Origin of the sequence: Luteolibacter sp. (assembly GCF_039920825.1) — a bacterium.
Taxonomy (GTDB): Bacteria; Verrucomicrobiota; Verrucomicrobiia; order Verrucomicrobiales; family Akkermansiaceae; genus Luteolibacter.
This window is the reverse complement of sequence record NZ_JBDSCX010000058.1, coordinates 1-55,777: the sequence shown is the minus strand read 5'-3', so window position 1 is coordinate 55,777 and position 55,777 is coordinate 1. Positions and strand designations below refer to the sequence as shown.

The 55,777-nt window shown below is 58.8% G+C and carries 58 protein-coding genes (1 of these 58 cut by a window edge); 31 read left to right on the top strand and 27 right to left on the bottom strand.

Annotated elements, in window-relative coordinates:
* From ABIQ96_RS17785 to ABIQ96_RS17775, 3 genes are all read right to left on the bottom strand, one after another.
* On the bottom strand, nt 1-1,592 hold the 5' portion of the coding sequence (locus ABIQ96_RS17785) for an ATP-dependent DNA helicase (RefSeq protein ID WP_348215973.1). The gene continues 418 nt to the left of window position 1, outside the view; 1,592 of the gene's 2,010 nt are visible here — the first part of the coding sequence; it begins with the start codon at nt 1,590-1,592; the stop codon falls past the left edge of the window.
* 61 nt (nt 1,593-1,653) lie between these two features.
* Nucleotides 1,654-2,040 carry a type II toxin-antitoxin system VapC family toxin gene (locus tag ABIQ96_RS17780; protein ID WP_348215972.1) on the bottom strand — a complete coding sequence of 129 codons (387 nt, stop codon included), beginning with the start codon at nt 2,038-2,040 and terminating at the stop codon, nt 1,654-1,656.
* Nucleotides 2,037-2,258 (bottom strand): DUF2281 domain-containing protein, encoded by a 222-nt coding sequence (locus ABIQ96_RS17775; protein ID WP_348215971.1) that lies wholly within the window; start codon nt 2,256-2,258, stop codon nt 2,037-2,039. Before ABIQ96_RS17775 ends, ABIQ96_RS17780 begins: the two co-directional genes overlap by 4 nt.
* A gap of 131 nt (nt 2,259-2,389) precedes the next feature.
* Between ABIQ96_RS17775 and ABIQ96_RS17770 the strand changes: the two genes are divergently transcribed.
* The gene (locus tag ABIQ96_RS17770; protein ID WP_348215970.1) at nt 2,390-3,757 is read left to right on the top strand and encodes an LptF/LptG family permease; all 1,368 of its coding nucleotides are present in this window, start codon (nt 2,390-2,392) and stop codon (nt 3,755-3,757) included.
* 14 nt (nt 3,758-3,771) lie between these two features.
* Complete coding sequence (locus tag ABIQ96_RS17765) at nt 3,772-4,491, top strand: hypothetical protein (protein WP_348215969.1); 720 nt, start codon at nt 3,772-3,774, stop codon at nt 4,489-4,491.
* Nucleotides 4,492-4,512: 21 nt separating this feature from the next.
* Here the strand turns inward: ABIQ96_RS17765 and ABIQ96_RS17760 are convergent, their stop codons facing one another.
* Nucleotides 4,513-4,872 (bottom strand): VOC family protein, encoded by a 360-nt coding sequence (locus ABIQ96_RS17760; RefSeq protein ID WP_348215968.1) that lies wholly within the window; start codon nt 4,870-4,872, stop codon nt 4,513-4,515.
* A 281-nt stretch (nt 4,873-5,153) separates the two neighbouring features.
* Here ABIQ96_RS17760 and ABIQ96_RS17755 point away from each other — a divergent pair, with 281 nt between their 5' ends.
* The 4 genes from ABIQ96_RS17755 to ABIQ96_RS17740 all read left to right on the top strand — a co-directional run bounded on the left by ABIQ96_RS17755 (nt 5,154) and on the right by ABIQ96_RS17740 (nt 7,382).
* Complete coding sequence (locus ABIQ96_RS17755) at nt 5,154-5,504, top strand: hypothetical protein (RefSeq protein WP_348215967.1); 351 nt, start codon at nt 5,154-5,156, stop codon at nt 5,502-5,504.
* 270 nt (nt 5,505-5,774) lie between these two features.
* The gene (gene tnpA / locus ABIQ96_RS17750; protein WP_348215966.1) at nt 5,775-6,224 is read left to right on the top strand and encodes an IS200/IS605 family transposase; all 450 of its coding nucleotides are present in this window, start codon (nt 5,775-5,777) and stop codon (nt 6,222-6,224) included.
* Nucleotides 6,225-6,415: 191 nt separating this feature from the next.
* Complete coding sequence (locus ABIQ96_RS17745; RefSeq protein WP_348215965.1) at nt 6,416-6,772, top strand: hypothetical protein; 357 nt, start codon at nt 6,416-6,418, stop codon at nt 6,770-6,772.
* Nucleotides 6,773-6,827: 55 nt separating this feature from the next.
* Nucleotides 6,828-7,382 (top strand): hypothetical protein, encoded by a 555-nt coding sequence (locus tag ABIQ96_RS17740; protein WP_348215964.1) that lies wholly within the window; start codon nt 6,828-6,830, stop codon nt 7,380-7,382.
* Between the two features lie 104 nt (nt 7,383-7,486).
* Here ABIQ96_RS17740 and ABIQ96_RS17735 read toward each other — a convergent pair whose 3' ends face one another.
* Nucleotides 7,487-8,770: an argininosuccinate synthase gene (locus tag ABIQ96_RS17735; protein WP_348215963.1), complete on the bottom strand. Its 1,284-nt coding sequence runs from the start codon at nt 8,768-8,770 to the stop codon at nt 7,487-7,489.
* Nucleotides 8,771-8,878: 108 nt separating this feature from the next.
* Between ABIQ96_RS17735 and ABIQ96_RS17730 the strand changes: the two genes are divergently transcribed.
* The 3 genes from ABIQ96_RS17730 to ABIQ96_RS17720 all read left to right on the top strand — a co-directional run bounded on the left by ABIQ96_RS17730 (nt 8,879) and on the right by ABIQ96_RS17720 (nt 14,134).
* Entirely contained in the window at nt 8,879-11,236 is a 2,358-nt protein-coding gene (locus ABIQ96_RS17730; RefSeq protein ID WP_348215962.1) for a heavy metal translocating P-type ATPase metal-binding domain-containing protein, read from the top strand.
* Nucleotides 11,237-11,286: 50 nt separating this feature from the next.
* Nucleotides 11,287-12,210 (top strand): helix-turn-helix domain-containing protein, encoded by a 924-nt coding sequence (locus tag ABIQ96_RS17725; RefSeq protein ID WP_348215961.1) that lies wholly within the window; start codon nt 11,287-11,289, stop codon nt 12,208-12,210.
* A 61-nt stretch (nt 12,211-12,271) separates the two neighbouring features.
* Complete coding sequence (locus tag ABIQ96_RS17720; RefSeq protein ID WP_348215960.1) at nt 12,272-14,134, top strand: protein kinase; 1,863 nt, start codon at nt 12,272-12,274, stop codon at nt 14,132-14,134.
* Nucleotides 14,135-14,162: 28 nt separating this feature from the next.
* Here ABIQ96_RS17720 and ABIQ96_RS17715 read toward each other — a convergent pair whose 3' ends face one another.
* Nucleotides 14,163-15,311 carry a cysteine desulfurase family protein gene (locus ABIQ96_RS17715; RefSeq protein ID WP_348215959.1) on the bottom strand — a complete coding sequence of 383 codons (1,149 nt, stop codon included), beginning with the start codon at nt 15,309-15,311 and terminating at the stop codon, nt 14,163-14,165.
* Between the two features lie 53 nt (nt 15,312-15,364).
* The gene (locus ABIQ96_RS17710; RefSeq protein WP_348215958.1) at nt 15,365-16,294 is read right to left on the bottom strand and encodes a hypothetical protein; all 930 of its coding nucleotides are present in this window, start codon (nt 16,292-16,294) and stop codon (nt 15,365-15,367) included.
* 167 nt (nt 16,295-16,461) lie between these two features.
* On the opposite strand from ABIQ96_RS17710, the gene ABIQ96_RS17705 reads away from it, so the two are divergent.
* On the top strand, nt 16,462-17,577 hold the full coding sequence (locus ABIQ96_RS17705; RefSeq protein WP_348215957.1) for an adenosine deaminase: 1,116 nt from the start codon (nt 16,462-16,464) through the stop codon (nt 17,575-17,577).
* 74 nt (nt 17,578-17,651) lie between these two features.
* On the opposite strand, the gene ABIQ96_RS17700 is transcribed toward ABIQ96_RS17705, so the two are convergent.
* Nucleotides 17,652-18,017, bottom strand: a complete 366-nt coding sequence (locus ABIQ96_RS17700; RefSeq protein ID WP_348215956.1) for a hypothetical protein — start codon at nt 18,015-18,017, stop codon at nt 17,652-17,654.
* Between the two features lie 484 nt (nt 18,018-18,501).
* On the opposite strand from ABIQ96_RS17700, the gene ABIQ96_RS17695 reads away from it, so the two are divergent.
* From ABIQ96_RS17695 to mntR, 3 genes are read left to right on the top strand one after another with little or no spacing between them, the layout of a single operon-like run.
* Entirely contained in the window at nt 18,502-19,107 is a 606-nt protein-coding gene (locus tag ABIQ96_RS17695; RefSeq protein ID WP_348215955.1) for an exonuclease domain-containing protein, read from the top strand.
* A gap of 20 nt (nt 19,108-19,127) precedes the next feature.
* Complete coding sequence (locus ABIQ96_RS17690; RefSeq protein WP_348215954.1) at nt 19,128-19,892, top strand: hypothetical protein; 765 nt, start codon at nt 19,128-19,130, stop codon at nt 19,890-19,892.
* 12 nt (nt 19,893-19,904) lie between these two features.
* Nucleotides 19,905-20,342 (top strand): transcriptional regulator MntR, encoded by a 438-nt coding sequence (mntR, locus tag ABIQ96_RS17685; protein WP_348215953.1) that lies wholly within the window; start codon nt 19,905-19,907, stop codon nt 20,340-20,342.
* Nucleotides 20,343-20,359: 17 nt separating this feature from the next.
* Here the strand turns inward: mntR and dnaB are convergent, their stop codons facing one another.
* The 4 genes from dnaB to ABIQ96_RS17665 all read right to left on the bottom strand — a co-directional run bounded on the left by dnaB (nt 20,360) and on the right by ABIQ96_RS17665 (nt 24,558).
* The gene (gene dnaB / locus ABIQ96_RS17680) at nt 20,360-21,802 is read right to left on the bottom strand and encodes a replicative DNA helicase (protein WP_348215952.1); all 1,443 of its coding nucleotides are present in this window, start codon (nt 21,800-21,802) and stop codon (nt 20,360-20,362) included.
* Between the two features lie 115 nt (nt 21,803-21,917).
* Entirely contained in the window at nt 21,918-22,898 is a 981-nt protein-coding gene (locus ABIQ96_RS17675) for a hypothetical protein (RefSeq protein WP_348215951.1), read from the bottom strand.
* A gap of 117 nt (nt 22,899-23,015) precedes the next feature.
* Nucleotides 23,016-24,029, bottom strand: a complete 1,014-nt coding sequence (locus tag ABIQ96_RS17670) for a hypothetical protein (protein ID WP_348215950.1) — start codon at nt 24,027-24,029, stop codon at nt 23,016-23,018.
* Nucleotides 24,030-24,054: 25 nt separating this feature from the next.
* Nucleotides 24,055-24,558 (bottom strand): hypothetical protein, encoded by a 504-nt coding sequence (locus ABIQ96_RS17665; RefSeq protein ID WP_348215949.1) that lies wholly within the window; start codon nt 24,556-24,558, stop codon nt 24,055-24,057.
* A gap of 116 nt (nt 24,559-24,674) precedes the next feature.
* Between ABIQ96_RS17665 and pdxA the strand changes: the two genes are divergently transcribed.
* Both pdxA and ABIQ96_RS17655 read left to right on the top strand, forming a co-directional pair.
* Nucleotides 24,675-25,529, top strand: a complete 855-nt coding sequence (pdxA, locus tag ABIQ96_RS17660; protein ID WP_348215948.1) for a 4-hydroxythreonine-4-phosphate dehydrogenase PdxA — start codon at nt 24,675-24,677, stop codon at nt 25,527-25,529.
* 31 nt (nt 25,530-25,560) lie between these two features.
* Entirely contained in the window at nt 25,561-26,112 is a 552-nt protein-coding gene (locus tag ABIQ96_RS17655; RefSeq protein WP_348215947.1) for a hypothetical protein, read from the top strand.
* Here ABIQ96_RS17655 and ABIQ96_RS17650 read toward each other — a convergent pair.
* The gene (locus ABIQ96_RS17650) at nt 26,109-27,278 is read right to left on the bottom strand and encodes an MFS transporter (RefSeq protein WP_348215981.1); all 1,170 of its coding nucleotides are present in this window, start codon (nt 27,276-27,278) and stop codon (nt 26,109-26,111) included. The genes ABIQ96_RS17655 and ABIQ96_RS17650 overlap by 4 nt on opposite strands.
* Nucleotides 27,279-27,472: 194 nt before the next feature.
* Between ABIQ96_RS17650 and lexA the strand changes: the two genes are divergently transcribed.
* Together lexA and ABIQ96_RS17640 are read left to right on the top strand one after the other, a co-directional pair.
* On the top strand, nt 27,473-28,087 hold the full coding sequence (gene lexA, locus ABIQ96_RS17645; protein WP_348215946.1) for a transcriptional repressor LexA: 615 nt from the start codon (nt 27,473-27,475) through the stop codon (nt 28,085-28,087).
* An 84-nt stretch (nt 28,088-28,171) separates the two neighbouring features.
* On the top strand, nt 28,172-29,782 hold the full coding sequence (locus ABIQ96_RS17640; RefSeq protein ID WP_348215945.1) for a hypothetical protein: 1,611 nt from the start codon (nt 28,172-28,174) through the stop codon (nt 29,780-29,782).
* Here ABIQ96_RS17640 and ABIQ96_RS17635 read toward each other — a convergent pair.
* From ABIQ96_RS17635 to ABIQ96_RS17600, 8 genes are all read right to left on the bottom strand, one after another.
* Complete coding sequence (locus ABIQ96_RS17635) at nt 29,757-30,218, bottom strand: rhodanese-like domain-containing protein (RefSeq protein WP_348215944.1); 462 nt, start codon at nt 30,216-30,218, stop codon at nt 29,757-29,759. The two genes, ABIQ96_RS17640 and ABIQ96_RS17635, sit on opposite strands and share 26 nt — an antisense overlap.
* The gene (locus tag ABIQ96_RS17630) at nt 30,215-30,907 is read right to left on the bottom strand and encodes a DUF1573 domain-containing protein (protein ID WP_348215943.1); all 693 of its coding nucleotides are present in this window, start codon (nt 30,905-30,907) and stop codon (nt 30,215-30,217) included. The genes ABIQ96_RS17635 and ABIQ96_RS17630 overlap by 4 nt, the downstream gene beginning before the upstream one ends.
* A 69-nt stretch (nt 30,908-30,976) precedes the next feature.
* A complete protein-coding gene (locus ABIQ96_RS17625) occupies nt 30,977-31,669 on the bottom strand; it encodes a DUF1573 domain-containing protein (protein ID WP_348215942.1) in 693 nt (230 codons plus the stop codon).
* 7 nt (nt 31,670-31,676) lie between these two features.
* Complete coding sequence (locus ABIQ96_RS17620; protein ID WP_348215941.1) at nt 31,677-32,195, bottom strand: hypothetical protein; 519 nt, start codon at nt 32,193-32,195, stop codon at nt 31,677-31,679.
* The gene (locus ABIQ96_RS17615; RefSeq protein WP_348215940.1) at nt 32,192-32,791 is read right to left on the bottom strand and encodes a hypothetical protein; all 600 of its coding nucleotides are present in this window, start codon (nt 32,789-32,791) and stop codon (nt 32,192-32,194) included. Before ABIQ96_RS17615 ends, ABIQ96_RS17620 begins: the two co-directional genes overlap by 4 nt.
* Complete coding sequence (locus tag ABIQ96_RS17610) at nt 32,772-33,437, bottom strand: sigma-70 family RNA polymerase sigma factor (RefSeq protein WP_348215939.1); 666 nt, start codon at nt 33,435-33,437, stop codon at nt 32,772-32,774. Before ABIQ96_RS17610 ends, ABIQ96_RS17615 begins: the two co-directional genes overlap by 20 nt.
* Before the next feature lie 184 nt (nt 33,438-33,621).
* Nucleotides 33,622-34,089 carry a DUF695 domain-containing protein gene (locus ABIQ96_RS17605; RefSeq protein WP_348215938.1) on the bottom strand — a complete coding sequence of 156 codons (468 nt, stop codon included), beginning with the start codon at nt 34,087-34,089 and terminating at the stop codon, nt 33,622-33,624.
* A gap of 119 nt (nt 34,090-34,208) precedes the next feature.
* Nucleotides 34,209-35,030 carry a hypothetical protein gene (locus ABIQ96_RS17600; RefSeq protein WP_348215937.1) on the bottom strand — a complete coding sequence of 274 codons (822 nt, stop codon included), beginning with the start codon at nt 35,028-35,030 and terminating at the stop codon, nt 34,209-34,211.
* A gap of 102 nt (nt 35,031-35,132) precedes the next feature.
* Between ABIQ96_RS17600 and ABIQ96_RS17595 the strand changes: the two genes are divergently transcribed.
* The 4 genes from ABIQ96_RS17595 to ABIQ96_RS17580 all read left to right on the top strand — a co-directional run bounded on the left by ABIQ96_RS17595 (nt 35,133) and on the right by ABIQ96_RS17580 (nt 38,701).
* Nucleotides 35,133-36,011, top strand: a complete 879-nt coding sequence (locus tag ABIQ96_RS17595; RefSeq protein ID WP_348215936.1) for an ABC transporter ATP-binding protein — start codon at nt 35,133-35,135, stop codon at nt 36,009-36,011.
* A complete protein-coding gene (locus tag ABIQ96_RS17590) occupies nt 36,008-36,928 on the top strand; it encodes an ABC transporter permease subunit (protein WP_348215935.1) in 921 nt (306 codons plus the stop codon). Before ABIQ96_RS17595 ends, ABIQ96_RS17590 begins: the two co-directional genes overlap by 4 nt.
* A 4-nt stretch (nt 36,929-36,932) precedes the next feature.
* Complete coding sequence (locus tag ABIQ96_RS17585) at nt 36,933-37,910, top strand: hypothetical protein (protein ID WP_348215934.1); 978 nt, start codon at nt 36,933-36,935, stop codon at nt 37,908-37,910.
* Nucleotides 37,911-37,978: 68 nt separating this feature from the next.
* Nucleotides 37,979-38,701 (top strand): metallophosphoesterase family protein, encoded by a 723-nt coding sequence (locus ABIQ96_RS17580; RefSeq protein ID WP_348215933.1) that lies wholly within the window; start codon nt 37,979-37,981, stop codon nt 38,699-38,701.
* A 113-nt stretch (nt 38,702-38,814) separates the two neighbouring features.
* Here the strand turns inward: ABIQ96_RS17580 and ABIQ96_RS17575 are convergent, their stop codons facing one another.
* Genes ABIQ96_RS17575 through ABIQ96_RS17565 form a run of 3 tightly spaced genes read right to left on the bottom strand, consistent with a single transcriptional unit; the run spans nt 38,815 to nt 42,942 of the window.
* Nucleotides 38,815-39,828 (bottom strand): right-handed parallel beta-helix repeat-containing protein, encoded by a 1,014-nt coding sequence (locus ABIQ96_RS17575; RefSeq protein ID WP_348215932.1) that lies wholly within the window; start codon nt 39,826-39,828, stop codon nt 38,815-38,817.
* Between the two features lie 50 nt (nt 39,829-39,878).
* Complete coding sequence (locus ABIQ96_RS17570; RefSeq protein ID WP_348215931.1) at nt 39,879-41,276, bottom strand: right-handed parallel beta-helix repeat-containing protein; 1,398 nt, start codon at nt 41,274-41,276, stop codon at nt 39,879-39,881.
* Nucleotides 41,277-41,301: 25 nt separating this feature from the next.
* Entirely contained in the window at nt 41,302-42,942 is a 1,641-nt protein-coding gene (locus tag ABIQ96_RS17565) for a LamG-like jellyroll fold domain-containing protein (RefSeq protein ID WP_348215930.1), read from the bottom strand.
* 300 nt (nt 42,943-43,242) lie between these two features.
* Between ABIQ96_RS17565 and ABIQ96_RS17560 the strand changes: the two genes are divergently transcribed.
* From ABIQ96_RS17560 to raiA, 10 genes are all read left to right on the top strand, one after another.
* Entirely contained in the window at nt 43,243-44,202 is a 960-nt protein-coding gene (locus tag ABIQ96_RS17560; protein ID WP_348215929.1) for a metallophosphoesterase, read from the top strand.
* A 63-nt stretch (nt 44,203-44,265) separates the two neighbouring features.
* Entirely contained in the window at nt 44,266-44,520 is a 255-nt protein-coding gene (locus ABIQ96_RS17555; RefSeq protein ID WP_348215928.1) for a FeoA family protein, read from the top strand.
* Between the two features lie 8 nt (nt 44,521-44,528).
* On the top strand, nt 44,529-46,421 hold the full coding sequence (feoB, locus tag ABIQ96_RS17550; protein ID WP_348215927.1) for a ferrous iron transport protein B: 1,893 nt from the start codon (nt 44,529-44,531) through the stop codon (nt 46,419-46,421).
* 1 nt (nt 46,422) lies between these two features.
* Nucleotides 46,423-46,557, top strand: coding sequence for a hypothetical protein (locus ABIQ96_RS17545; protein WP_348215926.1), 135 nt, complete (start codon nt 46,423-46,425; stop codon nt 46,555-46,557).
* A complete protein-coding gene (locus tag ABIQ96_RS17540) occupies nt 46,554-46,946 on the top strand; it encodes a VOC family protein (RefSeq protein WP_348215925.1) in 393 nt (130 codons plus the stop codon). The genes ABIQ96_RS17545 and ABIQ96_RS17540 overlap by 4 nt, the downstream gene beginning before the upstream one ends.
* A gap of 1 nt (nt 46,947) precedes the next feature.
* Nucleotides 46,948-47,913 carry a bifunctional riboflavin kinase/FAD synthetase gene (locus ABIQ96_RS17535; RefSeq protein ID WP_348215924.1) on the top strand — a complete coding sequence of 322 codons (966 nt, stop codon included), beginning with the start codon at nt 46,948-46,950 and terminating at the stop codon, nt 47,911-47,913.
* 45 nt (nt 47,914-47,958) lie between these two features.
* Nucleotides 47,959-48,096 (top strand): hypothetical protein, encoded by a 138-nt coding sequence (locus tag ABIQ96_RS17530; protein ID WP_348215923.1) that lies wholly within the window; start codon nt 47,959-47,961, stop codon nt 48,094-48,096.
* 64 nt (nt 48,097-48,160) lie between these two features.
* The gene (locus ABIQ96_RS17525; RefSeq protein WP_348215922.1) at nt 48,161-50,581 is read left to right on the top strand and encodes an Amuc_1098 family type IV pilus outer membrane protein; all 2,421 of its coding nucleotides are present in this window, start codon (nt 48,161-48,163) and stop codon (nt 50,579-50,581) included.
* A gap of 29 nt (nt 50,582-50,610) precedes the next feature.
* Nucleotides 50,611-52,143 (top strand): hypothetical protein, encoded by a 1,533-nt coding sequence (locus ABIQ96_RS17520; RefSeq protein ID WP_348215921.1) that lies wholly within the window; start codon nt 50,611-50,613, stop codon nt 52,141-52,143.
* Nucleotides 52,144-52,326: 183 nt separating this feature from the next.
* Complete coding sequence (gene raiA / locus ABIQ96_RS17515) at nt 52,327-52,914, top strand: ribosome-associated translation inhibitor RaiA (RefSeq protein WP_348215920.1); 588 nt, start codon at nt 52,327-52,329, stop codon at nt 52,912-52,914.
* Between the two features lie 55 nt (nt 52,915-52,969).
* On the opposite strand, the gene ABIQ96_RS17510 is transcribed toward raiA, so the two are convergent.
* The 3 genes from ABIQ96_RS17510 to ABIQ96_RS17500 all read right to left on the bottom strand — a co-directional run.
* Nucleotides 52,970-53,749, bottom strand: coding sequence for a glycoside hydrolase family 16 protein (locus ABIQ96_RS17510; RefSeq protein WP_348215919.1), 780 nt, complete (start codon nt 53,747-53,749; stop codon nt 52,970-52,972).
* Nucleotides 53,750-53,958: 209 nt separating this feature from the next.
* On the bottom strand, nt 53,959-54,102 hold the full coding sequence (locus ABIQ96_RS17505) for a hypothetical protein (RefSeq protein ID WP_348215918.1): 144 nt from the start codon (nt 54,100-54,102) through the stop codon (nt 53,959-53,961).
* Between the two features lie 381 nt (nt 54,103-54,483).
* On the bottom strand, nt 54,484-55,777 hold a 1,294-nt coding region (locus tag ABIQ96_RS17500; protein ID WP_348215917.1), incomplete at its 5' end, for a 30S ribosomal protein S1.

Below are 55,777 nucleotides of genomic sequence, written 5' to 3'. Positions count from 1 at the left end.
CGGAAAAAATGTTCCAGCCGCTGCGCCGCGTCGCGCATCGTCCGATAGCTTGTAAACAGCACAAAAGCCCGCCCGTCGCTTTCCAACAACGACTGGCGGATCCCCTCCGCAAGCAGTTCGTCGTAACGCGGCGTTCCCGGGTCCGGCACCGATTTGTAGATCCGGATCTTCATCTGCCGCTGGTAGTCGAACGGGCTGCCGATGCACAAAGCACGGGCTTTTTCAGCACCGACGCGACCCCGGAAATAGCCGAGTTTGGGATCGCCCACGCCCAGTGTCGCACTGGTTAGGACGAGGCTTTTTTTTCCGTTGAAAAGCAAGGGCCGCAGCTTCTCCGCCACGTTCACCGGCGCGGCGTGCAGGCTGAACTGCTGCTCGTCGCGACCGCTGCGCTCCACCCAGTAAACGCTGTCGTCCGTGGATTGATCCAGGAAAACCCCGACCGCACCGTGGGCCTCGCGCAAGCGCCGGGACGCATCCTGCAACTCCGCCCGCGTCGTTTCCGATTCCACGTCCGCCGCGATGTTGTCGATCTCCAGCCAGAGGTTCCTCAACGGCGCGGCCAGCGTGTTGGAAACGATTTCCGATTCCCTAACACGGCATTCTTTTGAAAAATTTCCGAACTTCGCCACATCCCCCACCTGATGGAAAAATCGATCCGCGGCGACCAGCGCCTCCTCCACCGCCGTCATCGCGGAGGCCTTGCGGAACGACTTGAGCAGACCTTTCCGGGTTCGCGGATGATAGAGCCGCTGGAGGTCGAAACGCAGCCCCGCCTGCGACACCCGCAGGCCTAACTGAACCGCCGCCACCTGTTCGATGGTATGCGCTTCGTCCAACACCGCGAAGTCGTTGGGAAACAGGAATCCGCCCACCTTTTTCGCGGCGTCCTCGTCACCGTCGGTTAAATCATCCGTATTCAGCAGCGCGAAAAACAATGTGTGGTTCACCACCACCAGCTTCGCATCCGCCGCCGCCTTGCGGGCTTCCTGGAAAAAACAATTTCCCCGCGGTCCGCAATGCCGCGCCGTGCAAAGATGCGGCTCGCTGCAAACCTGCAGCCACACTTTCATCTGCGGCTGGAAATCCAGACCGCTCAACGTGCCGTCCCGCGTCGACTCGGCCCACCGGCGGATCGCCTCCAATTCATCAGTTTCCGTGCCGGTGAAAAGATCCGCCGCCTGTTCCCGCGCCCGCTGGAGTCTCACCGGACATAGATAATTGTGCCTGCCTTTCAAAAGCACCGCGGGCAGTTCCTCGCCCAACACCTTGCGGACGATCGGAATATCCTTCCGCACCAGTTGCTCCTGCAAATTGATCGTATGCGTCGAAATGATCCCTTTACGGCCGGTTTCCAACGCAAACCGCGCCGCCGGGAGCAGATAGGCCAGCGATTTCCCCACCCCGGTCCCCGCTTCCGCGACCAGCGGGCTCGCGCCGATCAATGCCTCGGCCACCGCCACCGCCAACTCCTGTTGTTGCGGCCGGTATTCGAAATCCCGAGATTTCGCCAGCATTCCCTTGCGGGAAAAAGCTTCCCGCACGGCATCGCTGAATCCGGGAATCGGGGTGCCTTCGGTGATGGAAATCATCTCCCGGCCATCGCATCCCGCATTCGCCGTTCTGCCAAGCCGCAACTTTCCCGCAGGGGAATCACCACAGAACCGACACTCCGTAGTTAGCGAAATGGGGATCGCGGGAAACCAGCGTCATTTGTCCGACCTTGGCCTGCGCGATCAGCAGCCGGTCGAAAGGATCGCGGTGATGAAATGGCAACCGAATGACCTCATGAAGGTGAGGATGAAGGATCGGCAGAGAATGAAACCCCAAGCTCTGGAGTCCGGCGGGAAACAAGTGCTCGAACGGGATGGGCATTTCCAGTTTTCCCAATGAATGCTTGATCCCCATTTCCCAAGCTGTGGCATCGCTGACGTGGCAGCGGTTGGCCGGATCACTGATGGCTGCCCGAGCAATCGGACTGAGTTGGAGATCATCCTCGAGAAACCAAATCAACGCATGGGTATCGAGCAGCAGGTTCATTCCATGTATTCCTTGAAATCCTCCAGCGGTTCATCGAAATCGGCAGCCATTCGGAACCCCTTCAAGCTTCCGGCTCGCGGGGTGCCACCCGTCTCTTTAGTGCAGTCCAACAACAACCAAACGTGCGCCCTGCCCGGCTTCAGCCAATCCGGCAACGGCGAGAGCAGCTTGACGCTGCCGTCGCGCAGAATCTCAGCATCCGTTTCCAATGTCCTCATGCTCCGCAGGCTAAGCGGGATGGATTGAAAGGTAAAGCCAACTTCCCGCCACCCGCATCATGCGAAGCCGCACAACACACTCGACACCCCTCCCCTATCAACTCCAGTCTCTGCGCCACGCGGCCCGCCCCATGATTTTTTTCCGCACCTATCTTTTGCGATTCCTCATTCCCGTCCTGCTGGCGGCGCTGGGTGCCGCCCTCTGCCGCTTTCTGATTCCCGGAGAAACCGCGGCCGTCGCCCAGCACCTCATCGGATTTCCCGACTCGGATGTTTTCACCCAGGAACTGCGGCCGTTGATTCTCCGCCTCCTTTGCTTCCTGCCGGCAGTGGCCGGCTTGATCTATGCGTTGGGCGGCACGCTCGATCGCTACATCGCCCGCGAATTCGGCGGAATTTTCGCCATCTGCCTCTCCTCCCTTGTCCTGATCTGGCTGATCATGGATTTGAACGACAAGATCGGCGATTTCCGCGACTCGGAAAACGTCGTCAAGACCATCGCTTCATTCTACGCCGCCCGCTCGCCGTCCATCCTGCTGCTGCTGCTTCCTTACAGCCTGTTGCTTTCCCTGCTCTACTCGTTGGGAAAACTATCCGGCAGCCGCGAAATCATCGCCATGGTCCAGTCCGGCCGCAGCATCGTCCGCATTGCGCTGCCGCTGTTGTTCGCCGGAGTATTTTTCAGCCTGGTGAGCCTGGGACTTAACTACCAATGGGCCCCCGCCGCCGAGGGCAACGTCGACCAGATCCGCGCCGAGGCCGGTGGAAAAAAAGCCATTCAGGCCACCAACGTCATCTATCGCAATCCCTCCGACCTGCGGCTATGGAAAATCGGTGCCTTCCCTCAGGATTATTACATGGGCGGTCCGTTGACCGATGTGGAGGTCACCACTTCCCACCCCGACAAAACCCTGGCCAGCAGGCTCACCGCGAAGCGCGCTCTCTGGAACCGCACCAGCCAACAATGGACGTTTGAAGAACCCGTCGTGGGCAAAATCACCGCCGGCCAGCCCACGGTTTTTGAAACCATGCCCGGACCCATCGTCATGAAATCCTGGCCGGAAACTCCTTTCCAGCTCATCAAGCCCGGGCTCAGCGCCAACCTCCTCGGCATCCCCGACCTCACCACTTGGCTCAAGTCCAGCGCGCGTCACGGCGATTTTGCGAACCCGGCCCCCTACCTCACCCAGTGGTATTACCGCTTGTCGATGCCCTTCACCTGCCTCGTCACCGTCCTCCTCGCCACCCCGCTGGCCGTCCATTTCTCTCGCCGCGGTCCCGGTGGCGGGATCATGCTTGCGGTCATCCTCTCCGGGCTGATGCTACTCGTCACCAGCATCTCCATCGCGCTTGGCGAATCCGGCACTTTGCAGCCCATGCATGCCGCCTGGCTTCCAAACATTGCCTTTGCCGTGCTCGGACTTTATCTCTTCCGCCGCCGCATTACCGGCCGGCCGATTTACCTCATCCTCCGCCGGCTCGTCCCCGGCAACGACTGAACTCCTTTTCCCAAATGGCTATCGCAGAATCCTGGCATGTCCGCTCCCGTGGCCGCGAATGCGCCGCCACCCAACGCCCCTTCGTTGATGGCGAAACCATCGTCACCGCCCTTTTTCCGGACCCGGAATCCAGCGGCTACGTTCGCCGCGACTACTGCACGGAAGGCTGGGCCACCTATCAGGAAACCGGCGACGCTCCGTTCTCCTTCTGGCGCACGAAATACTCCGCCCCCACAGGAAACGAAACCTCCAATCCGGTTGAAAAACTTTCCGCCGAGGAAATCCTCACCCGCCTCGTCGAGGAAGACGAGGACCACACCGAGAACGCCCGCTTCATCCTCGCCGTCATGTTGGAGCGCCAGAAACTCCTCCGCGAGACAGACAGCCAGCGCACCCCCACCGGCATCCTCCGCGTTTACGAACACCGCAAAACCGGCGAGGTCTTCATCGTCAAGGATCCCAACATCCCGCTGAGCGACATCGAGACCGTCCAACAGGAAGTCTTCATTCTGTTGGAAAACAACGGCCGCTCGCCCGAGCCCGCCATTGAGGAAACGCTAACGGAAACCCAGCCCGAAGCGACCGAAGCGACCGAAGCGACCGAAGCGACCGAAGAAACGGAATCCGAATCGGAATCCGAGCCAGAGCCGCAAGAAGACGCCGCATCCGAAACCGAGGAACCCGTCGATGCCGAAGAACTTGTCGAGCCGGAGAAATCCGACACCCAGGAATAGCAACTAAGACACCCTGGACCGTTAGGATCCCTTCGATTCCTTGCCAATCGCGATCAGGTTGCCATCGGAGTCTTCGATCACGAAATCACGCATTCCGTAATCATAATCCTTGGGCGGGGCCTGGGTCTTCGCTCCCCTCGTTGTCACCTCCGCATAGTAGCCATCCACATCGTCGCAGAAAATGTAGATGCTGCCTTGTCCTATCTGCTTTTTGTTCGTGGACTTCGGCCCGGAGAGGTGAATCTGAATGTCGTCGTATTGCACGCCGCCATAGTCTCCGAATCGGAAACGCTCGGAAAACCCGAGCACCTCCGTGTAATACTTCATCGAAGCATCCAGATCGGAAACATGGAACGTCGTTGCTGAGCCAAAGGTCTTCACAAAACGAGAGTGTAAGTTTTTTCAGCAAACCGTCGAGCAGCTCCTCTGTGATGGTGGATTTCATGAGATGTCGTTTTCCCGGTGATTTGGAGCACCACCGGAAAGTGCCTACACAGAATTCCTTACACTCCCCCCAAAAAAAATTACGCCCCCCGAGATTTATTCCGCATCCGGTCGGTTTTAAGAACCCATCACTATTTGGTGAAGCTGGACCAATATGCGTGAGGCGGGTAAGGAGAGCGGGAGAATTTTCCCGGAAACCAACTACCGCACCTCCTACCATGAACCCGAAACATCTCCGCACCCTGCTAGCGATCTTTGCCGGGGTATTGATGGCGACGGGACGAACCGGCCTCGAGTATCTCGATGGGCGTTTAAATGGGCCGCAGGTGTTCGTGGGTCTTATATTCGGATGTGCGATTGCCGGCTCGATGCTCCACGATCCGGAGAGGGTGACGCAGCGGTCCGCCCTGATCATACAGGCGGTGCTTTTGGGGCTGCTGATCGCTTGGGCGGTGTGGAAAGATTCCCCCGAAGCACTGGCTTTCACAGCATCGTGGGTGACGCTGTTCGGCGGCACACTTTTTGCGTTCGTGAAGGCGCACCGGAAATGCGTGGCGGAGAGGGAATGAAAAAAGCCGCAACATGATGGACCCGGCGCGGCTTTTTGATGAAGCTGGGTTGAAGTAAGAAGACAGCCGCTCATCGGTAACAGAAACCCTGTCGCAGTGGTCAGCTCCACAGACGACGCGGCGGCTTTCTGTATCCCGGAGGGATTTTAGAAATTAGCCCGGGGTCGAGCGAAGCGACCACCCCGGGATCACGATGCATCGGATATCCGCACCCTGGCAGGGGTGCTGGAAAAGCGTGACATGCCCCGCGATCCGGAGAACCTTCTAACCATGGCCTCTACCTATCTGAGTCTTCACTATCACATCGTGTTCGGCACGAAGGACCGGATGCCGTTGATCGACACCTCATGGCGACCCCGCCTCCACGAATACCTCGGCGGAACGGTCAATGGGTTGGGAGGAATTCCGGAAGCCATCGGCGGCGTGGCGGATCACGTTCATTTGTTAGTCGGTTTGAAATCCACTCATTGCCTGGCGGATTTCATGAGGGATTTGAAGAAGTCGGCCACGAATTGGGTTCATGAAACCATCGAGCATGGAGACAAGTTCGCATGGCAGAACGGTTATGCGGCTTTCACCGTGAGTGCGACGTCACGAGAGGCGGTACGGGAATACATCGCGAAACAGGAGGAACATCATCGGACGAAATCGTTTCGTGAGGAATGGATCGCGATGCTGGAGCGGGCGGGGATTGTTTATGATCCGAGGTTTCTGGATTGATCGGGCGTTTCTGCGACCCCTGCCGGGGGCGAATTGCATTGCCGGGTGAACCCGGGGTGGTCGCTTCGCTCGACCCCGGGCTAAGTTCTGGCAATCCCGTTGGGATTCGGGATAGAATATGGCCGACGAAATGGTAAGGGCACGGGAGCGTGCCCTCCCGTTGTTGGCCATGCTTCAACTTTCACTGGATTATGAATGCCGGATTTACCCCTATATTGCTCAGCGCCGGAATGATGAGCGTGGCGGCGATTTACGCGGTAACAGTGGACCGGTTCCGCAACCGCCGCGCGAGTACGATGGCATTGGCAGGCGGAGTGATGCCGTGGGTGGTGATAGCCAGTCTGCTCGGATGGCTGCCAGCTCAATACGTTTTGTGGCCGTTCGCTCTTTACGGTGGCTTACTCTTGTTCGCGCAATCTCTTCTAGGCTACTGGCTGGGTCCACGGTTTCCCAACTGGGAAAAAGCGTCTTACGCGATGTTGGTGGGAGTGCTGGGAGGGTTGGGGGTTTTCTCTTCCTTTTACTATTTGTCAGCCACACTGGGCTAGGCTGATCGTTTTTCTGTCTCGGCACTCGGAAGAATTCCATGTTATTTACCGCCCTGTGAAAACCTTTCTGCTTTTATTGTTCGTGATGGGAGTCTCAAACGCTGCAGATCGTGACGAGAGGCGCGTCCCGCTGGACGAGGTGACGATCAAGTCCAACGAGTATGGCGCGGACGCCACGCTTTCCCTAAAGGAGGACAGCAGCCTCCGACTGGCGATTCTAATGAACGGGAAACCGGTGGTGATCCCGGAAAGCGCGCTGGTGCCGATCAAGGACGCGAGTGTCGGAACGGCAGCGTTCTCCACGGAAACTCCTACGGGAGTGCCCGTGAGCGAATGGAAACTGAAGGGCGGAATCATCCTATCCTTCTATTATGGGGACCGAGTCACTCAGGGTTTCGGAAAGATGCGGCAAGAAGGAATTTTGTCGGGATGCAGGATCATGATTTCCGCCGATGGAAATTATGAGCGGATCGAGACAGCGGTTCCGCAGGGTGAGGATTCATTCCGCTGGCGGGTTTTGGTTCAGTCGAAGGATGGAAAAGATATCCGCCGGGAAACGGTGGAATCGCAGAAATGTCCAATTCCGATGCGGTGGAATGGAAATGAATGACGGGTTAGAGAAACGACTTTGGATAGAAAGAAAGAGCCGCGGCCGGATGGACCGGGCGCGGCTTTTTTGATAGATGGAAGACGGGACGAGGGCGTCCCTGCTCCTTATTGCCCTTGGCGGGCGGTGGCTTTGAGGCGAAGGGCGTTGAGGGCGATGAAGCCGGTGGCGTCGTCCTGATTATACGCTTCTTCCTGGCCGCCTTCCATGGTGGCGACGGCTTCGGAATACATGCTGAATGGCGAACGGCGGCCGGCTTGCATGACGTTGCCCTTGTAGAGCTTCATGCGGACCTCACCGGTCACCGTTTTTTGCGTCTCGGTGACGAGGGCCTGGATGGCGACGCGCTCGGGGGCGAACCAGAATCCGTTATAAACGAGCTGGGCGTATTTCGGGATGAGGCTGTCGCGGATGTGCATGGACTCGCGATCGACGACGAGGGTTTCGAGGTCGCGGTGGGCGGCTAGCAGGATGGTGCCGCCGGGGGTTTCGTAGATGCCGCGGGATTTCATGCCGACGAAGCGGTTTTCCACGATATCGACACGGCCGATGCCGTTGCGTCCGCCTAGCAGGTTGAGGACGCGCATGACGCCGTAGGGTGTTAGCAGCGCGTAGCCGTCTTGTTGGCCGACGGTTTTCACATCGCCGAGTTCGCAGAGGAGGGCGTCGAGGTTTTCATGCTTGAGCCCGACGGCGTTGCCTTTTTCGAAGAGGATCTCGATGTATTCGGCCTTGTCAGGGGCGTCTTCCGGGGAAACAGATAGAACATACATGTCGGTATCGGCCGGGGTGGTGGCGTCATACCATGGGTCTTCCATGGCTCCGGCTTCGAAGGAGATGTGCAGGAGGTTGCGGTCCATCGAGTAGGGCTTCTTCATGGAAGCCTTGATCGGGATGTTGTTGGCCTCGGCGTAGGCGATCATTTCGGCACGGCCGGGGAATTCCTTGCGGAACTCGGCGTCGCGCCACGGGGCGATGCACTTGACGTTGGGCGCGAGAGCGGCGGCGGAAAGCTCGAAGCGGACCTGGTCATTGCCTTTTCCGGTGGCTCCATGGGCGATGGCATCGGCACCTTCGGCGAGGGCGATCTTGATCATGTCGTGGGTGATGCAGGGGCGGGCGATGGAGGTGCCGAGCAGGTAGCGGCCTTCATAGATGGCGCCAGCCTGGATCATCGGATAGATGTAGTTGGCGGCGAAGTCTTCCTTGAGGTCGCCGATGTAGCACTTGGAGGCGCCGGTGCTGAGAGCCTTGGCTTCGAGGCCGTCGAGTTCGTCGCCTTGACCGACGTCGGCGCAATAGGCGATGATTTCGGCATTGTACTTTGCCTTGAGCCAGAGAAGAAGGACGGAGGTATCAAGACCACCGGAGTAGGCGACGACGATTTTCATGAGGGCGGGAGGCAAGCATGAAGCGGCGGGAAGGTAAAAGCCGAAATGCGGGGAATGTGAGAGGAGATGCTTGGCGACGGGGCCCGGGCGGCCCGATGATCCCGGCGGATGGCAAGCTGTGAACACTGCGGGACGGAATTTTCGCCAAAGGCAGGGGCGTTACGGTTTTGCTGCAAGGGCTGTGAGTTTGTGGCGGATCTGATTTCAGAAAACGGATTCGGACAGTTTTATGATTTGAAACAGGGCCTGGCGGTGGCGCCGGTGCGGAGCCGGCCGTTCGAGGAACACGATTTTTTGTGGCTCGCCCCGCAAGTGGCCGCGGCGGAGGAAAAAGCGACGGCGACGGGAGATGGGGCGCGGCTAGATCTGGCACTGGAGGGGATTTCCTGCGTCGGCTGCGTGTGGTTGGTGGAGAAATTGTTCGCGCGGCATCCCGGGAGCGTGCGGGCGGCGGCGAATCCATCGAGCGGGCGGCTGCATCTGGAATGGATGCCGGGGCAGTGCGAGCTGGAGCCGTTTTTGCGCGAGCTGTGTCAATTCGGCTACGTGGCGGCTCCTGCGGGAACGGCGGGTGGGGATTTCGAGCGAAGGCGGCTGGCTGCGAGGCTGGGGCTTTGCGGGGCGTTCGCACTGAACACGATGGGCTTCTCGCTGCCGGTCTATCTGGGCATGCCCGCGGACTTCGAGTTCGCGGGGTTGTTCAAGCTGATCGCATTTCTATCAGCAACCTTGTCAATGCTGGTAGGCGGCGGATATTTCATGGATCGGGCGTGGCGCGCGTTGCGGGCGAGATCGCTGCACATCGATCTGCCTATCGCGTTGGGACTGGTGTCGGCCTATGCCGGGTCGATCGCGGGCTGGACTCTCGGAAAAGAGCGGCTGATGTATTTCGATTTCGTGTCGATCTTCGTCTTTCTGATGTTAGGCGGACGATATTTGCAAACATCGGCGGTCGAGCGAAACCGGCGGCGGCTGGTACGCCAGCAACCGGTGCCGGAAGCCGTGGCGCGGGCGGATGGTGCGGGAGAACCGGTAACGCGGTCGGCGATTTCCCCCGGCCTGCGATTTCTGCTAGGACCGGGCCAGGCCCTGCCGGTGAGCGGCATACTGGCGGCGGGTGAAGCGGATTTCTCGCTGGAATGGATCCACGGCGAGGCGGATCCGGTGAGGTATGCGGCGGGGTCACGGCTGCCGGCCGGGGCGATCCTGCTGAGCCGGACGCCGGCGGCGGTGGAGGCAAGCGAGCGCTGGGAAGACTCGCTGATGGCGAAGCTGACCGCAGCGGCGGGAGCGGATCGCGGGTCGCCGGGATTGGACAAATTGCTGCGGGTTTACCTCAGCATCGTTCTATTGTTAGGTATTTCAGCGCTGGCATTCTGGGGAATGCATGGCGACTGGCTAACAGGGGCACAGGCGATGATCTCGGTATTCGTGGTGTCGTGCCCCTGCGCGCTGGGAGTCGCAATTCCGCTGGCGGATGATCTGGCGGCATCGGCGATGGAGCGACTTGGCGTTTTCACAAGAACGGCGAGTCTGTGGCCGAGATTGAGAAGAGTGAGGCGGGTGATTTTCGACAAAACAGGAACCCTGACCTTGGAGCGGCCGGTGTTGGAAAATCCGGAGACTGTCGCCGAGCTCAACGACGCGGCATCGTTCGCATTGGCGATGATGACCCACGGGTCGCTGCACCCGATCGCGAGGACTTTGTTAGAATCCCTGGCCACGCGCGGGCAGAAATTCCTAGCGGCTGGAGCGGAGTTTGAAACCCACGAATTTCCCGGCATGGGAGTGACGATGAGATCGGCGGGCGGCGATTGGTCGTTGGGCAAGATCGGCTGGTTGGGCAGCGGTCCGGTGGGTGATGCGGCAGGGAGTGAATTGCGGCTGGATGGGAAACTGATAGCGGCATTTCATTTCAGCGAGTCGCTGCGTCCGGGAGCGGTGGCAATGCTCCGGAGGTTGGAGAAAAAAGGACTGTCCCTGCATCTCCTGTCGGGAGATCACGCCGATAAAGTGGAAAAAATGTCGGTGGCGCTGGGGCTTCCCGAAGGCCACGCGCACGGCGGGCTATCACCTGAAGAGAAGGCGGATACGGTGAGAAAAATGGACCGGCAGGACACCCTTTATCTGGGCGATGGCGCAAACGACTCGCTGGCATTCGACGCGGCATTTGTGACGGGCACTCCGGTGGTGGACCGGAGTCTGTTGGAGTCGAAGGCGGATTTCTACACTCTGGGAGCGGGGCTGGAGTTTTTACCGCGATTGTTGGAAACGGCGGCGGCGCGGACGAACGCGGTGCGGGCGGCGTTCGGATTCGCACTGGTTTACAACGCAACGACCGTGGCGTTTTCGATGGCGGGAAAAATGAGTCCGCTGCTTGCCGCCGTGCTGATGCCGCTAAGTTCGATCGCGTCCATCCTGATCGTCGCCCTGATTTCACGTGGAACTATGCGGAACAGAGATTGAACTCCCATGAATACGTCCCTATCGTCCGACTGATCCCTGCAAACGAGACAATGTCCGAGTATCCACACGCCCATCAGGAATTCGAAACCGCATTGCTCCATCGGCTCGCTGCTTCGGAACGATTTCACGTCTATCAGAATGCCTTCCGAACGGCCACCGGGCTGCCACTGCGGCTGGTTTCCGCGGATCCGAACGGGTGGTGCCTGGACGATCAGAAAATCAACCGCAGTCCTTTTTGCGAGGCTTTGAATCTCTGCAAAAGCGCCTGCGGGGCCTGCCTCGACACCAACCGCCGCCTGATGGAAGAGGCGGAGGTCAGCGGCCCGACCACCTGTCATTGCTTCGCCGGGCTGTGCGCGACGGCGGTGCCGGTCAAAATGGGAGCGTCGGTGATTGGCTTTCTGAAAACCGGGCAAGTATTCAGTCAAACCCCAACCGTTGAACAATTCGACGGAATTCTCGGTTCGATCGGCCGGAAAACTCTGGACGAAAACGCGCTCGAAATTCTGAAGGACGCCTTCATGCAAACCCGCTTCGTCGAGCCGCAGCGGTATCAAAGCATGGTCACCTTACTGGAAAGTTTCGCCGAGCAACTCAGCGACCACGCCGATTCCCTCGCCATCATTGAGGAAGGAAGCGAGCCGGTCGCCATCGCCAAAGCACGCAAATATATCCATGCGAATCTCGACCAACCCTTGCCGCTGGGACAGGTCGCCCGCCAAGCAGGACTCAGTGAGTCTCATTTTTGCCGACTTTTCAAAGATTCCTCGGGCCTAACCCTGACAGATTACGTCAACCGATGCCGGATCGAGTGGGCGAAACGGGAGCTGCTCAGCCCGGAAGCCCGCATCTCTGAAATCGCCTTTCTCATTGGATACCAGTCACTTTCACAATTCAACAGGAGCTTCGCCCGGATTGTAGGCGTGTCCCCCACCCTCTACCGCAAGGATCAGCTCGAACGTGTCGCGTCCTGATGGGCGGTTTTCGTGATTGCCGCCCCGGACAATATTTCACACTCTGAGGCACGTCGTCATCATGGAAGAACGTTACGAAATTCGCGGAAAAATCGGCCAAGGCGGCCTAGGTGCGGTCTACAAGGGTTATGACACTCGGATGAATCGCGAAGTCGCGATCAAACGCATCTCGGTTTCAAACGACGACCCGGCCCTTCAGGAAGAGTCGACCCGCCAGTTGATCAAGGAAGCAGGTGCCCTCGCGTCGCTCCAACATCCTCACATTGTGACGGTTTACGACGTCGGATCGGACGAAGACGGCCCCTACGTGGTGATGGAATTGATCAATGGAAAAACGCTCGACGAGCTGATCGAGCGTGCCCCGCTGACTTGGCCGGATTTCCGGGAACTCGCCATCCAGACCCAGGAAGCTCTCATCGCGGCGCAGGAGCTGGATTTGATCCACAGCGACATCAAGCCGTCGAATCTGATGCTGACTTGGCTGCCGTCGGGAAAATTCCAGATGAAGATCGTGGATTTCGGCTTGGCCACGTTGACGCAGTCCCAGACGAAGGAGGAACTTGAGGAATTGGAAGCGGTCTTCGGTTCGATCTTTTTCATGGCTCCCGAGCAGTTCGAGCGCGTGCCGATCGATGCTCGGACCGACGTTTATGCGATGGGCTGTGTTTACTATCAGGCACTTACCGGCACCTATCCGTTCAAAGGTGAAACCGGCCATGAGGTCATGGTCTCCCATCTCCACCACAAGGTCGTCCCGCTGCAGGAAGTCCGGGCCGACATCCCGATGTGGGCCTGCGACTGGATCATGTGGCAGCTCAACCGGATGCCGGAGGATCGCCCGGCATCGGCCCGGGAAGCACTTCAGGTTTTCCTTCAAAACGACAAAAATCCGAGCCCGACCATGAGTTTGGGGCGGGCCACGCCGCCACCAGCGACCGGCCCGCGTTCGCATTTGGCGAGTCGCCCGCCATCGGCCACGCGAAAAGTCGTGGATCCGAGAATGGCCCCTCCGGGATACGTTCCACCACCGGATCCGGAACCCGAGCCTCCGGAACCGATTCCAGAACCTCCGCTGACCACCACTGCCCCGCAACCGCTGTTGCCGCCCGAGGGATCGAAACCAAGCATTCACACGGGTCCCCACATCATCCCGGATCCGACGCCGACGGTGGCAGCCACCGTCCCACTCAACCGGACGGGGCGGGTCATGCCGACCAAGAGCTTCACCATGGTCCCGAGCAAAAAGGCTCCGGTCAGTGGAATCAAGATCGCCATCGCAGCCGCCCTCGGCATTGTCATCGTGCTGCTCGGCTTCATGCTTTACCAACGCATCCAAGCCAGCCAAGGCAGCCACCGCATCGGGGACATCATGGAATTGGCCTCGAAAACGGAGACCACGGAAATTCCGATGTCAGGCACCGAGCTTGCCAAATTCCTCGAACTCGCCACCAGTGCGGACACCGATGCCAAGCGAGACTATGCGAAGAACGCCCTCGTTCTCGCCAAGCCCACCGACAACTCGGACTTCGACGCGACCTTGGTTGAGTTCATCACCAAAAGCCCGCAGCTCCCTGAAGACCGCGCAGCGCTGATTAGCAAGGTTCTCGGCAAGCGGATGAAGGAATCGTTGGTGCAGCCGTTGATGAATTTCGCCAGATCGACCACCAATGACTTCGATTCCGCCGTCGCCGCCATCGAAGCGGTCCGCCCCAATGTTGGAAACGCCGAGTTCGGGACCTTCCTCGACATGGTGCAATACGACAAGAATCCGGGCATCCGACAAGCAGCGGAAGATACGGGAGCGGCGATCGTCAAACGCAGTGGCAACCGCGGTGATTTGATCGCACAAATCGACAAGGCGATCGAAGCCACTACCGACCCGAAAATTCTGGAAGCGTTGAAGCGGATGAAATCCGGCCAGTGACGGGACAGCTGCCGTTAGATCGACACGATCACGGCGAGTAAACCACCACTGGGCCGACGCCGGCTCCTTGGACGCGTCGGAGTTTTTCCACCGCCTTGATCACGGCGGCGGCGGCGGCCGTGGCCTCATCTGGCGTGTTGAGCCGGGAAAAACTGATGCGCAGGCTGCTTTTCGCACGCTCCTCCGGGATGCCCATCGCAAGCTGGACGTGCGACGGACGTTGCTTCCCGGTCATGCAGGCCGATCCCGCGGAACAGGCAATGCCGGCCTCATCCAACAGAATGAGCAGACCCGCCGCGTCGCATCGGTCGAATGAAAGGTGACTGGTGTTAGGCAGGCGATTGGCGGTGTCGCCATTGACCGTCACGCCGGAAACGCCGGTGAGAACGGCGGATTCGAACGCATCGCGCATCGCATCCATCGAGTGGCTGGAATTCCGCATCATCCATTCCGCTGCAGCTCCCATCCCGACGATTCCCGCGGTGTTTTCCGTTCCGCTGCGACGCCCGGATTCCTGGCCGCCGCCTTGAAAAAACGGCGTGAAGCGGAGACCTTCCCGGACGAACAGCGCGCCGACGCCTTTCGGTCCGTGAAACTTGTGGGCTGATAGAGAAAGCAGATCCACCCCGAGTTCACGGACGTCGATTGGGATTTTCCCGGCAGCTTGAATCGCATCCGTGTGAACCGGCAAGCCGTATTCACGAGCCAGCGCCGCCGCCTCGCGCAAGGGTTGGATCACGCCAGTTTCGTTGTTTGCCGCCATGATCGACACGAATGCGGCCCCATCCAACGATCCAGCAAAAGCATCCATGTCAATCCGACCTCCGGATGTCACCGGAATTTTGACCGTTCCTCTCGTTAGACTCTCGGCATAGCGGAGCACGGCGCTGTGTTCGATGGTCGAAACCACGGCACTCCCCTGCCCCGTCAGCACGTCGAGCGAGTGCAATGCGGTGTTCACGCTTTCCGTTCCGCCGCCGGTGAAAACGATTTCGTTAGGCTCCGCGCCGATCCACTCGGCCACCTGCCCGCGGGCGTGATCGATGGCCTTGCGCGCCCGTTTCGCCCCGGCGTAGGCACCCGAGGGATTTGAAAAACCGTCCCGCAACCACGGCAACATCGCTTCCAGCACTTCCGGTAGAAGCGGTGTGGTCGCGTTGGCATCGAGATAAATCACGTCGGCAGCATCCGTCCGCCAGTCATCGGGATCAACCCGGAAAATCCGCCGCGTTACAGCATCGCCGCCTGACGGAACTCCGCGATCATCACATTGACCCAGCGCACGAAGGCATCACCCCACGTCGCGGCGAAGCGCAGCCATTCCAGCCCGAACTCGCGACCGCTTTGCAACGGCGAGTGCCCGGCCACGCAGAGCAGGCCGACGAGCACCAGCAGATTCGCCAGATAGATGATCACCAGCGAGAGGAACGTGCCGTTTTCCTTCAAATCCGGCTGATCACGGGGAATCATCCACAACGTCCAGACCATGTGAAACGTCCAGGTGACGCCCATCAGCCCGTAAAGCAACCGGTCCCATTCCTGCGGGATCCCGCCGAAATACCTGACGGCCGCGTAGACCACCGCGCTGACCACCGCCCAGAACGGCACGAAATACGGCGAGAGGGCGATGACCAGATTCGTCTTGTTCGTCGTGATGTAGCCGCCGTCCACACTGACGTGGAAATCGGTCACTTTTCCCCGATAGAGCAGGACGAAAACCGCGTGGGTCAGCTCGTGGCCAAGCACGTAAAGATACAGGAAAAACGATTGCAGCAGGCCCGACCAGAACCACCCGACCATCACCAGTGCGCCGGTCGCAAAATACCAGAACTCCGCAGTCCGCCAAAAATCCTGATCCAACGTGGCGTGGGAAAACCGCGAGAGAAACGTCCACGTCGTCACCCAGCAGAGCGGCAGCAACAGCAGTGCGAGACTCCAACGCATCACCCGTTTCAACCATTCCGCCGTTTCGATTCCGTCGTCGAAATCCGTGGTGCTCATCACGGACCACACGAATTTCTTGTCGCGCTTTCCGCCCCGGCGGTTGGCCTGCTCGTGAGCCCGGCGATTCGCGGAGCTGAAAAACCCGGCGAACGACGCTGGCTCGCGGCGCTGATTCTTGGCTTGGCCACGTCCGGAGGGTTTGCGCTTCTTCGCCATTCGAGTGATTTGCCCGGACATTATTTAGCAAATCTTAACAAATCAAGCGAGATCATCGGAGCGGTTTGGAACCGGGAAAAGCCACTGATCCTCAAACGATCCGGGCAATCGAAGACAGGAAATTTCATTCTCCCCTTGGGCGCGGAAGTTGCTATGATCCGCCAAATATGAGCATTTTCACCCAATCCAAGGAACCGACGGGAAAAAGTCTGGTGAATGCCATCGACATCCGTCGGCTGCCGAAAGTGCTGTTGCACGAGCATCTGGACGGTGGACTTCGCCCGACCACGGTGATCGATCTTGCGGCCGAACTCGGCTACGATGGCCTCCCCACCACCGATGCGGCGGAACTCGCGAAATGGTTCCACCGAGGGGCGCAGCGCGGAAATTTACCGGAATATCTCGAAGGATTTCGCCACACGATCGCGGTGATGCAAACGCCCGAAGCCCTCGAACGGGTGGCCTTCGAGTTCATCGAGGACATGTATGACGATGGCGTGGTTTACGCTGAAGTCCGCTTCGCGCCCGTCTATCACACCGAACGGGGTTTGACTCAGGATGAAGTCGTCGCCGCCGTTGTCCGCGGACTCGAACGCGGCGAGAGAACCTACGGCGTCGAGTGGGGGCTGATCATTTGCGCGATGCGCCACATGCAGAATTCGCTGGAAGCCGCCGAACTGGCGATTCGCTCGCGGGACACGGGAGTGGTCGGTTTCGATCTCGCCGGCGGTGAGGACGGGTTTCCTCCCAAGAAACATGTCGAGGCGTTCCAAGCGATCGAGCGGGCGAATTTCTACATCACGATCCACGCCGGAGAAGCCTACGGGCCGGAGTCGATCTGGCAGGCCCTGCAGTATTGCGGCGCGCATCGGCTCGGTCACGCCACCCGTCTGCGCGACGATATCCAAGTCCTGCCGGACGGTTCGTTGAAACTCGGCCGCCTCGCCCAATACATCCTTGATCGGCGGGTGCCGCTTGAAATGTGTCTGCTCAGCAATCTGCACACCGGAGCCTGCACGACACTCGAGGATCATCCGTTCGGAAATTTCATCCGCCAGGGATTCCGAGTCTGCCTGAACACCGACGACCGCCTGATGAGCGACACGTCGATGACCCAGGAAACCACTCTCGCTACCGAACTCTTCGATCTCAACCTGCGCGACCTGGAAAAACTCTCGCTCAACGCCATCAAGAGCGCCTTCGCTCCGTTCGACAAGCGGCTGAGGATCATTTTCGACACCATCAAGCCAGGCTTCGCCGCCGCGAGGGCCACGCTGCATTGAGTGGGGTTGGATGGAGGCGAAGCATCTGAAGGAAGAGCGGATCGGAATACGCTCTTCCCTGTTTGAACGTGGCTTCAGCGACGCTGGCGGGCCAAAGGCAAGAGACCCAAGACACAAAGGAAGACGCAGGAAGGTTCGGGCACAACCGTGAACAGCGCCGCGGAGTCGGTCAGTCCGGTCGCAGTCTTGAAGTTGATGCCTGTAGTAGTGCTGGAGTCCAAATCCGCGCGATAGTAGGAGTTGGGCCCCGACGAATCGGTGAGGCTGAAGACATAAGTCCCGTTGATATCCACAGCGGGCAGCGTCCAGTCCGTGCCTTGGACAATACCATACTTCGTTCCAATGGGCGCGTTCGCGGGTGCGCCGGACGTCAGGATTCCGTCAAACCACACAATCGCGAAATTCTTGTTTTCGAGCCCCGTGACATCCAAATTGTTCAATGAGACGGAAATCGATCCCGCCCCCCCCGGAAGCAAGAACCCCCAGAACCAGATCACCGCCAAAGAAGGACCCAGCAGTGAGACCGGATTTCCCATCCGTGACCTTGGGTTCATCCGCCGTGCCCAACAAATATTGAGATACGGTAGGGGGCATGGATGGAAGCCCCAAAAACCCGTTTCCTTGGACGTCCACGATCAATAGCCCCAGCGAGCCGTTCGTAACATTGGCGGAGGAAAGGGAATTTTCCGCGTTCGCCACTGCGATCCCGCTGAAGGAAATGGTGGCGGAAACATATGAACTCAGCGCAAGAAGGAGGGAAGATATCTTTAATAACATGATTCCGAATCACAGCGAATTTTTCGTTAGAGTCAACAACATAGTTCCCAATCGACGGTCCGCATGAAAGGTGGAATTTCCCGACATCCTGATCATTCATTCTCATTGATTCGGTGGAGACGGAGGTGTCACTATTTACCCACCCGAATGCAACCCATCCGCCACTGCCGCTTCACCGCCATCGATTTCGAATCGGCGGGCGCGTCGCGGGGAAAAACCGACAGCCCGGTACAGGTAGGGCTCGCCAGTTGGTCGTCGGAATCGGGTCATGCGGATGCGTTCGTCTCCTACCTTCACACCACCGAACCGATCCAATGGTCTGCTAGAAAAGTCCACGGCATCGGGCCGGAACAACTGACCGAAGCCCCTTCCCTGCTGATGCTGTGGCCGGAGTTAAAAAAACGTCTGGCGGGAGCGATCGTCGTCGCCCATGGAAAAGGCACGGAAAAACGCTTTCTCCGCGCGTTTCCCGGTCATGGCTTCGGACCTTGGATCGACACGCTCCTGTTAGCGCGGGCCGCTTGGCCGGAGCTGCCTGATCATTCGTTAGGGGCGGTGTGTGAAGCCCGCGGGCTCGGCGGGATCGTCCGCGCGGCGGTGCCGGAAAAATCGTGGCATGACGCGCTGTTCGATTCGGTGGCCTCGCTCGTTTTACTTTCCCATCTCATCGAAACCCACGCCTTGGGGGACCATCCGGTGGACGCGCTGATCCAGCCGGACACCTCGCGATGGCATCAGGCCAGACGTAGTTAACAACGCCCCTTCGACAGCCGATGAAAGACAGCACCCGCTTCATTCTCCTCTTCTGCCTGGCCTCCATCATTTTGGGGGTCGCGTATTGGAATCCTATCACTTCAACCCCACCCTGCAAACCCAAGGCTCCTCGGGACGATGCCGCTTTGGTCCGCTCCCTGCTCGGCGATGATCTATCGAACCGGACCTTTTCCTTCGCCACGATCGCGGAAGCCTGTTCCGGGAAAAAGGTCCTGCCGCTTTCTAGCAATCCCGCCCACCTGCGGGTGACCGCCGCGATCACCCAAGCGTTGACCCTGACGCTGGCCGAGATCAACCAGCCCGATTCCCCGGTCCGCCAGCTCCGCCGCATCAACGAGGCCTCGCGGTTTTTCGAAGACGGCATCCACAAGCACATCAATGAAATGCCGGGCTTGAAATGCGATGTCCCGCCGACCCGCTCCGGCGAGCACCAGCGGTCGGGCTATCCGGATCTCCGCATCATCGATGAGGAATCGAATCTCGTCTTCTATCTGGACCCGAAACTCGTCGAACAAGGTTCGGCGGAAAGCACTTTCCGGACGTTCTATTTCGAGCCGAAAAACGAGACGCTCAAAATCACCGAGGACGCCGTGCACCTGCTCGTCGGTATCGAACACGACGGCAAGGAACGTGCCTGGACCTTCACCGGCTGGCGGTTGGTGGACCTTTCCACACTTCAGGTCCGGCTCAAGGCGGAGTTCCAGGCATCCAATGCCGATCTTTATGAAAAAACGGAGCTTTCCCTCCCTCAAAATGCCCGTTAGGCTCCGCTTCCCGTGACCCTGCCTCCCCGACGCACCAGCGGCTCCGTCGCCATGGACGACTACCTCGAACAGATCCTGCATCTGATCGAGGCCAAAGGTTATGCCCGCGCCGTGGACATCTCGAAAAACCTCGGAATTTCCCAAGCCAGCGTCACCAACATGCTCCGCCGCCTCGATGCGGAAGGATTGGTGAACCACGAGAAATATCGCGGCACCGTTCTCACCGAGGACGGCCAGCGTATCGCGCGCGCCATCGTCGAGAGACACGAAACACTGACCCGGTTTTTACGTCTGTTCGGAATCGACGAGGAAACGATCTATCACGACGTCGAGGGGATGGAACACCACGTGTCCAAACCCACGCTCAATGTCATCCGCGCCGTGGCGGATGCGCTGGAGGCCGATCCGAAGCTGTTGGAACAGGTGCTGAAAAAAAGCCAGGCCTTGTAAGACGAGCCAACCTTCGATCACCCTTCCTCACGCGCCGGGGCTCCGGTCTCGAAGCGCATGAGATCGGCGATGAATGTTAGAGGGAGATGGCCGGTTTCGCCGTTCCGGTTTTTGGCTAGAACCAGCTCTGCTTTACCGGCTTCCGCCTCTTTTTCCTCGGCGTCTTCCGCATAGTAGGCGGTTCGATAGAGAAGGCCGACCATGTCGGCGTCCTGCTCGATGGAGCCGGATTCCCGCAGGTCCGACATGCGGGGAACTCCGACGTTTTTACCTGTCCGGCTTTCCGGTCCCCGGTTGAGCTGGGCGAGGATCAAAATCGGAATCGCCAACTCTTTGGCGAGACTCTTGATGCCTGCGGAGATTTCCGCGATTTCCCGCTCGCGCGATCCTTCCGCCTGTTTGGTGCGGGATTTCATGAGCTGGAGATAGTCGATGGCGATGAACTGAATATCCTCGTCGCGCTTTTTCCGGCGGGCTTTCGCACGGAGTTCGTTGATCGAAATGCCGGCGGTGTCGTCGATGAAAAGCTTGGCTCCGGATGTTTCCAGAGCGGCGCGCTGGATGCGCTGGAGGTCGCCTTTGGTCGGGGTGTAGCCGCGGGATAGCTGGCTCATCGCAAACTTGGAGCGGGAAAAAACGAGACGCTGCACGATCTGGAACGCGCTCATTTCGCAGGAGAATACCATGGTCGGCTTGCCTTCGGTGATGCAGACGTGTTCGACAATGTTCATCATGAACGAGGTCTTGCCCATCGACGGACGGGCGGCCACGACGAACATTTCCCCCGGCTTCAGACCGCTGCTCATGCGGTCCAGATCCTCGAATCCGGTGGTGATTCCCTGCGCGCCTTTTTCTCCCGCCAGCAGCGCCTGGAACTGCTCGATGACTTCGTTGACCGACTGCTTGATCGTGGGCGCCTTGTTGGTTTCCGAACCCTCGCGGATCGCCAGCATCTTGGCCTCGACCGAATCTAACAACGAAGCCACCTCGTCCGGCGCGTCGTAGGCTTGTGCGATGGCTTCGTTGGAATTCTGGATGATCGAGCGCAGCACATACTTGTCCTTCACGTGCTGCAAGTGATGGCGGAAATGCCCGGGACTCGGTGCGTAGGTGTAGAGATCCGTTAGCGCCGACGGTCCGCCCACACGATCGAGCAATCCGCGGTCGAGCAACCGTTGGATCAGCGACACCAGCTCCACCTCCTGACCGCCTTCAAACAACTCGATGAGAAATCCGAACAACGTCGTGTGCGACGGCAGATAGAAATGCTCGGCGGTCAGCTTTTCCTCGATCGCCGCGCCGATGTATTCCTGCGGGTCCTGCAACATTGAGGACAACAGGCTTTTTTCCGGCCCGAGGGCATGTGGCAGGGCGCGGGTGACATCGTCAACCGTGGTGGCTCCTTGCTGAAGGTCTGCGGTCTTACGGAAGCTGGGTGCGGGTTTGGTGTCGACGGCCATGGGTGGGGCGGGATGATGAAATGCCCTCGCCCGGATGGCAACTCCCCAAGGAGAGATGTGAGTCGAATGTCAACAACCCGGCGCGGAATCGAACCGGAAATCCCGCGTTGCCGACCTACCCTTTCCCCGGCTTCTCAACGACAATCCAATCCTTGGCGAGCAAGCTGGAGATTTCGAACTGGCGGCTCTCACCGTCTTTCACACGGCTGATTTCCAGCGTGACCCGGGCAGAGGTGGCCCCGTCGCAAAACAACTTCTTCATCGCCTCCGCTTCGGCCGAGCCTACCCGGCAATAACCGCGCAGCAGTTCCTCGGTGTCCGGAGACCTCATCGAGTAGCAGGCCCACTCGGATTCATCCCGGAACGGGCCATTGTAGTAAACATCCGGCGACGCCGCGACGCGGACAAGGGCATGGTCCCCACCGCCGGCTAACAGCTCACTCCACGTCGGTGTCACCTTGCGGGAAAAGGCATCGAAATCCAGCCGCCACCGGCCATCGGCATCGGGAGTCAGGAGAGCGAGGCGCTGGGAGCTTTTTTCGGTTTTCTTGTAATTTACCACCACGCCCTCGATCAACAACCCGTCGGAATCCAAGCTGCTCAACCAATCGTAGCTTTCCAAGGTGCCGTCGCGTTCGGGGGCACCCGCGCAGTAATCCATGATTTCCTGTGGGGTGGATGTTCCGATTCGGAACAAAATTTCGATACGAGCCGGATCCCGGTTGGCAAGCGCATCCTTGACCAGCCGAATCGCCTCTTCGCGAGTGGGTGAGGGAAATTTGGAGGCGATTCTCACCGTTTCGTCGCTTTCCTCGGTCTGAAGGGAGGCCACTGAATGGTCCCCCTGCAACATCGGTCGCAACCACAAGAAGCAGGCGACAACCATGACGGCAAAAGCAACCACTCCAAGCCCCACGGACCAAATCATGACCAGCTTCTTCCGCTCCGATGACACTCCGGAGGACCGCCTGCGATACTGCCCGCTGGCTTCCAGCATATCCGGGCCTCTCACGCGTGAAACCCGCCCGATGTCGGGAGCTCCGCCACTCCGGTCATGGCGTGAGGCGATTCCTCGCTGGATGTCCCGGGGTTTCATGGAAGCAGGGGGAAATAGGATGGTGGGGTTTCAATCGATATCCGGAAATTCCGAACTTCGGGTAGGCTAGGAAATGCGAAGCGGCTCCCGCAAGCACGGAGAATGGCTAACCCTCTATCACTTGAACCGCTCGTCAAACGGCCGGTCGCCGATGACCCAATCCTCGGCAAGCACCTTTGAAATCACGACCTGCCGGGGCTCGGCAGCTTCGACGCGACGGATTTCCAAAACGGCGCGGCTCATGTTCGAATCCTTCTTGAGCAACCATTTCATGGCAGCCGACTGGGGGGAACCGGTCTTGCAATAACCGGTGAGAATTTCCTCAGTATCCGGTGAAACGAAACTGACGCAGAGCCAATCGTCCTCATTCCGGAAGGGACCATTGTAATAACTGTCGCCAGCGACGTAAACCCGCACCTTGGCCACTTCGGTCCGCCCGCCAATCAGATCGCTCCAAGCCGGGGTGACGGTGCGGGCAAAGGCGTCGAAATCGATTTTCCATTTCCCCTGCGCATCGGGAGTCAGCTCCGCGATCCGGTTGCGCGGTTTCCCGTCGCTTTGGAATTCAATGAGAACCCCGTCGATGCGGAGCCCGTTTGCGTCAAGATTTCCCAACCATTCAAAATGATCGATCCGGCCATCAAGGACTTCCAGCTTGCGGAGAAATTCGACTTCCCCAGGGGCCGGCACATCGCCTTCGCGGAAAAATTCGGAAATCCGTGAGGGATCCCGGACAGCCAGCGCTTTTTTGACGAGAGAAAGCGCCTCGTCTTCCGTCAATGAAGGGATCTTGGGTTCCGCAGATGGAGCCGGTTCCAGCGTCACCGTCATCGGCTGGGCGACCGCCGACATTTCCTCAGCGGGTTTGAAATTGATGCCCAGCCAGACCGCAATCCCCAAGCAGGCGAGCGTGATCCCTCCAATCAGGACGGTCCAAGTGGCAATGACTCGTTTGCGGCTGAGCGAGGCACGGAAGCGGCGGCCGCTTTCCCGGATCTTCCTTTTCTTTCGCTTTCCTTTGGGCAGGCCGGTACCGGGCATCCGCGCGACGCGTCCCATGCTGGGCGCGTCTCCGGCCGAACGCTCGCGATGAGTCGAGCGGACGGAACGTCGGATTCCATCAGGTTTCATGCGGGGGGGAGGAGCCGCAAGCGGATCAGTGAGGCGTCATGGTGATTCGGAAGCGGTCGTAGCGGTCATCCGGGCGGAAAAGCCAGCCGGGCTGGCGATCGAGAACATCGTAGCCGGTCAGCATGAATTCGGGGAGGACCTGATTGCTGTTAGGATCATAGGCTTTTTGTCCGGTGAAATACCCTTTCAGACGATAGTCGAAATTGTTGTCGTAGCTGTAGCGGTTGCCGGGAGGTCCGTTTTCCGACAAGCGGTCGGGATTTTTCATCTTATCCTCGCGCATCAGCACCAGTTGGGCACGGCTCCAAGGTTGCCTCGGTTTGCGCACGTATCCCCAGAACCGCGTCTTCTCGATGAAGTAGCGCCTGCCGTAGAAAAAGTCGCCGGTTGGCTCGTTGGCGATCTTGATGTTCCGCTCCTCGACTGTCGGCCCGCCGAGATTTCCGCTGCCCATCGAGGAAGAACCGCAGTGGGTCAGCAGGCTGCAGGAAATCCCGAGCAGCACCATTCTCAGCGAATTACGAATCATGGGCGGGAGCCTATTGATACCCACCCCGCTTCCGCAAGTGCGGAACGGGTGCAACCCAATGTTAAACGGCGATTTCCCCGCTTGGCAGTTTCGGACGACCCGATGATGCTTCAGCCATGCCGCGCATTCTCATCACCTTGGGCGACCCCGCAGGAATCGGCCCGGAAGTCATCGACCTGGCCCTCGCCTCCGGAAAAATTCCCGCCGGCCACGACATCGAAGTGCTCGGTGATCGCAGCGCGGGGACCCTTGGAAAACCCGACACCGCCTCCGCCACAGCAGCACTCGCGGCGCTGAATGATGCGGTCGCGCAATTGAAAAGCGGACGGGCGGATGCCGTAGTCACCGGACCCGTTTCCAAAGAAGGCCTCCAATCCGTGGGCTTCCCCTTCCCCGGGCAAACCGAGTTTTTCGCCGACGCGTTCGGCATCTCGGACTACGGCATGCTGCTCACCGGAGAAACTCTAACCGTCGGCCTGGCGACGATCCACGAACCGCTGGCCGCCGTGCCGCAGCTTTTGACCAAGGAACGCATCGTCCGGATTGGTCTTCTAACTGCAGCATTTCTCCACCGCCGCGGCATCGGGAATCCACGGATCGCGGTGGCCGGCCTGAATCCGCATGCAGGGGAAAACGGTGCGTTTGGCGACGAGGAGAAACGCATCATCCAACCGGCGATCGATTTCCTCAACGCGGCCGGTGTTGGAAATTTCACCGGTCCCGCCGTGCCGGACGCGATCTTCCGCGATGCGGCACGAGGCCTCCACGACGCGGTGCTCGCGATGTATCACGATCAGGGATTGATCCCGCTGAAATTATTGGATTTCGACACCGCGGTCAACGTCACGCTCGGATTGCCCAAGCCGCGCACCAGCCCCGACCACGGCACGGCGTTTTCCATCGCCGGGAAAAATCTCGCGGACCCGTCATCGATGATCGCCGCGATCCGGTTGGCCTGCGAACTCGCTTGACGCTTTCAACGGAGTTTCTAGCGTCGCCACCATGGCTATGAACAACTGGATGTCTTGGGAAGGTGGGGTGGATCTCATCGCGAAAACGAGCGCGGATCTTGAAATGCCGAACGTCATCGTCCACGTCGCGCGGATGGTGCACACTCCGGTCGGCTCCGCGCCGAGCGGCATGATTTTCTGGCAGCCTGATCCATCGGCCGCTCCGCTCGCATTCGGATTCGTCAGCAGCGATGCCAACGTCGCCGCCTATTTCGCCAACCACATTTTCGTGGGAACTCCGTTCGAGGGCGCACCGGCGATTTTGGGAACGATCACCATCGGAATCGATGCTGAGAGAGCAACCGCACGGGTGGAAATCCCGGGCTTTGTCTTTGAATCCCATTTGGCGGAATTCTCCGAAACGGCGATGATCAACCGCGACCCGCTTCCAACCGCGCCTTTCTATCAGCAAGGTCTCGAAGCCGCGGCCGGACACGCCTGCCTCAAGGTGAACGGCACCAAGATCGATCTCGTCATCCCGCCGGTCGGCATCACCGGCGGCCCGTGCGCGGTGGTCGCGGCATGCGGCCTTTACGCCCGTTAGGACTGCCGGTCGGGTTTTCCGAGTCCCTGATAGAGCGAGGCGAAAATCACGAAACAGACGGCGATGATCGACGCGAGAATCGCCCAGAAATCCATCCATCCCCCGCCATCCGCGGTGACACAGTGGTTCCGCAGCCACCCGCAAACCACGGCTCCCGCCAGCGGTCCCAGACCGCTCGTCACCATCGCCAGAAGCCCCTGCGCCTGCCCCCTCAATCCGGGATCCACCCGCCGGTCGAGAAACACCTGCGCCGTGATGAAATAGAACGTATAACACATCCCGTGCAGCATGATGCCGCCGATGTGCCAGCCGATCAAATGGCTCGCTCCGGCATAAGCACTCATTCCGAACCGCACGACGGACAGTCCCAGCGCCCACAGCAACACCGTTTTCACCCTGAATCTCAGCATCACCGAACCGACCAACAGCATCCCCGCGACTTCCGTTAGCTGCGCGAGCGTCATGGTCGCCGTCGAGCGCTGATCGCCCAGAACTTTCAACAACTCCGGCGCATACATGTAAAAAGCGGTGAGCGGAATCGAGTAAACCGCCGTCACGATGAAAAACACGCAGTGATCGCGATGTTTCATCAAGGTGAACGCGTCCAGTCCTAGCCGGCTCTTCCACGAACCCGCCCTCCCTAACGGCGGCGTATGGGGCAGCATGAACGCCACCATCCCGCCTAACATCCGCGTCGATGCAGCGGCAAATCCCGCCACCGGACTGGTGTCGGCATGCAACACGTAACTGGTGATCAGCCCGGCAGCCATCCATCCCAGAGTCGCCCCGAGGCGGACCAAAGGAAACGAACGTTCGCCGTTAGGCAGATGGGTCAGAGAAATCGTCGTCAGCAAGCCCCACGAGGGGCCGGAAAAAATCGTGTAAAGCCCGAGCAATCCGACGAACCACCACGGATGCAACCCCGCGTTCAGCGCCGCGAACGCCGCGAATAAGGCAACTGCTCCAAGAAATGACGACCACGCAAACAGCCGGTTCGCGGCAAAGTGATGATCCGCCAGCGCCCCGCCAATCAGCGGCGAAACCAACGCGCACAGCGGCGGAACCACGAAAACCAAAGTGACCCAGCCACTCAGTCCGTGGGCGACCAAGATATTGGTCAACGCCGGCGTCCAAAAGCCAGGAGTCATCCCGTGCAGAAAGAACACGATCCAGATCCAGCCGAAAATCGTCTTGGATTGATTCCGCGCTCCTGTCTCGCCGTGCACCGCAGGTGGGTAGACATGCGGCTGACGAATTGCCAGCGGATATCCCTATTCTATAAGGAAACGCGCTACCGAAGTTTTTTCTTGCGCATCGAGTCGTGAAATAGTTTGTTCACGGGAACACTGTTCATAAAACGATGCACGCCGACCTCACCTCCCGCCAACAGGAAATCCTCGACTATTTGCGGAAATCGCAGCGCCAGACCGGCATCATGCCGTCAACGCGTGAAATTCAGCACTTTTTCGGATTTGCGAGTCAGACCGCCGCGATGAGCCATCTGCGTGCGCTCGAACGCAAGGGAGTCATCCAACGCCTGCCAGGCAAGGCCCGCGCCGTCATTTTCCCCGATGAACTCGACCGCGGGGAGATCATCGACATTCCGATCTACGGCCACATCGCGGCGGGCATGTCGCAGGACGTGGAGCAGGAAAAACAAGGCTGCATCTCCATCGATATCGCCGCGCTGGGACTCCCCCGCCACGCCCGCACCTTCGCCCTCAAGGTGCGTGGGGATTCGATGATCGACGCCCACATCTGCAGCGGAGACACGGTCATCCTGGAATTCCGCGAACCTCGCAAAGGTGACATCGTCGCCGCCCTCATCGACGGAGAGACTACTTTGAAGCGTTATCTGGTCGAAAAAGGCCAGCCGTTCCTGCGGGCGGAAAATGCGGACTTTCCGGATTTGATTCCTGCCCGGGAACTGATTATTCAAGGGGTTCTCATCGCCTTGTTGCGCCAAGCCGCCTGATCTGGAGTGAATTTGATAGATTGTTAAGTTTTCTGAAGGATTGACGAGCTCCGGCGTTTTTCGTAGGTTTCGCCTTAATCCCGAATGGCAAGTGACTCAATCACCTTCTTTTGTCCGGCATGCAGCATCAAGCTGACGGTTCCGGGGAGTCTGGCAGGCGTCATCGGCCCATGCCCCTCGTGCCGGAGCCAGATTCAGGCACCTTATCCGGCTCCGACACCGGTTTATCAATCGCAGCCCGCTCCAGCTCCGGTCTATCAAGCCCCCGCCGCTCCGGCTCCAGTGGCGGCACAGGCTCCAGCCTATCAACCGGCTCCAGCGCCGGTTTATCAGTCGCCGCCGGCCCCGGCCTATCAAGCCCCAGCGGCTCCCCAGTATCAGCCGACCCCATCTTATCAGCCACCGGCCGGCTATGAAACCTACGCCGCTCCTATCCCGGCGACGACGGTCGCTCCCGCTCACCAGCCACAGGCGGTTGCCGCTCCGGTTCAGTCTCCGCAGTTAGCCCCGCATCCCGGCTACGAGGTCATTTCCACTCCGGTTCCCGCAGCTCCCGCACCTCCGGTCCAGGAAATTCCGATCCTATCCCAAGCGGCGACCATTCCCGCGCAACCAATTCCCGCGGCCACTCCCGCCGTTCTTCGGCCGGAACCCCGCCAGTTGCCCAACCGGTCGGGCACCGCGGAGCCAGTGGCCAAGCCGATGCCCGAGACCAATCGGAGCCCCGATTCCAAGGGAGTCAAAGGTCGTCCGCCTCATTCGCAATCACGCGCCCGCCTCATCCGACTGTTGGTTCCGCTCCTTTTCATCCTGCCAGTCGTCGGATTGGTATTTGGTGTTCTCACCGTACTCAAAAATCAGACGAAGGCCGTATCCCCGCCAAACCCGGTGAAAAGGCCGACCGAAAACCGGATCATACCGGAAGAATCCAGTCCGCCGAAACCTGCCGGAGAACCGGTCCCGGTTTTGCCGGTTCCGGCTCCAGAGCTGCCATCGATCGTCGAACCACCGCCGGATCTCCCCGAAGGACTTGAGCCGGTGGATCCCGGAAAGGCCGCGGAAGAGACGTTGGACAAGTTCCTGGCGGCGAAATCCCTGCCCGAGCGACTGCCATTGATCGAGACGAAGACCACCGAACCGGAACTCGCGAAATCCTGCCTCGCCAATCCATTCCCGGCGTCCAGCAACGTCACCCCCGAATTCCGCGAAACCAATGCGGTCGAGCAAGTGATCGACTTCTACTACAACGTCGATTTCGACGCGGGAAACAACCGGCTGAGCCCCTACACCATCCTTGTTAGGAAACGCGGTGACGGCGCTCCGAAAATCGTGGCGGATCCATTCCTCGATTCCTACGGCGGACGGCTCGCGGCGTATGCGAAAACACCGTCGGAGAAGGCAGGAATTTTCGAGGTCATCATTTATGCGGTGGCTTCCTGCAACGACGAGAATGTTCCTAACCGGGAGAAAAAACTCACACTGAAGCTGCTGCCGCGGGACGAAACCAAGGAAATCGCCCGCGCCTATTTCGGTCGGCAGTCGAAGATCGGCCGCATGTTGGAAGACGGGACTTACAGCCTCAGTTTCGGCAAGGCCCGCGCCTGCACGGTAATGCTCCGCTGGAACACCGAGGACCGGCCCGAGACGCCTTATCTCGAGGCGATCGACCTCAAGACTTTGGACTGGAATCCTTAGTCCTTCCCGCTTCGGACAGAGCCCGCCAGCCGCCGTGCAGGACGGAAACCTCCGCACCTAACTGCAAGCTGCGGATCCGCTCGGCGACCTGTCGGCTGAGGCCGCAGTTCTCATCGCCGCAATAGACGATCACCCGCGGGGTTTCCATGATCCGCGTCGCGATATCGGCCTCAAATGCCTGCATGTCCTCTTCCGAATCGAGATTCCACAGAACCGATCCGGGCAATCCGTTTTTCTCCCAATCCTTGCGATGGCGAGCGTCCACCCACAGGATTTTCTGATCCGGGGAAATCTGTTGGAGGCAAATCTCGTCGGGCTTCAAAGTCGCCGGATCGCAAATGACCGTCCGCGCCGGCGGCCCTTTCAGCCAGAACGTTCCTCCCGCAGCGGTTAGGGAAATAAATCCGATCGCCGCCAGCTGTCCGATAGAGTTCATTTTTGTGAGATATCCTTGCCCGCGACCGGCTTGCGCACGGCGGCGAAAGCCTGAAACGTTTTTTGTTTGGCGATCCTGCTGTCGGTCTCGATCCGGATGATGGCGACGTCCTGGACATCCGTAGTCTTCGGCGTCACCAGCAGATCGTATTTGGAACCCTTTTCGATCGTCTTCAACTCGCAGGTGAAGGAGTCCTTCACGCTGACTCCCATCACGTTGATGACGTTTCCCTCTGCCATGCTAAGATGAATGATTTGCGTCGCGGCCTTGCCACCGATGTCCCACGAAAGGGTTTTCGCCGGACTGAACTCGACCAGAACCGGAATGTGGAAGTTGATCTTGAGTTGCAGGGACGGCTTGGCAACCGGATCATTGTCGAGCCAGATCGCCACGCTTTTCTCAACGGTGCCGATGGCGTTTCCCACCTTGAAAAGGGTGCGGATCACGCCGGATTCGCCGGGAGCATACTCGAGCTTCCCACCCGCGACCTCGACCTTGAGACAATCGCAGCCGGGGTCGCTTTTGATGATCCTGACAGGCTTGTCCGTTTTGTTCGTGAAAGCGAATTCGGTCGTCGCGGTCTCCGCGTCCGGCGCAATCGCCTGTTCCTTGACGAGCTCCTTGAACTCCAGCGTTCCCGCTCGAGCGAGGGCCGACATCATCAACAGAATGGCGAGCACGGGCTTCATGTTCATACTACGAGCCGTTTTCGACTGCTAGAAAAACGGACCCGATGGCCGCCAGCTGTCGAGTAGCATTCATTTCTGCGAGACGGCTTTTGCAGGGATCGGCTTGCGGATCACGGCGAATGCCTGCTGGGTCTTTTGCTTTTCGATCTTGCTGTCGGTCTCGATCCGGATGATGCCCAAGTCAGGAACCTCCGTTGAGGTCGGCGTGACTAACAGGTCGTATTTGGATCCCTTTTCGATGGTTTTCAATTCGCAGGTGAAAGTGTCCTTCACTTTCACGCCGGTCACGTTGATCGAATTTCCTTCGGCCATGGTGACGTGAATGGTCTGCGTCTCCGCTTTCCCGCCGACGTCCCAGGACAAGGTTTTCGAAGGCGTCAGTTCGACCAGAACCGGGATGTGGATGTTGACCTGAAGGTGAACGGACGGCGTGGGAGCCGGATCGTTGTCGAGCCAGATGGCCACTCCTTTTTCGACAGTTCCGGTGGCATTGCCGACGTCAAAGATGGTGCGGATGACGCCAGATTCGCCGGGTGCGTATTTGAGTTTTCCGCCCGAAACCACGACCTTGAGGCAAGAGCAGGTGGGATCGCTCTTGGCAATGGTCACCGGCTTGTCGGTCTTGTTGGTGAAGGCAAAATCGGTCGTCACGATCGTGGCATCCACCGCTGCCGTTTGGTCTTTGGTGAGTTCCTCGAACTCCAATCCCGCCGCGAGGGCGAAGGCTTGAAGGGTCAACAAAATGCCGAGTGCGAGTTTCATGGTGGTATTATGAGCCGGGTTTTTCCTTCGGCGCAAGGGCAACACCGATAATCAGCCGCCCACCCCGCCACTCGGGGCCGAGGATGAAGAGAGGGCGATTTCCTTGGAGGAGGACGTCGGTTTTGAGAATTTTTTTCCGGCTGAGCCAGAGTTCGAGATCGAGTTTGGTGGCGTCCTTGGTTGGCTTGCTGCGGGCTTCGAAGCGGACAAGCACTTCATCGGACGGTCTCAGCGGTTGCGCCCAGTTTTCGTAACTCCGCAACAGCGGCTGCACCTCGTGGCCGAGGATCCGGTAGTTCGTGAAACGAAGCCGTTCCTCGCCGCGGAGCTTGGTTGCCATTTCCTCGGACAGCAAAGTGGACTTCGCGCCGGCGGCTTTCGGATCGCCGTTGGTGGCATAATAGACGGTGAAATCCACCTGCCCCATGGCAGTTTTCCCCGGATCGGACTGCGCTTTCGCGGGATTTGCGAAAACGGCGCCTGCCACCGCCAAGCCGAGCGTGATCCATTTCCTGCGGTTGATCATCGTCCGGTATCAGTTCCAGGATTCACCACGCCGCCTGCGGTCGAGTCGATTTCACGATCCATCGGCACATAAACGGTTTCCGAAAAATCCGTCGAATCCGGGATGGCGGCCACGCCGTTGAGGACGATGACCGTCGCGGAGGCGCGGGCGCTGGCGAACCACTCGGCATCGACGCCTTTTTCCGGCGTGTAAACAACCGGTTCCACGGGAATCGCCTTGGGTGCGCCCGCGACATCGTAATTAACCGCGGTGCTGGATTTCTTCCCAATCCAGAACGCGAAAACCATGCCCGCGCAGGCCGCCAACGGCATCAACCAGGAATTCCAGGAAAACGGCCGCTTCCGGACCGGCTCCGTCTTGGGCGCGGAATCGCGAATGGCCTGCAAGACCCGGCTGTTGAAAAAGTCAGGATACGGCGGTTCCTCGGCTGCGGGAATGGCCGAAGCCATCATCGTCCGCCACTTGCGGACTTCTTCCCGGGCTGCCATTTGGTCGGGCTGGGTGATTGCCCACGATTCGACGGCGGCGAGTTGCTCACCGGTCAATTCGTCGTCCAGCCAAAGGGCCAGCGTTGCTTCATCTGGATTCGTATTCATCTTTTAGCAAGGCTTGGAGTTTCTGACGCGCGTAAAAAAGCCGACTCATGACCGTTCCCAAGGTGCTCGACATCGCCTCGGCGATTTCCTTATACGACAATCCTTGGACATCTTTCAAGATCACGACTTCGCGATGTTCGGCGGATAATTTGCCGAGAGCGATCTGGATTTTCATCCGCAACTCGCCGTGGGACATCGATTGGTCCGGTGATTCGCCACCGGAAGGCGTGGTGAACGAGCCAGAATCGATCCGCTCCCGTTCGAAAATCTCATCGTTCAGCTCGCCGGCGCTTTCGATCTTCCGCTTCCGAGTCCAATCGTAAACCGCGTTGTGGGCGATGCGGTAAAGCCAGGTGGAAAACCGCGCCTTAGCCTCGAATCGAGGCAGCGCGTTCCACGCCTTGATGAAGACCTCTTGGGAGAGGTCCCACGCGTCGGCTTCCTGGTGAATCATGTTTCGGATCATGGCGAATATCCTTCCGCGATGCCGGGTGACCAGCGCGTCGTAGGCACTCATGTCCCCCTTCTGCGCCAGTGCGACCAGCCGGAAATCATCGTCCGGATCGTTCAGCGAAGCATCCGAATCGACGGGACCGACAGGCCCCAGCGAGTTCTTGGACGGTTCACCACTGGGATTATTCATCATTCAGGAAAAAAATCAGGCCTGCGGAAATGGTCCGCACGAACGACAAACTGACCGCCCCCCGCCAGCCGTGCAACCCGGAATCGCAGGAAATGAGCGGATGTCCTCGTTCAGTGATCCGCAGGCAAAGCATTGAAACTAAAAAGTCCCTGTTGTGCGGTTCGACGCGACGCGCCATTTGCTCTCTTTATTTTTTCCTTTCCACAGTATCCACGAATGAATGCCAATACTTCCATTCCGAGTCGTTGCTGTGGTTGATAGAAATGGGAAAAACGGGTTTGCCGGAAAGTTTCTCGTTCAGGGTTTTCATAAACGCATCGTAGTCGCGGGCATAAAAGCACCACTCGCGCACCCCTCCCGCGGTCATCACAAGCGCGAGACACGAATCCTTGCTGGTGGACAACGACTCCAGAGCATCCTCCAGCTCATTCATCCGCTTGTTGGTTGGATCGTTAGGTAGCTCACCTTCATACTTCCATGAAATCGACACTTCTTCCGATAGCGGCACTGACTTCCATCCTTCCGGCTTCACTTGCATGTAACGAAAAATACCCGTGCCCCCATCGGATGTGGTGACCTGCGCAACGGCCCACTTGTCTTTCTCAGAAGAATCCGATTTGGATTCACCAAAGAGGAGTGACGAAAGAAAGGACATGCCGAAAAAGATCGCTGTGGATGGCTTCATTTTTTACGACCAGAAGAATTTGCTCACTCAAGAATCTTGGAAATCCCTCAAGAGACAAAGACAAAAGAAGGGACACGCGGCCCTTCTCCTCACTTGAGCTTCACCGTGACTTGCTTCTTGGTTTCCATTTTCACGCCTTCGAGGCCTTTGAGCGCTTCCATGGCGGCTTGCGGATCGTTGTGATCGGCGGCTTGGAGTTTCTTGAGCGTCTCGGGCTTTTCGAGGAGCTTGCCCATTTCCATTTCCATCAGGGTGACGGTGTTGCCGTCGTGGTTGGTGGCGTCGGTATCGGCGATGCCGGAATCGACGACGACCTTGAAGGACATTTTCATGTCGCCGAGCATCTGCTTCATCATGGCATCCATCTGGGGATTTTCCTCCATGTCCGGAGCATCGGGTTTCGCGTCCTTATCGGCTTCGGGCTTTGCGGGCTCGGGCATGCCGATGGTCAGGGTGCCGTCGGCGAATTTGAAAGCGATGGGTTCCGATTTGGCGGTGGCCGGAGCGGCGGCTCCCATCGGTGACATGTCCTTCATGCCTTCGCCGGGGGCGATTTTCAGTTTGTTGATGTCGGCAAACTTGAAGGTGGTGCGGGCACCCTTGTTACCGCCGATTTCGATGGGTTCGGATTTCTCGAAGGTCACTCCCTCGCCAAGGGTGGCGGCGCGGGCCTTGGCCTTTTCCGGTGAGAACATTTCCGCCACGGGATCTTTGGCTTTCGCCCTGCCGTCCGCGCCGCCGAACGAGGACATTTGATCCATCATCGCCATCATCTGGGCACCGAGGGTGGTTTGCTCGACGAGCGTGCCGCTGCCGTCCTTGTTGAGATGAATGGTGGTTTCGCTCTGCAAACAGCCGGGTAGAAGAAGAGCGATGACGGTGGAGGTGATGGCGAGGAGGAGACGTTTCATGGATTTTGTCGGAGGTTGGACGAGGTATGCGTTAGCAAGGGCCGGGAATCAAGTTTCCAAAATCGGGAAATTTGCCCGTTGCCAGCCGGACGAGTCGCGCCAATGATGATTCTGCCAATGGCTGAAACGATTCCCGCAGTTGAAATCAAGGACCTGGTGAAGGACTTCAAGACGTCGTTCCGCAAGCAATTGCTGCGCGCGGTGGACGGGGTCTCGATCCGCATCATGCCGGGGGAAGTCTATGGCCTCATCGGACCTAACGGCTCCGGAAAATCAACGACAATGAAGGCGCTGCTGGGCCTGGTGGCCCCGACGTCCGGCCATTGTTCGATCTTCGGCAAAGACTCGCTGAAGGTGGACTCGCGCAACGACGTGGGATTCCTGCCGGAAAATCCGTATTTCTACAAACACCTGAGCGGCGCGGAAACCCTGCGTTTCTACGGCAAACTCTGCGGACTGAAGGGCAAGGTTCTGGAAGACCGGGTGGGCGAACTGCTAGCCTTGGTGGATCTGGAAGACGCGCGCGACCGGCGGATCGGCGGCTACTCGAAGGGAATGCTGCAACGGATCGGACTGGCTCAGGCATTAGTGCAGGAGCCGCGGTTAGTGATCTTGGACGAGCCGACGGCGGGCGTGGACCCGATCGGATCCCGCCAGATCCGGGACCTGATCATGAAGCTGCGGGAACGCGGCATTACGGTTTTTCTCTGCTCGCATCTGCTGGAGCAGGTGCAGGAAGTCTGCGACCACGTCGGGATTATTTTCCGCGGAAAAATGGTCAAGGAAGGGCGGCTTGAGGATCTAATCGCCATCGAGGATCAAACGGAAATCATCGTCAAGGATGCCAGCCCGGAACTGATTTCGAAAATCACCGCGTTGGTGAGCAGCTCGGCGGGAGCTTCGCTGGTGCGCACCGGCAAACCACGGACGACGCTCGAGCGGCTGTTCCTCCGCGAAACCACTCAAGACGACGAATCATGACCACCGCCATTTCCTACCGGGCCTCGCACGTGAGCCGCATCCTGGTGATCGCCCGCCATGCGTTCACGCAGTTGGTGCGGATGAAGGTCTTCTATTTCCTCGCGGTATTCGGGGTGATCCTGATCGGCTCGAATTTCATGAATCTGCCGCAGCATGAGGGACCGGAATCCGCCGGCATCCACGTGTTGACCATGGTCAAGAGTTCGTCGCTTGGAACAATGACGTTGTTCTCCGTCGTCCTGTCCATCGTGGCCACGGCGTTGCTGCTGCCGAAGGACGTCGAGGACCGGACGCTCTACACCATTCTGGCGAAGCCGGTGCCGCGCATCGATTATCTGGCCGGGAAATTGTTAGGAGTGCTGTTGCTGGTGTTCGTCTCGCTTCTGCTGATGGATATCCTGATGACGGCCGCGCTTCAGATCCGCACGTCGCTCGTCATGGCCCAACAGTTGGAAATGGCGAAGTCGCTCGAATGGACGCCGAAGGACATCGAGTCGGTGAAACTCGAAGTGCTCTCCCAAGGCCCGACCTGGTCATTGCAGGGAGCGGTGTTCGCGGTGTTCCTGCGGGCGTCGATCATGGCTTCGCTGGCTTTGCTGATCTCGACTTTTTCAACGAGCACGTTGTTCACGACGATTATCAGTTTCCTGATTTATTTCATCGCCCATTTCCAAGCGGACGCGCGGGCCGTCTTCCTGAATTCCGGCCAGGCCGGCGAAGGGAAATTCGCGCGGATGATTTCGATGCTGATCTCGCTGGTGCTGCCGGATTTCCAGAATTTCAACGTGATCGACGCCGTCATCCAAGGACAGGCGATGCCGCTGTGGATCCTCGGAAAGCTAACACTCATCGGCTTGTATTACGCGGTGTTTTTCACCATCGCCTCGTGGTTCGTCTTCGCCGAAAAGGAATTCTGACATCGTGAAAGCTTGGCAACGAAACGGAATCGTAGCAGTGGCCGTGCTGGTCTTCGGAGCGGCGCGCATGCCATACGAAGCCAAGTTGGCCAACGAACTCCGCGCCGCGAATCTGATGCCGCCGAAACTCCAGATCGGCACGACGGATAAAATCGGCCAGACCAGTTGGGCCGTCGCGCTCGGCGGGTTGCGGACACTGGTTGCCGCGTTCATGAACCTGCGGGCCTTCGGATTTTTCGAGGAAAAGCGCTGGGACGACGTCGCGGACACCTACGACATGATCGTCGATCTCGCGCCCAATACCGGCTATTACTGGGACGCTGGTTTTTCACATTCCGCCTACAACGCCGCATCGTATTACGTCAACGATTCCACGCTGTCGCCGTCGCGCCGCAAGCAGGCCTGGCTTGCATCGGTTCGCCGGGGCCGGGCGTTTATCGATCGGGGCATCCAAAACAATCCGGACAATTGGAACCTGTGGGCCAGCCTCGGATTCCTGCTCACCGACTCGAACAAATACAAAGCCTTCCCCGATCCCGACCAAACCTTCACCCAAGCCGCCGAGGCCTACCGCCGTGCGGCAGCCACCGGCAAGGCCCTCGACTATGTGAAACGGGCGCAATTTTACGCCCTCGCCCGCGTGACCGGCCGGGAAAAAGACGCGCTCGCCATGGCCAGGGACCTTTACAACACCCCGCGCAACCGCACGCCCACGCTGCAAACCCTCCTTTTCGTGCTCGAAGCCCACGATCAGCCGGACATGGACAAGACACGGCGGGCGATCGAGATTTTCGGAACTCCGGAAAAAGCCTACGAAGCGCTTTCCGCCCACTGGCAGCGGACCCGCGAGCGATTTCCCGTCTATGGCGTCGCCGAGACGCTTCAATCGTTGGAAAAACAACTCAACATCCCCGCCGACAAGAGCATTTTAAACCAACCCCTGCCCCCGCCCTTCGGCCCCGACGAATGGTTCTCGAAATAGCAGGACGGCTTTCGTCTCGACAGAACCCCGCGAAGCGACAAACTTCCCTCCCCACTCTTTGACCACACATGCGGATAGCTCTTTTCGGTGACATACATGCCAATTTGGAAGCCCTCGAGGCGGTTCTCGACGATGCTTCCAAGCAAGGTGTGACGGACTACGTCTGCATGGGGGACATCGTCGGCTACAATGCCGATCCGGCCGCTTGTCTGGAAATCGTCCGCGCCATGGAATGTCCCACCGTGAAGGGAAATCACGACGAGGACGCCTCCGGCAACCACTCGCTGGACAGCATGAATCCGGTGGCCGCCGCCGCCCTTGAGTGGACCCGCAAGCAGCTTTCCGACGAGCAGCGCCAGTGGCTCACCCGCCTCCGCATGGTCCGCCAGGTGTCCGATTTCACCGTCGTCCACAGCACCCTCGACCAGCCGGCAAACTGGAACTACGTAACCAACCGCTTCGACGCGATGTCGAACTTTTCCTATCAGTTCACCCAGCTCTGCTTCCACGGCCACACCCACGTCCCGCGGGTTTACGTGAAAACCGACAAGGTCCAGGAAGTCCCCGCCGATTCCGTCGTCATCGAGCCCGGCGCGAAATATTTCATCAACGTCGGCTCCGTCGGCCAGCCGCGCGATGGCGACTGGCGCGGCTGCTACGCCATCTTCGATCTCGAGCACAACCTCGTCGTCTTCCGCCGCGTCGAGTATGACATCGCCAGGACCCAGGCGAAAATCATCGCCGCCGGCCTCCCCGCGATGCTCGCGGAACGGATCCAGGAAGGCCGTTGAGTGGTTTCCAGAGAGAGGAGTGGAAGTTTCTGTAACCTTCACAAGTCAGGAGAAGCGAAAGGAAGGGTTCCTGTGCTTCGCCAAGGAATAGGATTGTTGGTGGCAAATAGGTTTTACGGAGCTGGCGCGGCGGGGACGTAGGAATCCGAGACGTTGTCCACTTGGCGGCCTCCGACCCAGTAGATGCTGGAGGCCGTGTAGCCATCGTCGGCGTTTTGGTCGCTGGAGCTTGCCTTGCAGGTGGAGATCGTGGAGTTCGCGCCACGAATGCCATCGGACCCGCTGTTGGTGACCTTGCAATCGGAGATCACCGAGCTATCCGCCCAGATGCCCGCCGAAGCATTGCCGCGGGCCAGACAGTTTTTCACCACGGAGTTAGATGCCCGGATTCCGGATCCCCCATTGTTCATGCCGCTGGAACCAATGACGCTGCCCAGATCGGCATTGATTCCGTCGCTGGCATTGGAGTTACCGGTAGAGGCGGCGATGCTGCCATTGTAGGCGCTGACTCCGAAAGCGCCATTTGAGGTGCCGATCGAGTTGGCAACGCTGCCCATGAAAGCATTGATTCCAGAACCGCCATTGGATTGGGCGCTGCAGTTGGTGACCTTGCCGAGAGCCGTATAAATTCCAGTACCGCGGCAGCCGCTGACCTGGAGATTATCCACTGTCAGGTTTCTGGTATCGTTCGCGGAGGAGTAGACTCCATTGGTGAATCCTGCCAGGGACGGCGTCCAAATCCGGGGTGAGCCTGAGATGGTCACGACCGTATTGCCGGCGATGATGCCATTTTTGATAGAGATATTGCTGAGTTCGTTTCCGGTGGAGATCCCCTTTCCGGTGACAGGTGCGGTGGAGCTGAGGGTGAAGCCGTTGAGATCGAGGGTGACGTTTCCGGTGGTGATGCTGATGGCATCTCCCGAGGCGGCGGTGAACTGGAGGTTCTTGGTGAAATAATAGCTTCCGGAGGTGCTGATGGTGAATGGCAGGGTCTCGATGGGAGTGCGCGGCTCAATCTGGGTGAGGGTTTTCATGCCAGCGGCGGGAGCTCCGGGCGGAGGAGCGAGCGGGCCTTGGGCGAAAGTCGTGGAGACGCCGAGTGCGAGGAGGAGGACTGCGGTTTTCATGGGAAGAGGCTCCGGGCTTGTTTCTGTGTGATTGAGTATTCTCTAAAGAGTTAGGGCAGTGTGAAATTCGCGTTCGGGTCGGTCGAACCGAGAGCCGCCCCACCGGCGTTTCCCGTGAAAGCGGAGGCCGCTGCCGCTGCCACTACGGGCGCGACGAAGTTGGTGGCTGGAACGTTCCAGTTGTTAGTCAGATTGCCTCCGGCGGTGTTGCGGATCAGGATATTTTTGGTGGAGCTGCTCGACAATTGGAAACCGGTGGCGTTCCCGATGGCGTGGTTGCCCTCGATCCGGTTGCGGCTGGTCGCAGCAACGAAAATGCCGGCTCCGACACCCGGCGAGGCACCGTTGGAGGTGAGCGTATTGCCGACGATCGTGCAATTGTTGCCACCGACGTAGATTCCTGCACCGAGATTCCCACCTGCATTGCAATTCTCGATGACGCAGTCGTTCCCCAGATAGAATCCGGCTCCGGTCAGCTGGCTCGGAGTGGCATTCGTAGAAGTGTTGGACGAAGCGGTGGAATTAACCACGCTGCTCCTCGCCCCAATCTCGACCCCGCACACGAATGTAGCTGACGAGGAATTCGCGGACGCCACGCATCCTTTAATACGGCTATCGGTGCCGACCCTGAGCCCCGCGGAACAGGACGTGGCCATGGAGTTTTCGATGTTGCCAGCGTTTCCAACACGCATTCCCGCGTTACCGGAGACCGTGCAGCGGCTGACCGAGCATCCGTCACCCGTGTTGATGCCATATCCGCTAACACCTCCGCTGATGGTGCAATCGCTGATGGAAACCGGACCGGGATTCCCTTGAATTCCGGTGCCTGCCTGCAGCGTGACGCGGGTGTTTTTCACCACCGAATTTTCGCGCAGATTGATTGCCGCCGTGGTGCCGGCCACTCCCCGGATGACACAACCGGAAATCACGCATTCCTTGTTGCCGTAGAATACGAATCCGGTGCAATCCAGAGCGGTGACATTCTCGATCGTTAGTCCCGAGGACCCGGCAAGCTCGGCGGAGATTGCCGTGTCGCAATCACGGATCGTCCCATTGCGAACGGTGAGTCCTGTGGTGCTCGATCCTCCGGAAATGCCACCGGACGTGGAATTGGTGGCACTAATGGTGAAGCCGTTCAGATCGATGACGACATCTGATGCCTGGACGCGGATGGAATCATTCCCCGCCGGGGCGACGCGATCGGAGGTCAGGACATAGGTCCCGCTTTCGAAAATGGTGTAGGTGCCGGAACTGGTGGAGATCAGGGTGTGGTTCGCGACGGCCGCTTTGATCGCCGTGGTGGTGGAGGCGGTGTTGTTGCCCGTGGTGGCGATTTCGCCAAGGGAGCTCATTGAAGGCGCCGGAGCGCCGGGAGGCGGAGCGAGCGGCCCCTGCGCGAATACCGTTAGGGGAAAAAACAACGGGGCAAGGATGAGGATGCGTTTCATGTTAGATTGGGTGTGGTTGGCAGGCTCACGGCTGGAGCGGAACGGAGGCGGCGACGCGCAGGAAATTTTTCACGGCGGGCTGCACCGCGATTTGCCGGGAGGTCGTCACGCCGGAGAAACCGGGAAAAAGGCCCGTCTGCCCATACCAGGACAAGCCCGTCAGAGTCTCCGAAGTTTGCAGTTGATAGATCCGTGCGGGTGAACTGGCGAAGGTGACGTCCCAAAGATTGTAGCCGCTGTTCGGGAAAAACTGGACCTGTTGGGAAGTGATCCGGAGTCGGCTGGAAGGGTCGTTTGGATTGGTGTCGGCCAGATATTCGTCCTTGTCGGAAATGCCGTCGCCATCGCGGTCGGTGGTGCCATTGCTGACGCTGAGATAGATGAATTTCTCCCGCTCCCAGGCATCGGCCATTCCATCGTCATCCGTGTCCGGACTGGCCGTGGTCGCGGCCTTCAGCGAGGAAATATTGATCCAGCCGACATTGGCTCCATAGGCGTAGCCCGAAAACTGGCCAGTGATGAGATCGAAGCGCGGGCGATCGCTATCAGTTAGCGGACGAGCGGTGCCGAGGGCATCCGTGCCGAAGTTGATCCAGCCGAAGTTCGCCGCCCACGCGAGGCCGGAGAGGTTGCCCCTGCCGTCGTGATTCACGCCATAGTCCGCCCCATCCGTATTGGCGTAGCGGATGCCATTGACCGGCGAGGCATCGCCGAAATTGATCCAGCCGCAATTCGCGCCATAGGCAAATCCGGAACAGGCGTGCTCGCCGATGACAACACCCCAGTCCGTGGACGGGCGCGCGTTGATCCATCCGATGTTAGCTCCGTAGGCATAGGGATCGGAGACGGAAATGGTGCTATCGGTGAGCGGCGGACTCGCCGGGTTGATCAGTCCGGGAGCAAGGATGCCGGTCGGTTGCGGCGCTCCGAGCGATGCGATGTCGGCGGCGGAGAGTTCCTCGCCCCACAGGCCGAGGCTGCCGAGCTTGACGGGCTTCAGCTCGGCATTGTTGTCCGAGAAGAGGTGGAAGGTCGGGCGGAGGGAGAGCGCGCCGTTGAAGGTGCTGGTCCGTGCCGTTCCGTTAGGTGCGCCGTTGAGGTAGAGTTTCACCGTCGTTCCCCCACCCGCTCCATTGTTCGCGCAAGTGATGGCAAGGCGATACCACGTGTTGACGGCGATGGCTCCGGTCGTGCTCAGGCTACCCAGTCCGGAAGTGACAGTTCCCACCAGATTGTCGGAGGAAAACACGTAAAAGGTCACGTCGCTGGAGTTCGCGGGATCGAGTTGCAGTATCCCGGCATAGGGCTGGAGCGCGTCGAATTTCACATCCATCACGACCGTCCATTGGTTGGTCAAGGTCGCGCCCGGTCCGCCGTTCGCGCCGATGGGATTGGTGACAGTGAGCCTTTTCGCAGAAGGGCTGAAGACCTGCGTCTGGAGGAAGGTGAAGCCACCCGCAGTGCCGAAACTGTAGTCGCTACCCGCCACCAGCGAGGAGGCATTGAGCGGCGTAAAGGTCGGCCAATAGCCGTCGAAGGTGGAATCGAGATCCCACACACCCTTCACATCCGCCAGCCCGGCCCGGACGGAAGCCGGGAGCAGAACGGCTGCGATGAGGCATGGGAGAGTCTTGATGAGGACTCGCGACGGAAAACGGCAGGTCACAACCATAGTCCCGAGTCTCGCCCACATTCACTCACGAGGAAATACGTAGAAATGCGTATTTCACAAAACCAGATATTTGACCTAACGAAGCGTATCAACTGCTTCCGCTCAGGGTCTTATACATGATGTGGGCATCCACATACCCGCGATCGGCATGGCGGAAAGCGACGGAATGGTGCCAATGATCTCAAAACTGTAGCGAACCGACCAACACGGTGCTCGCCTGCAAAAGCGAGAGAATAGTCTGCGGGCGATATTGGTCTATCAGACGCATAGGGCTTTCCAAGCATCGGTAATTCAATGGCCTTTGCCAAGGCGGAATCGGGGTCGGAGGGTTCGATTTCACCGGATCTTCATCCGCGTTTCACACGATGCGTGCGGGATGCGCGGGTGAAAATGCAGGACGAGGCCATCGCAAGGAAACGATTCGGGTTCACACGGCGCAGGATGCTGGCCGCGCTGGTGGCGGGCGGCGCGGGTGCTCTGTTGGATGCGTTCTGGTTCGAGCCCGGACATCTGACGGTGACGCGTAAGGAAATGCGGACCCGCCAACTGCCGCCGGGGCTGGACGGACTCCGCATCGGGGTGTTGTCGGATTTCCATTTCCGGCCGGGCGATGACGATGAATTGGTGGCGAAGGCGGTGGCCCAGGTGCGGCGGGAAAAGCTGGATTTGATCGCGCTGACCGGCGACTACACCAGCGGCAATCTGCGGGTGGTGCCTCCCCTGCTCGCGCTGTTGGAAAAAATGTCGGCCGCGCACGGGGTATTTGCGGTGCTGGGAAATCACGACGGCTGGCGCGGGCAGCCGGAGGTGATCCGGCGGCTTTTTGAAAAGGCGGGCTTCTCGTTTTTGATCAACCAGAACAGCCAGTTGTCGGTGCGGGGGGAGAAACTGGCGATCGCCGGGACGGACTTCGTCTGGAAGGGCAGGCCGGATCCGGAACGCACGCTCAGGGGGATTTCCAAAACGACCCCGGTCGTCGCGCTGGTCCACGAGCCGGACTATTTCGACGCGATGACGGCCCGGCGGGACATCCAGCTCCAGCTTTCCGGCCACACCCACGGCGGACAATGTCGGGTGCCGCTCATCGAATACGCCCCGCGGACGGTGAGCTACGGCAGGATTTACAACTACGGCCACTACGCCCGCGGGGATTCCAATCTGTTCGTCACCCGCGGCGTGGGCACGGTCGGGGTGCGGGTCCGGTTCGCCTGTCCGCCGGAATTGGCGATCCTGACGCTGCGGACGGGGGCTTGAAATAGCTGCCGGTGCGCCGTTTTTCTTGTTGCAAACCAATCTCAACTGTCGATCTTGACGGAGATGTCACACGCGCTTGCCACTGCTCTGGAAATCGACAGTGCCATGACCTTGAACCAAGCCAAGGTCGGCTGCGACATGCAGATCCGTCTCCTCAACGGCCCGGCCTGCGAGCGGCTGCGGGATCTCGGGTTTTGCGAGCAACTGCAGGTCCGTAAAATCGCCGGCGGCCGGAATTTGATTTGCTCGATCTGCGGCACCCGGATGGCGATCAGCCGCGAGTTGGCGGAGCAGGTGCTTGTATCTCCCGTGGGCTGAAGTTTTCAATGACCTCCGTCACAGACGCTCCTTCGACGATCGCGCTGATCGGCAATCCCAACGCCGGAAAAACCACGCTTTTCAACGCGCTAACCGGCGCGAACCAACGGGTCGGCAACTACGCCGGCGTCACCGTGGAGGTAAAATCCGGCGAGGCCTACACACCGCACGGACGCAAGCTGCGTGTGCTTGATTTGCCCGGCTGTTATTCGCTGCGGGCGAATTCCCCGGATGAAAAAGTCGCGCTCGACGCGCTGAACGGATCGCTCCCCGGCGAGTCCATTCCGGACCTGGTCGTGTGCGTGGTGGACGCCTCTAACCTCGAACGCCACCTCCAGCTCACACTTCAGGTCATCGAACTCGGCCTGCCCTGCGTCCTTGCGCTCAACATGGTGGACATCGCCGAGCGCAGCGGCCTGCGGCTCGATCCCGCGAAACTTTCCGAAGAGTTAGGCATCCCGGTGGTGCCGATGCAGGCGAATGCCAAAAAAGGAATTGTCGAGCTGAAGCAAGCGCTGCGACTTCCCCTGCCGGTCGCCTCAGAGGTCACTTGGAATTCCGCGGGCGGTGATCCCGAAGCTGCCAGGCGCGCGTTCGTCACCCGGGTTTGCGAACTCGCCGCCCGCCGGCCTGACGCCCACCAGCAGACTCTATCGGACAAGATCGACTCGGTGCTGCTCCATCCGATTCTCGGCTGGATCTCGATGGCGGTCATCTTTTTCGCCGTGTTCTGGGCGATCTTCTCGTTCGCCGCGATCCCGATGGGCTGGATCGAATCCGGACAAGGCGCGCTCGGCAACTGGATCGAATCGTTGATGCCGGATGGCGATCTCCGCTCACTGGTAGTCGATGGCATCATCGGCGGAGTCGGCGGGGTGGTGATGTTCCTGCCGCAGATTCTGCTGTTATTTTTGTTCATCGGGCTGTTGGAAAGTTCCGGCTACATGGCCCGCGCCGCTTATCTGATGGACGGCGTGATGGCGAAGGCAGGGCTCAGCGGAAAATCCTTCCTGCCGCTTTTCAGCTCCTATGCCTGTGCGATTCCCGGCGTGATGGCCACCCGCACCATCGACTCGGCCAAGGAACGTCTCGTCACGATTTTCGTCGCGCCGTGGATGAGCTGCTCGGCGCGGCTACCGGTTTATTTCCTCGTCGTCCCTCTCTTGCTTCACGAACACGAAGGCACTTGGAAACAAGCGCTGATCCTGTTTTCCATCTATTCGCTGGGAACCCTAACCGCGTTCATCGTCGCCCGCATTCTGCGCGGCCGCCTGGGCGAGGACATCAGCCCCGGCCATTTCCTGCTAGAACTTCCACCCTACCGCAGGCCGCAGTGGAACTACATTTTCCGCCATGTGCTGGAGCGCGCGTTCTCCTTCGTAAAAAAAGCGGGCACGATCATTCTCGGCCTTTCCATCCTGCTCTGGGCGCTCAGCACCTATCCGAAAAAGGAAGGTGCGGACGATGCCGAAGCGCTCGCACACAGCGCGATGGGCCGCATCGGCGAGGTGATCGAGCCAATCGTCAAACCGCTCGGTTTCGACGGCCGGATGGGCACGGCGATCCTCACTTCGTTCGCAGCGCGCGAGGTGTTCGTTTCCTCGATGGCGATTCTCTATCGGGTCGAGGAATCCGACAGCGAGGAGGATACCCGCAACGCCCTGCGTGATAAACTCGCCGCCGCCACTTGGCCGGACGGACGGCCGATTTTCACGCCGCTATCGCTGATTTCGCTGCTGGTGTTCTTCATCTACGCGCTGCAATGTTTACCCACGACAGCGGTCGTCGCCCGCGAGTCGGGATCGTGGAAATGGGCCATCGGCCAGTTCGTTTTCATGACGGGGTTCGCCTACACGGCATCGCTCGTCGTCTTCCAAGCCGGCAAACTCCTCGGATTCTAACATGGACTGGCAAACCACCACCGCCGCAGCCATCGTGGGCATCACGATGGTGATTTTCATCATCCGCATCGCGAAGCCGAAGAAGAAATCCGGCTGCGGTCACGACTGCGGATGTGGCAAACCCAAAGACCCGTGAAAATCGAACACGTCGCATTCAACGTCGCCGATCCGGTGGCGGTCGCGGACTGGTATGGCAAACATCTGGGACTGAAAATCGTCCGGCACATCCCTGTTCCCACGCAGACGCATTTTCTAGCAGACGATGATGGGGAGACGGTCATCGAGATATACTGCAATCCACCAGAAGAAGTTCCGGATTACGCGGCGATGAATCCCCTGCTGTTTCATCTCGCCTTCGTTTCCGAATCGCCCGACGAGGACTGCGCGAAGCTGATCGCCGCCGGAGCCACCGCGGTCGATGAAATCCAACGTCCCGACGGCACCCGCCTGCTCATGCTGCGGGATCCATGGGGACTCGCACTGCAACTTTGCCAAAGGGCCGAACCGCTCGTGCGTAAGGCTTGAAGTGGCTGCGCGCCGCCGCTATCCCAGCGGAGTGCTGATTTGCAAACGCCTTGAAGAATTGCCCGCTCTCGGCGTGCCGCTGCACCTCGCGCTCGGGGTTTTCGACGGTGTCCACGTCGGCCATCAGGCGGTGATCGAACGCGCGGTGAAAGCCGCAGAACGGGAAGGCGGGCTGGCGGGAGTGCTGACTTTCGATCCCCATCCGATCCGCGTTATCGCTCCGAAAAAAGCTCCCACCTCGCTGTTGGAAACGCTGGAGCACAAGGCGAAGGCAGTGGGTGATTACGGCGTGCAACTTTTCATTCCGCTGCATTTCGACATGGAGGTTGCGAAAATGGAGGCGTCGGAATTCATCGATCAACTCATGGCGTCGCCCGTTAGAACCATCGCGGTCGGCGAGGATTGGCGGTTCGGCCACAACCGCAGCGGCGACGTAACATTTCTCGAAAATGAAGCAGCGAAGCGCGGTTTCAAACTGGAAGCCGTGCCACCGGTGATGCACGACGGCGAGCGCATCAGCAGCACCCGCATCCGCCAGGCCATCCGCGATGGAAATCTCGATGCGGCGGCACAAATGCTCGGCAGGCCTTACGTCGTCTGTGGCACCGTCATCGAAGGTAAAAAGCTCGGTCGGACGATCGGATTTCCGACCGCCAATCTCGCCACCGGCGACGCCCAACTTCCGCTCGACGGAGTGTGGGCCGTGCGGGTGCAACTTCCCGACGGCCGCGACCTTCCCGGCGTCGCGAATTTGGGACTGCGTCCGACCGTTAACGGCGAATCCCGGACGCTTGAAGTCCACCTGTTCGATTTTGCCGAAAACATTTACGGACAGGAGCTCGAGGTCCGTTTCCAGAACCATCTCCGACCGGAAATCAAATTCCCGTCGCTGGATGCGTTGCGCATTCAAATTCAAAAGGATGCGGAAGAAGCGCGGGAGTTTTTATTAACCAATCCGAAGAAATAAAGCGATCTTCTTGACACCAGATTGGTTCATGTGAACACTTTTCGCATGAACTCCATTCCACCTGTTCTGTCCAAGGTCCGCAAGATCATCGCAACCAAGCTTTCGCCTTACTTCCGGCAGCCTACGGTGATCCGTCGGACGATCGCCATCCAGCTTGAGTTTCCGTGGCTTTCAAAAAGATGAATTTTCCGGATTTTGCGCTTACTCTCGCACTCCAAGCTCTCTATACGTCGCGGCAACCATTCGCATGGAGACATTCAAACCCAATTATTCCTTCCGTGGCCGCGCTGCATTGTTAGCCAGTGCCTGCCTGATTGTCCCGCTGACGGCCGGTGAGCCGAGGGGGAGCGCGGGCCTTGCCGAGAGTGAACTTTCACGCCGCAGTGTGGCGATCGAGGAGGCTCAGGAGCTGCTTCGCAAAGGCGATGAAGCCTACACCGGCACCCGTTACAAAGATGCGGTTGAAGCCTATGCCGGTGCCCGCGAATTGATCCCGGACGCCCCCATTTCCGCCGAACTCCGGGACGCCGCCACCCAACGCTATGCCCAGGCATCCGTCGAATACGCGCGCGAACTTTCCCGCAATGGCGACGTCGCCGGAGCCAAGGCTGCCGTGGACAAGGTCCTGATCAAATCGGTCGCCCCTGACAATCCGGGCGCACTCGATTTCCGCAACCAGCTCGACGATCCGATCCGCACGAATCCCGCGCTGACCAAGGAACACACCCAGAATGTGGATTCCGTGCGCAAGCTGCTCTACACCGCCGAAGGTGCCTACAATCTTGGTGATTACGACAAGGCGAAGCGGAACTACGAATCGGCGATCCGCATCGATTCCACCAACACCGCTGCGCGTCGTGGATTGGAACGCGTCGCCCAGGCGAAAAGTGATTACTCAAAGTCCGGCTACGATCACGCTCGGGCGGAAATGCTCGCCGAGGTTGACAAGGGATGGGAGACCCCGCTTTCCCCAGTCAACGTGGAGCCGACCTTTGGGGACGCCAATATGGGTCTGCTGGATAAGGAATCCGTCACGGTCAAAAACAAGCTCGACCGGATCATCATTCCCAAGTTCGCACTGGACCAGGCGTCGTTGGAGGAAGCTCTGGATTTCCTGCGCCTCCGCTCCGCTGAAAACGACACCACGGAACTGGATCCATCCCACAAGGGTGTGAATTTCACGGTCAATTTAGGCGCCCCGGACTCGCCTGCCGCTACGAGGATTCGCAAGCAGCGGTTCGACCTCCAGCTCAGCCAGGTTCCTCTTTCCCAAGTTCTCAAATACATCACGGAGATCACCCAGACGAGCTTCTCCACGGATGATTTCTCAGTAAATATCTCGCCCTTGGGATCGACTTCCGCAGAGCTGGTCTCGCGCACCTACCGGGTTCCTCCCGATTTCATCAGCTCGATCAGCTCCGGCTCCGCGACCTCCGCTGCGGAGCCTGCGGATCCCTTCGCCGAAGCGCCTGCAAGCCGCGGACTTCTCGCAAAACGCCTCGGTGCTCAAGAGGCCTTGGTCCAGCAGGGCGTCGGCTTTCCACAAGGAGCTTCCGCCAGTTACACTCCGGCTAACAATCTGCTTCGGATCATCAACACCGAGTCCAATCAGGAGTTTATTGCCCAGATCATCGAGACCATGACCAAGACCGAACCGGTGATGGTTTCGGTGACTGTGACGATGATTAAGGTCGAGCAGAACCGCTTGGAAGAGCTTGGATTTGACTGGTTGTTGAACAATATCGGCTTCGGCGGAGAAAGTTGGGTTCCCGGTAACGACAGGCTGAACCTCTCAGGAGGCACCACAGGCAACCAACGACCCATTACGGATACAATCAATCCTCCGGCCAACCCACAACTCAACCCCATCACTGCGGGAAACCGCAGCGGCGACTATGCGATTTCCGGAAACAACATCGACAATCTCCTCACGAGTCAGTTGGGCCGCCAAGTCCAGAAAGCCGCGCCCGGAATCTTTGCATTAAGAGGTGAGATCGACAACGCCACCGTAGAGACGATCATGCGTGGCCTCGACCAGAAAACAGGGGTGGACGTGGTGATCAAACCTTCGGTGGTCACCCGCAGCGGCCAGCAGTCCTCTATTCACATCGTTCGTGAATTCATGTTTCCGGATGAATACGAGCCCCCTGAACTGCCGAATTCGACAGGAGACACTTTTGGTGGTGGCGGCAGCACTCCTGTAACTCCTTCCACTCCAACGTCCTTCAAGGAACGCGATGTGGGCGTGACTCTCGACGTCGTGCCGGTCGTTGCTGAGAACAAGCAATCCGTGAACGTAAAACTGAATCCGGTTTTCACCGAATTCGATGGGTTCGTGAACTACGGCAGCCCCATCAATTCCACCCAGCAAGGCTTGCTGGGACCGGAAGATGTATTGCTCACTCCCAACGCGATTCTCGAACCCATTTTCAGCGTTAAGAAACTCGACACCGAGGTTGATGTGACCGACGGCGCCACTATGGTCGTCGGTGGTTTGATCCAGGAAACCGTGCAAAACGTGGAGGATCAAACCCCCATCCTCGGCAGCATCCCCATCATCGGACGGCTCTTCCAGTCCAAGGCCACTCAGAAAATCAGCACGGCGATCATTTTCCTGATCGGAGTGGAAGTCATGGACCCGACAGGCCGTCGCTATCGGGACCGCTGATCGACTTGAATTCTCCCTACCTTTGAAAAATGTCAGCCGCCCCTAGCGAGCCGGAAAAATACTCGATCGACGAGATGATGGATCGATTGAAGGGTTCGCCCGCGGAGAATCCCGAAGATGGCGAACTGGTGACGCGTTCGGATGGAAGCCAGGCGATCCGCGTCCGCAAACGCAAACGTCGCTCCAGTCAACCTCACAAAGAGCAATCCGTGCGGACACGGCGGGCCCGCATCATTCAGGTTTCCGCCGCGTTGATTCTGGTATTCCTTGCCGTCCTCACTGTCGGAGGTGCCGTGATTTACGCGAACAGCAGCCCGTTCCGCGAAGGGCTTCTCCAGAAGATCGGGCAGTCCACCGGAGCAACCACAGACCTCTCCCAGTTCCGGATGAATCCTAAAACGGCCAATGCGAACGATCTGACGTTGGAATGGCCGGCTGGCAACCTGTTGCGAACTCTCACGGTCCGGGGAATCAACGCGGAAGTCTTTCCCACCAGTTTTCTCGGCAAATCCATGACGGGTGAGGAAGTCACTGTGGCGGAAGGAAATCTCACCCTACAGATTCCGAAACCGGGAACGGCGTTGCGCACGGTAAACAAAGTCGAAGGAGAACTCCCCATCCGTTTCAACCGCTACCGCACCCCGGTTCTCAATCTCACTCTGGGGTCTCCCGAAAGCCCGATTCTCCGGCTCTATAAATCGGAAGCCTCGCTGACATCGGAGACGCAGGCCGGACTGCCTCAAATGAGACTTTACCGCGGTGATCTGGCGATTTCCGGCTGGCCCAATCTGCGCATGAACCGGGCGCTCATCGAATTCCGCGGGAATGAGATCAACGTCGTCAGTCTGCAGGTATTCCACCCCGGCGATGACCGGGGTTCACTCGGACTGACCGGCACGATTTCCCCATACAAACAAAGTCAGACATCCAATCTAGCAGCCAGTCTCGACGCCTTTCTGGTCGAGGGCCTTGCCGGGGCACATCTGGGACACATCATTTCCGGCAGGATTGATTCCGTTTCGGCAGCGAAGTCGAACTACTTTTCATTCCTACCCGTGGAGAATTCGTCTCCCACGCTGGACATTGCCTTCAGCGTCACGCCGTCTTCGAACATCGAGTTCCAGGGATTTCCTTTCCTGCTGGGAATCGCGCAATTGCTGGATGGCGACGAGTGGTTCGAAAAACCGGTCTTCGATACCGATGCCACCGGAACCTTCCACCGGGAAAAAGGTGTCATCACTTTCCGCGATCTCAATTTCGTGAGTAAGGGGCGGATGGCGATCCAAGGGGAGCTCTCAATGGCGGCCAACGAGGCGCTGTCCGGAAAGCTCCGCGTCGGGCTTTCGGAGGCGATGATCCCCAAGACATCCCGTCTGAAAACAATGATGGGACCTGCCAAGGAAGGATTCCGTTGGATTACGTTGAACATCGGCGGCTCGGCAGTGTCGCCGACCGACAATTTCAAGGATCTCTTCACCGAGGCCGGTGCGACCAAGGAGCCGGCTCCCGCTCCTGACGGTACGGAACGCTCTACCTTCGACGAGCTTACCCGCCCGCGCTAGAGAAATGTCGCTTCAATCCAGCCGAATGCCGGGTGGGAAATCTCCGAGAGACGGGCCGGGCAATTCCTGCGTGATTTTTTCGAAGAAGAGCGTGGCGTTCTCCTCGAATCTGGTTCAAGGTATCCGACGGATAAGGCAGTTAGAACTGCCGTCCGCTCACCCAAATACCAACCAATACGAACCATGCAAACCGCCAACGTCAATCTGCCGATCACCGTCACGGTGAGGCACGAGCAAGTGACCGATGCCCTGCGCGACCACGCGACCAAAAAGATCGAGGGACTGCATCTTGATTACCCGCGAATCATTGAGGCCAAGGTCATTCTCGACGTCCAAAAAAACCGGCACATCGCCGAAATCATTCTTTTTTGCGCCAACCACATCACCATCGAAGCGCACACCGAGGGCAAGGACATGTATGCCGCCCTTGATGAGACGATCGAGAAAATCGCCCGACGAATGCGCAAGCACAAGACGCGGTTGATGAAGAAGCATCGCCCGCACCGCAATGAGTCGATCCGGCATCTTGAAGAACGCTTCTTCACCGAAGACGTTCTGGATCACCCGGAAAATTCCGACATCGAGCCGGAACCGTTCCTCGTCCACCCGGAGAATTACTCGATCCGCACGATGTACAAGGAAGACGCCGTCATGCAGCTTGAACTCACCGACCGCCCGTTCGTGCTCTACAAGAGCGCCCGCCGCGGTTGCCTGACCATTATCTACCGAAGGAAGGATGGCGAATACGCCGCAATGGATATCAAGGATTGATTCCCTGGGATCTGAAACAGAGCCGGACGGGAACGATCCCGTCCGGTTTTTTCATTTACGGAGACTTCTGATAGAACCTCACGTAATCGATTTCCATCCGCTGGGGAAACGCCGTGTCATCGATGCCTTTCACTCCGCCCCAGTCACCGCCGATCGCGAGATTGAGAATCAGATAGAACGGCTTGTCGAACGGCCACTGGGCCACGCCGTCGCCGGCCCTCTTGTCAAAGGTGCCGTAAACCTTGCCGTCGATTTCCATCAGAATTTTCTCCGCCGACCACTCCATGGAATAGGTGTGAAATTCGGTGGCGAATGATTTCTCGGAAACCTGGGCGGAGCGCTGGGTATGCTTCATATGGTTGTAGGCCTCCGTGTGAAGGGTGCCGTGGATGACGCCGGGATCATAGCCAACGTGCTCCATGATATCGATCTCCCCGCACTTGGGCCAGCCGACCTTCCCGATGTCGGTTGGCAGCATCCAGATGGCGGACCATGTGCCACGAGCGGCCGGGATTTTCGCTTTCACTTCCATCCGGCCGTAAGTCCATTCCCCGTGCCCTTTGCTATTGAGGCTCGCGGAGGTAAAATCGCCTTTCTCCCTTTGCTCCTTGCGAGCCTCGATGATCAGATGGCCATCCTCCACGCGGGCGTTTTCCTTGTCCTGAGTGTAGAATTGCTTCTCGTGATTCCGGAGCATTCCGGTTTCGTAACTCCATTTCGCGGAATCGGGCAGTCCGGGTTTGTCGAATTCATCGGACCAGACAAGTTTCCAACCGGGAAGGCCGGCGGCGGTTAGAGAAACGGCGGAGAGGGCGAGGAATAACAAGGTTTTCATAATGCAGGACTGGCTACGTCCAAGACGGCGCGTTTGTTTTCAGTGGTCATGACTCCCTCGGAAAATACCAAGACCGTCGCCACCTCGCAGGCCTCACTGAAGAGTCCCTGCGTTTGCACAAGGATCTTCCTAGTTTCACCGCTTCTTCACGTCCGGCGAATGCGCCATGCCAGGGGAAACGAGTCGGCGTCGAATGGGTAAGGAAGCGATCAGAATTTCCAACTACTGTCGTTCGCCGATGGCAGCGGCGAGCCGAGTTTCGCCCTGTTGATCTCGTCCATGTCCTCCGAAGGAGCCATCCGGTGCTGGCGAATCTTGGTGGCCTGATCGGCCGGAACTTCAGGGCGATTCAAAGAGCAGGAAGCAAACAAGGTCACAAAAGCGGCGCAACAGCAGAGAGCTAGTTTTTTCACATCGGCAGGTTACCCGCAGTTGATGGGACTTGTAAAAGGCTTTCCCGGTACGCGGTTAAAAATAAGAAGCTAAAGGATCCGTGCGGATGCCAAAGAATCCGGATAGAAAAACTCTCAGCCACCAATTTCAAGAAGACCCTGTTCAGTAGCAACCCGGTCGTGCTCTTCCAAGAAGCGTCTCCTTCCAGATGCAGGGTTGGGCGAGTCATTCTAACAATTCCTGGAATCGCGACCCGGCGACGGCAGCACAAAAAAGCCGGACGAGTTTCCCCGTCCGGCTTCTTGCGTGTAGCGGCGGTCGCGATGACCGCCGCTGTTTGATTAGTCTTCCTGACCCGGGCTCCAGTCTTCGGAGGCGGCGGCGGCGAGGTTGAACGCTTGCTCGAGGCCGACCATCTCGGAGGATGGGCGGAGGCTCTCGAAGCTGGCGCTTTCCTTTTTCAATTGGTCATCGGAGTAACCGACGGCCTTGATGGAAAGGCCGATGCGGCGCTCGACCTTGTCGACCTTGATGACGCGGGCTTCGATCTCTTCGCCGACCTTGATGATGTCCTTGACCTTCTCCACGTGGTCTTCGCTGAGTTGCGAGATGTGGATGAGGCCGTCGATGTCACCGTCGAGGCTGATGAAGGCGCCGAACGACGCGATCTTGGCAACAGTGCCCTTGACGAGGTCGCCGACCTTGAAGCGGCTGTCGATGAGGCTCCATGGATCGCCTTCGGTTTGTTTGATACCGAGAGAGACGCGTTGGTTGCCCTTGTCGATGGCAAGCACGATGGCTTCGACTTCGTCGTTCTTTTTGAGAACTTCGGACGGGTGGTTGATCTTGCGGGTCCAGGACATGTCCGAGACGTGGATCATACCATCGATGCCTTCTTCGAGCTCCACGAACGCACCGTAAGCGGTGAGGTTGCGGACCGGGCCCTTGATGGTGGCACCCACTGGATAGCGGAGTTCGATTTCATCCCATGGGTTGGAATCGAGCTGACGCACGCCGAGCGAGATTTTCTGCTCTTCGATGCTGATGCCGAGGACGACGGCCGAGATTTCCTGACCGATTTCGAGGACGTCGGAAGGACGGGTGATGCGCTTGACCCAGCTGAGCTCGGAAACGTGCACGAGGCCTTCGACGCCGCGCTCGATTTCGATGAATGCTCCGTAAGGAAGAAGCTTGGTGACGCGACCCTTGACGTTGTGACCGATCGGGTATTTCCGCTCGATATCTTCCCAAGGATTGTCGGACATTTGCTTGAGGCCGAGCGAAACACGCTCTTTCTCTTTGTCGACGTCGAGGATGACGACATCCACGGACTGGCCGATGTGAAGCAGCTCGGAAGGATGGTTGATACGGCCCCACGACATGTCGGTAATGTGGAGAAGTCCGTCCATGCCTTGCAGATCGACGAAGGCACCGAAGTCGGTGATGTTCTTGATCGCGCCGGTGACCTTGTCGCCGATTTTGACAGTGGAAAGGAAGACCTGGCGTTGCTCGGAGCGCTCGGCTTCGATGACTTCGCGGCGGGAAAGAACGATGTTCTTGCGCTCGTCGTTGACCTTGACGATTTTGAATTCGTAGACGTTGCCGACGTATTCGTTGAGATCTTTCGGTGGAATG

Bases quoted from the DNA above. Each gene is read 5' to 3' on its own strand.
- ABIQ96_RS17780 (WP_348215972.1), bottom strand. From the start codon at position 2,040: ATGAACCTGCTGCTCGATACCCATGCGTTGATTTGGTTTCTCGAGGAT.
- ABIQ96_RS17775 (WP_348215971.1), bottom strand. From the start codon at position 2,258: ATGAGGACATTGGAAACGGATGCTGAGATTCTGCGCGACGGCAGCGTC.
- ABIQ96_RS17770 (WP_348215970.1), top strand. From the start codon at position 2,390: ATGATTTTTTTCCGCACCTATCTTTTGCGATTCCTCATTCCCGTCCTG.
- ABIQ96_RS17765 (WP_348215969.1), top strand. From the start codon at position 3,772: ATGGCTATCGCAGAATCCTGGCATGTCCGCTCCCGTGGCCGCGAATGC.
- ABIQ96_RS17755 (WP_348215967.1), top strand. From the start codon at position 5,154: ATGAACCCGAAACATCTCCGCACCCTGCTAGCGATCTTTGCCGGGGTA.
- tnpA (WP_348215966.1), top strand. From the start codon at position 5,775: ATGGCCTCTACCTATCTGAGTCTTCACTATCACATCGTGTTCGGCACG.
- ABIQ96_RS17745 (WP_348215965.1), top strand. From the start codon at position 6,416: ATGAATGCCGGATTTACCCCTATATTGCTCAGCGCCGGAATGATGAGC.
- ABIQ96_RS17735 (WP_348215963.1), bottom strand. From the start codon at position 8,770: ATGAAAATCGTCGTCGCCTACTCCGGTGGTCTTGATACCTCCGTCCTT.
- ABIQ96_RS17730 (WP_348215962.1), top strand. From the start codon at position 8,879: ATGGCAAGCTGTGAACACTGCGGGACGGAATTTTCGCCAAAGGCAGGG.
- ABIQ96_RS17725 (WP_348215961.1), top strand. From the start codon at position 11,287: ATGTCCGAGTATCCACACGCCCATCAGGAATTCGAAACCGCATTGCTC.
- ABIQ96_RS17720 (WP_348215960.1), top strand. From the start codon at position 12,272: ATGGAAGAACGTTACGAAATTCGCGGAAAAATCGGCCAAGGCGGCCTA.
- ABIQ96_RS17710 (WP_348215958.1), bottom strand. From the start codon at position 16,294: ATGGCGAAGAAGCGCAAACCCTCCGGACGTGGCCAAGCCAAGAATCAG.
- ABIQ96_RS17705 (WP_348215957.1), top strand. From the start codon at position 16,462: ATGAGCATTTTCACCCAATCCAAGGAACCGACGGGAAAAAGTCTGGTG.
- ABIQ96_RS17695 (WP_348215955.1), top strand. From the start codon at position 18,502: ATGCAACCCATCCGCCACTGCCGCTTCACCGCCATCGATTTCGAATCG.
- ABIQ96_RS17690 (WP_348215954.1), top strand. From the start codon at position 19,128: ATGAAAGACAGCACCCGCTTCATTCTCCTCTTCTGCCTGGCCTCCATC.
- dnaB (WP_348215952.1), bottom strand. From the start codon at position 21,802: ATGGCCGTCGACACCAAACCCGCACCCAGCTTCCGTAAGACCGCAGAC.
- ABIQ96_RS17675 (WP_348215951.1), bottom strand. From the start codon at position 22,898: ATGAAACCCCGGGACATCCAGCGAGGAATCGCCTCACGCCATGACCGG.
- ABIQ96_RS17670 (WP_348215950.1), bottom strand. From the start codon at position 24,029: ATGAAACCTGATGGAATCCGACGTTCCGTCCGCTCGACTCATCGCGAG.
- ABIQ96_RS17665 (WP_348215949.1), bottom strand. From the start codon at position 24,558: ATGATTCGTAATTCGCTGAGAATGGTGCTGCTCGGGATTTCCTGCAGC.
- pdxA (WP_348215948.1), top strand. From the start codon at position 24,675: ATGCCGCGCATTCTCATCACCTTGGGCGACCCCGCAGGAATCGGCCCG.
- ABIQ96_RS17655 (WP_348215947.1), top strand. From the start codon at position 25,561: ATGGCTATGAACAACTGGATGTCTTGGGAAGGTGGGGTGGATCTCATC.
- lexA (WP_348215946.1), top strand. From the start codon at position 27,473: ATGCACGCCGACCTCACCTCCCGCCAACAGGAAATCCTCGACTATTTG.
- ABIQ96_RS17640 (WP_348215945.1), top strand. From the start codon at position 28,172: ATGGCAAGTGACTCAATCACCTTCTTTTGTCCGGCATGCAGCATCAAG.
- ABIQ96_RS17635 (WP_348215944.1), bottom strand. From the start codon at position 30,218: ATGAACTCTATCGGACAGCTGGCGGCGATCGGATTTATTTCCCTAACC.
- ABIQ96_RS17630 (WP_348215943.1), bottom strand. From the start codon at position 30,907: ATGAAGCCCGTGCTCGCCATTCTGTTGATGATGTCGGCCCTCGCTCGA.
- ABIQ96_RS17625 (WP_348215942.1), bottom strand. From the start codon at position 31,669: ATGAAACTCGCACTCGGCATTTTGTTGACCCTTCAAGCCTTCGCCCTC.
- ABIQ96_RS17620 (WP_348215941.1), bottom strand. From the start codon at position 32,195: ATGATCAACCGCAGGAAATGGATCACGCTCGGCTTGGCGGTGGCAGGC.
- ABIQ96_RS17615 (WP_348215940.1), bottom strand. From the start codon at position 32,791: ATGAATACGAATCCAGATGAAGCAACGCTGGCCCTTTGGCTGGACGAC.
- ABIQ96_RS17610 (WP_348215939.1), bottom strand. From the start codon at position 33,437: ATGATGAATAATCCCAGTGGTGAACCGTCCAAGAACTCGCTGGGGCCT.
- ABIQ96_RS17605 (WP_348215938.1), bottom strand. From the start codon at position 34,089: ATGTCCTTTCTTTCGTCACTCCTCTTTGGTGAATCCAAATCGGATTCT.
- ABIQ96_RS17600 (WP_348215937.1), bottom strand. From the start codon at position 35,030: ATGAAACGTCTCCTCCTCGCCATCACCTCCACCGTCATCGCTCTTCTT.
- ABIQ96_RS17595 (WP_348215936.1), top strand. From the start codon at position 35,133: ATGATGATTCTGCCAATGGCTGAAACGATTCCCGCAGTTGAAATCAAG.
- ABIQ96_RS17590 (WP_348215935.1), top strand. From the start codon at position 36,008: ATGACCACCGCCATTTCCTACCGGGCCTCGCACGTGAGCCGCATCCTG.
- ABIQ96_RS17580 (WP_348215933.1), top strand. From the start codon at position 37,979: ATGCGGATAGCTCTTTTCGGTGACATACATGCCAATTTGGAAGCCCTC.
- ABIQ96_RS17575 (WP_348215932.1), bottom strand. From the start codon at position 39,828: ATGAAAACCGCAGTCCTCCTCCTCGCACTCGGCGTCTCCACGACTTTC.
- ABIQ96_RS17570 (WP_348215931.1), bottom strand. From the start codon at position 41,276: ATGAAACGCATCCTCATCCTTGCCCCGTTGTTTTTTCCCCTAACGGTA.
- ABIQ96_RS17560 (WP_348215929.1), top strand. From the start codon at position 43,243: ATGGCCTTTGCCAAGGCGGAATCGGGGTCGGAGGGTTCGATTTCACCG.
- ABIQ96_RS17555 (WP_348215928.1), top strand. From the start codon at position 44,266: ATGTCACACGCGCTTGCCACTGCTCTGGAAATCGACAGTGCCATGACC.
- feoB (WP_348215927.1), top strand. From the start codon at position 44,529: ATGACCTCCGTCACAGACGCTCCTTCGACGATCGCGCTGATCGGCAAT.
- ABIQ96_RS17545 (WP_348215926.1), top strand. From the start codon at position 46,423: ATGGACTGGCAAACCACCACCGCCGCAGCCATCGTGGGCATCACGATG.
- ABIQ96_RS17530 (WP_348215923.1), top strand. From the start codon at position 47,959: ATGAACTCCATTCCACCTGTTCTGTCCAAGGTCCGCAAGATCATCGCA.
- ABIQ96_RS17525 (WP_348215922.1), top strand. From the start codon at position 48,161: ATGGAGACATTCAAACCCAATTATTCCTTCCGTGGCCGCGCTGCATTG.
- ABIQ96_RS17520 (WP_348215921.1), top strand. From the start codon at position 50,611: ATGTCAGCCGCCCCTAGCGAGCCGGAAAAATACTCGATCGACGAGATG.
- raiA (WP_348215920.1), top strand. From the start codon at position 52,327: ATGCAAACCGCCAACGTCAATCTGCCGATCACCGTCACGGTGAGGCAC.
- ABIQ96_RS17510 (WP_348215919.1), bottom strand. From the start codon at position 53,749: ATGAAAACCTTGTTATTCCTCGCCCTCTCCGCCGTTTCTCTAACCGCC.